This is a genomic window from Pseudarthrobacter sp. efr-133-R2A-89, assembly GCF_030209315.1.
Taxonomy (GTDB): Bacteria; Actinomycetota; Actinomycetes; order Actinomycetales; family Micrococcaceae; genus Arthrobacter.
Map to the genome: position 1 here is coordinate 1 of NZ_JARVSE010000009.1, position 57671 is coordinate 57671.

Consider the following 57671-nt stretch of genomic DNA (forward strand, 5'->3'; position numbering starts at 1 on the left):
CAGCGGCATGAACGTCCGTCACGGCAGAACATTCACCAGAAACCGCGAAGAGCCAGAAATTCGGCGGTCGCCCGCGAATGTTGCTCTGGGCTGACGGACGGGGCGCCGTGTAAAGGGGACGACGGCGGGTGCCCACCCGCCGTCGTCCGCTCCACTCAAGCCTCCCGAAGGACGGCTACTAGAAGCTCAGTGCCACAGCCCCAGCGCGAACTCGGCAATGACTGTGGACAGCAGGAACGACGCCGTGATGGCCACCAGTCCCACCGGGATGATCTTCCAGCCGATGTTCTTCAGCAGCGGGATGTCCTTGCCGAGGGACAGGCCGGCCAGGGTCAGCATCACCGTGGCGATGGACAGGAAGTCCACGGTCTTGACGGCCCCGTTCAGTGCCTCGGCCCCGAAGAACCAGGGGCTGGAGACATACGCGCCGATGGTCGTGATGAACACGATCGCCGAGATCTTCCGGGTGACCTTGGCCAGCCCAATGCTCACCAGGACCAGCGCCAGCAGGACAACGTACCCCAGCACAATCGAGAGCGACAAGCCCTTCGCCGCAACGGAAGCAGTTCCAATACCCAGCACCGTCAGCACGGACAGGGAGAGCCACAGCGGCAGCTTCATCTCCGCCGAGGATTCCGCCACCCGCTCACGGAACAGCCGGTTCTCCTCAGCCTGCGCGGCCTCGCGCTCCGCATCGGCAGCAGAAACAGCACCAGCACCAGCACCGGCAGCAGCCACCTCTCGGCTCGCACGCTTCCGCGTCAGCACCCGGTAGAACTTGTCCGCCAGCGGCAGCGCAATGTAGATGCCCACGTACACACCCAGCACCGTGGTGATCAGGTTGGACACGGCGGCCATCCCAAGGACAGCGTCCTGGTCGCCCGGGTAGGCCGCAGTAATGCTCGCAACCGACGCAGCCATCATGGAACCGGACCCCACGCCGGCACCCATGGCCAGCGCCAGCGGATCGAAGATCTTCCAGTTGGCCACCAGCGAGGTCAGCAGCGTGATGAACACGGCACCGAACAGCGTCCCGAACACATACATGGCCAGCACGCCGCGGTACTGGTCCGAGTCCGGCCCGTACTTCTCGGACACCATGGCGAAGGACGGCTCACGGTCCAGCGAGAACGTGGCACCCACCGTCGCCTTGCCCATCCGCAGCAGCACAGCCAGCGGCAGCGCCAGCACGATGGTGCCCAGCAGGTGCCCCACCTCCTGCAGCAGCAGCGCCGGGCCCGCCTTCAACAGGGTGGGCAGGCTGGGGCCGATGTTGAACGCCAGCCGCGCCACCAGCAGCAGCACGGCCACGCCCACCAGGGCGGCCGCCACCCGCTGCAGGTCGATGCCCAGCGGCTTGAACTTCTGGATGGACACCAGCAGGCCCAGGATCAGGCCCCACACCATGGGGAAAATGATGATGGCGCCGATGCCCAGATCGATCTTCGCCTGCCCAATGAACTGGACGGCGAGGGCAATCACGAACGCCAAAGCGGCGATGGGGATGGTCAGCCTGGTGCCGGCCTTGTCGGTCCGGGCTGTAGTGACAGTGCTCATGATGCGCCTTCCTGGGTGAAAGTACGACGGCGGTACGCCGCTTGGGTGAAGCGTTGACGTTGGGAGGGGGTTGAGGCAGCCGCGGCAACGGTCCAGGCCAGCGCGGTGCCGGCCTCGAACATCACCCCGTACGCCTGCGGAGTGTCCGCCAGGGCGGCGAACGCGTGCGAATGGATGGGAACGTCCGCGCCGGGAATGCTCAGCCACGGGTGCAAGGACGGGATGACCTGGGAGATATTGCCCATGTCCGTGGAACCGCCGCTCAGGCCGGCCGCAGGGGAGGTGTCCTTGCCGAACGCGTCCATCGCCGCCGTCCAGTGCGCCGCGAGGTCGTCATCCTGGAGCAGCGGCTCGTACAACGGTTCGGTGTCCTCGAACGCCAGCGTGGTTCCGGTGGCCAGCGCCGCCCCTTCGAAGCAGCGCCGCACCCGCACCAGCAGTGCCTCGAACTCGGGCAGGGTGAAGGCCCGGCACTCGAATTCCACCACGGCTTTCTCCGGAATGATGTTGGTGACGTGGCCGGCCTCCGCCACAAAGCAGGCGATCCGGTGGTCGGAAGGAATCTGCTGGCGCAGCAGCCCGATCGCCACCTGGCTCAGCACCGCCGCATCGGCGGCGTTGACGCCCAGGTGCGGGGCGGCCGCCGCATGCGCGGCCTTGCCGGTGAACGTCGCCTTGTACCGGCCCACGGCCTGGGCGCTGGTCCCGGCCGGGTTGTAGGTGACCCCGTCCTGGACCGGGTGGACCATCAATGCCAGCCCCACGCCGTCGAACGCTCCCTGCTCCAGCATCAGCGCCTTGCCGCCGCCGTGCTCCTCCGCGGGGGTGCCGATGGCCTTGAGCGTGATGCCCAGCTCATCCACGTACGGCTGCAGCGCCAGGGCCGCGGCCACCGACGCGCCGGCGATCAGGTTGTGCCCGCAGGCGTGCCCGATTCCCGGCAGTGCGTCGTACTCCACGCAGAGCGCCACGGTCAGGTCGCCGCTGCCGGCGGTCGCCGTGAAGGCGGTGGGCAGCCCGGCGCTGCCGTGCTCCACCTCGAAGCCGCCCTCAGCCAGCAGCGTGGTGATGGCCTCGGCAGACTTCACTTCCTCGAAGGAGATTTCCTTGAAGCCGTGGATGTCCTTGGCCAGCGCCTCCACGCGGGGTTTCCAGCGTTCGACGCCGTCCGCCAGGGCAGTGCGCAGCGCACCTGCGGCGGGGGTGGTGTCAGTCGTGTGCACGGGTCTCCTAGTAGGACAGTGACGGGAAGGGGGAACCGGCGGCGCGCGTTGGCACCCACACGGCCTTGGTCTGGGTGTACTCGTCCAGCACGCCCGGGCCGGAAGAACGGCCGTGGCCGGAATCCCCGAACCCGCCGAACGGCACCGCCACGTGGATGGTCTTGTAGGAGTTGATCCAGAACGTGCCGGCCTTGACCTCGCGGGCCACGTGGTGGGCGCGGGACACATCCGAGGTCCACACCGCCCCGGCCAGGCCAAAGCTGGTGTTGTTGGCGCGGGCGATGGCCTCTGCCTCGGTATCGAATGCGTCCGCGCCCACCACGGGACCGAACACTTCGGTGGTTTCCAGCCGGTTCGCCGGGGTGACGCCGTCCAGCAGCGTGGGCATGACCCAGTGGCCGCCTTTCAGCGCCGAACCGCTCAACGCCTCCGGCAACGCTGACCCGGTGAGGCGACGGCCGCCGTCGTCCATTCCCGCCTCGATCAGGCCGGTGACGGTGGCAAATTGCTGCGCGGTGATGATGGGGCCCACCTCGGTGTCTGCGCTGAGCGGATCACCCACCCGCAGCAGGGCGGCCTTGGCGGCGACCATCTCCACGAACTGGGCGTGCACTCTGCGCTCCACCAGGAGCCGGGACCCGGCCACGCAGGACTGGCCCGCACCCGAGAAGATGGCGGAGATGGCGCCGTCCGCGGCGCGGTCAAGGTCGGCGTCGGCGAAGACGATATTGGCGCTCTTGCCGCCGAGCTCCAGCAGGGCCGGGATACCCGCCTGGGCTGCGGCCACGGCGACACGGCGCCCGGTGGGGACCGAACCGATGAAGCTGACTTTGCCCACCCGCGGGTCGGTGGTGAGTGCCGCGCCCACGGTCTGGCCCAGGCCCGCGGCGACGTTGAAGACGCCCGCGGGCAGGCCCGCTTCATGCGCGATCTGCGCCAGCCGAACGGACGACGCCGGGGTGAACTCGCTGGGCTTGATGATCACCGCGTTGCCGGCAGCGAGAGGGGCGGCGGAGTTCCAGCCGGCCGTGAACAGGGGAGCGTTCCATGGAGTGATGGCGACGACGACGCCCCACGGCACGCGCTCGGTGTACGTGTGCCAGTTGCCGGGGACTGGGATGGTCTGCCCGGTGAGCTTGTCCGCCCACCCGGCGTAGTACCCGAACATTTCGGCCACTTTGGCCGCCTCTGCCCGGGCATCCCGGATGGGCTTGCCGGTGGTGGCTGACTCCAGGATGGCCAGTTCCTCGGCGTGCTGCTCCACGGCGCGGCTGACGTTCCGGAGGATGGCGGCCCGCTCGAAACCGTTCAGCCGCCCCCACAAGGCGGCTCCCGCCGTCGAACTTTCCAGGATGGCGTTGGCACCCTCGGCGCCGGGGTCCGCGTAGGTGGCGAACGGCTCGCCGGTGGCCGCTGCGGTGAGCGTGATGCTGTCTCCGCTGCTGGTGGCGACGCGGCCGTCAACGAACGCGCCGAGGCCCGCCGGGAAGGCGGCGTCCAGGACCGACCTGGCGGTGGCTGTGGAGGAGGAGGTGGGTGCTGTGGTGATACTCAAGTTCTTGGTTCCTTCGGGGGACGTAGTCGCGGGGGCTCTTAGGCGGCGGAGGTGGAGGCCGGGGCGCCGGCCGGGGTGATGGCGGGGGCCACGGTGCGGGCGATCTCGGTGAAGTCAGCCCGCGGGCCAAGGACTGCCAGGGCGTCCTGCCACTGGTTGGCGACGGCGGCCAGGAGCGCGGGTTTCTCGCCGATCTGGGCGGCCACGTCCACTGCAAGGGACGCGTCCCGGGCCATCAGGCCCATGGAGAAGCCGGAATCGTGCGTGCCGGTGAGGACCCAGTTGGGGTACATGGCGGCGGAGACTTTGCTGCCGCCGGAGGCGCCGCTGATGCTGGCCGCTGCCGTGGCGGGGTCGATGCCGTAGGCCTTGGCCACGCCCAGCGCCTCGCCCACGGAGGCGAGGTTCGCGGCGGCCAGGACGTTGTTGAGGAGCTTGACCACGTTGCCGCTGCCGGGTCCGCCGATGTGGCTGTAGTTGCCGCCGGTGAGCGCCAGCAGAACTGGTTCGGCAGCTTTCAGCGCGGCGTCCGTGGCCCCCACGAAGGCGCTGAGCGTTCCCGTTGCGGCGCCGTCGCGGCCACCGGAAACGGGGGCGTCGATGAACGCCGCACCGGCGGCCTCCGCGAGTTGGGTCATGTGCTTGCTGGTGGCGGGCTCGGAGGTGGTGGTGTCAATGATGGCGACCGTTCCCGGGCCGGCCAGGAGCTGCGGCACGGTGGTTTCGACGATGACGGCAGCGGGGAGTGAGAGGACTGCGTAAGGTGTTCCGGCCAGGCTGGACAGGGTGTCCGTGGTTCCGATGCCGGTTTCTGCGGCTGCTTGGCGGGCGGCTTCCGAGGGGTCGAAGCCGGTGACGTCCCAGCCCGCCTTGTGCAGGGTGGCGGCCATAGCTCCGCCCATGGCGCCGAGGCCGATGACGGCGACGCGGTTGTTTTGTGGCTCGTTCATAGAGGTACTCCTGGTGGCTGTTGGTGGTTCTGCGTTCCGCGGTTTTGTATTTGCGGCGCAGCTAGTCGAGGTAGATGTCCAGGTCTTTCCAGAGCTGCTGGGTGCGGCGGATGGTGGCCCGGCTGCGCTCCGGATGTGCTGCCTCCATGCCGGCGAGCAGGCCGTAGACCAGGGAGTTCGCGGCGGTGACGGACTGGAAAAAGGAGATGCCTTCGGAAGCGACAACCAGGAGGTGGTCCGCGGCGGTGGCCAGCCGGCCGCGGCGCAGGTCGCTGATGGCAATAACCGTTGCGCCCGCCTCTTTCGCGGCTTCGGCGGCAATGATGATCTGCTTGACGGAGCGCCACATGTTGATCACCACCAGGACATCACCGGGCCCAAGGCTGTTGGTGCTGGACGCCAAGTGGGGGCCGGCACGGTTTTCCAGGCTGATCGGGTAACCCATGGTGGAACCCAGGTGGGCCATGACACTGGCGGGGCCGGCAAAGGAGCCAATGCCGACGACGGTGATGGACTTCGCTGACGCCAGCGCGGCGATGGCCGCCTCGGCTTCCTCGGGGGTGTTCGAGTCAAGCGTCAGGCGGAGATTTTCGATGTCGTGGGTGATGGCTTCGTACAGCGGGCTGCGGGTTTCGCCGTGCTCGGTGAGGGTGTCCTCGGTGGAGATCATCACCAGGTAGCGGGACCTGAGTTCCCGCTGCAGGTCAGGCCAGCCGCGGTAGCCCAGGTGTTGTGCCGTGCGGACCACGGAGGAACTGTTCACGTCCGCGCGCTGAGCAATCTCGGCGATGTCCGCGTAGGAGGACAGCTGCGGGTTGCGGCGGATGACCTCCACCACGCGGCTCTGGGCCTTGGTCAGCGCAACGTCCGGCAGGGCATCACCAAGCCATGCGTGGGAGCTGATGCCGGAGCCGTTGCCGTCAGTTTCGGCGGCGTGCCCGGGTGCCGGCTCTGCTGCTGACACTGCTGCCGGCTGGGTTGCCTGCTCTTCTGCCTGCTCTGGTGCCTGCTCTGTGGAAGCGCTGGGGTTCACGGTGGGGCCTGTCCTGTAACGCAGATTACTCTGCAAGTGCAATTGCATCCAATGTACTCTGCAATTTCGTTTGCGAACAGTGTTTTGCGTTTCGGGGATGTAAAACCTCTTGGGGCGGCCGCCAGCGGGCTGCCGGGCGTGGGCGTTGTAACGGCCCCGGATGCGGCATCCCCAGGGTTGGCTGGTGCAGCGGGTAGCGCCCCGGGTTTACGCCGGGTTCTTTTGGATGCTCCGCGATGACTACCGTCATCAGCCGCTTAGCCGGCTACGGCCCTTTCAACCGACAAGAGCCTTGCGTAGTTCAAGCACATGCTTGCGCCCTCGTTGGCCGGAATCCTGGTTCCGTCCAGTCTTACTTGGTCCCCGCGGGTCAAGGCCGAGCCATCCGGCAACACCGCGGCTTCCCCGTCCAAACTGGTGCCCGCCGGAAAGATCAAGGTCCAGTCGGTGCCGTCATTCCCAAGCAGGATGACGCACCCGGCGCCATCCCTGGAAACCTGTCCCGCCACCGTGGCTTCCACCCGCGGCCCTGACGGTGCACTCTCGACTGTGAGTGCCTTGGTGCCGCCGTCCGAGACGAGCAGCTTGGTGGTGAGCTCCTGCTGGACCGCCGGAGCAGGACTTTGGGCCGGCGGTTGCGCGGGATCTTGAGCTGAACAGGCCGCCATGGCCAAAAGGGCTGCAGCGGTCGTGCCAAAGGTAATGATGTGCTTCATTTCTGTTCCCCCTACAGAAAGCTGAAATCCCAGCCTACGGCCCAGGGCCCGGATGGGGCAGGCTCCCTTTTATCACCACAAGGAGGCGTACGACGGCGGGTGGGGACCCGCCGTCGTACGCCTCCTTGCCGCGCGGCTACTTGGATGCCTCGCGGGTTGTCTGTTCCAACCGGGGGTGCAGGTTGTTGGCCTCACCCCAAAATGTCAGACCCTGCTGCGAAGATTTTTGTTATGGAAACCGGTGTGGGGGCAGGTGCGGGAGGCAGGGCGGCAATCGCCTCTGCGGTCGCTTCTGTGGCCGGGCTTGTCCGTGAATTGGAGCGGGTCGTGGCCGGAGCCAGCCCGGCTGGCGCAGGGCCTGATCCGTTGCGGGAGTTGTCCGAAGACTCCCTTGAGGCACTGGAGCTGCTGGCCCGGATCGAGGCGGCAACTGCGGCGGCCAAGGTCCGGATGATCGCCGTCCACGCGGAGGCGGCAACCCTGTTGGAGGCACCCCCGGCCGGCGCTTACAGGGAATCAGCCCAGGAAATGACAATGGTGGCGGAGATCGCCTGCGTACTTACCATCGGCGAACGCGCCGCATCGGCCCTGCTGGGGCAGGCCCATGCGCTGACCACCACGTTGCCGGCGGCTCTGGATGCGTTGCAGGCGGGCACGATTTCATGGCAGCACGCCCGCGCCGTGGTCGACGAAACCACAGGGCTCGATCCCGCACGTGCTGCGGCTTTGGTGGCCCACTTCTTCGACCCTGAGGATCCGAACCCTGCCCGCGGCGCCACGCCCGGAGACCTCGTGCCGTCGCGCTTCCGGCGGAAGGTCCGGGCCTGGCGGGAGCGCACCTTTCCGGAGTCGCTGGAAGAGCGGCATGCCATTGGCGTGGCGGACCGGCGAATGGAATACCGGCCGGACGTGGACGGGATGGCGTGGCTTTCCCTGTACCTTCCCGGCGATACGGCCTGCGCGGTGTGGAATAAGGCGTCCGCTGTGGCCCGCGGGTTGCGGGGCCCCGGGGAGGGCCGCACCCTGACCCAGTTGCGTGCCGATGTCGCGGCCGCACTCCTGATGGGTGCCAGGGCGGGTGGCGCGGGTGGTGCCGCCTCGAACCCCGGGGCTGCCTCGAACCGTAGTGCCGCCTCGAACCCCGGTGCCGCCGGGGACGCCTCGAACTGTGATGCCGCCTCGAACCCCGGTGCCGCCGGCGACGTCGGCCACGATGCCGGCCGCTCGTTCGATGCCGGCAACGGCCCCCATACCGAGGACGGCAACCCTTACGCCGTTGACCTGGGCAGGATTCCCGCGCCAAAAGCAGACGTCCTGGTCACCGTGCCCGTCTTTTCCCTGCTGGGTCTCACGGATGAACCGGCCGACCTTAACGGGTTCGGTCCCATTCCGGCGTCCATGGCGCGCAGGCTTGTGGCAGACGGGGCTGGCTCGTTCTACCGGGTGCTGGTGGACCCGAGGGATGGGGCGCCGCTGGAGATCGGACGCACCAGCTACCGGCTGCCGGAAAGCATGAAGCGGTGGATCCGGATGCGTGACGGCAGGTGCACTTTCCCCGGCTGCAGCAACCACACCCAGGACAACGAAACAGACCACCTCACCGCCTGGCAACACGGTGGAACCACTGGAATCAGCAACCTGGGGCAGCTGTGTCCCAAGCACCACCGCCTGAAACACGGCTCCACGTGGACGCCTACTCCGGCCACCATGAACGAGCCACCCGGATGGACTTCCCCTGCCGGCCGTCACTATCCGGCCGAACAACCTGACTGGCAGAAACCGCAATGGCCGCCCGGATTCCCGGCAGCGGAATGGATCGTTCCGCCGGGCTGCCCGCCGGGTGGGGCCAGCCCCTTCGAGGAAATCATCGTGGCGTACCTCGCCTCGTGACGCCACGGCACAAAGTTAGAACTCTGCTGCGGCGAAACCGGCGTGCCAATGCAGTGAAGGCGGACGATGCAACGAAGGGGACGACGGCTGATGCGTGCCGGCCGTCGGGGGTCGTCGGGTCGGTGCCTGGCGGTGGTCTGTCCGGGTGTCCGCCGTCGTCGGGTCCTCGGGGCGGTGCCTGGCCGGGGCGTGTCGGGGTGTCCGCCGTCGTTGGGCCGTCGTCCGGGCGTGCCGGTGGCCGTCCTTGTGCGCGCCGTCGTCCGTTCCGTGCCCGGCCCATGTCCGTGCCCAGCGATGTCCCAGCCCGTTCATCCTTACGCAACCACCACGTCCACCACCGTTCTTTCGGGCGGACAAGCCTTGGCAGGCACCCACTGCCCGGCGGACCGCGATACGCAGGGCGGAAGGCCCACCGTCCAAGGAGTACCCCGTGTTCGTAAGATCCACCCTCGCCACGCTTGCCGTCCTCGCCACCCTCGCCGGAGCAGCCGCAGCTCCCGCACAGGCTGCCGACACTACGAGCGACAGCAGCCAGGCCTTCACCTTCGGCGTCATCGGCGACATTCCCTATGGAGCGGCCGAGATCGCAAAGTTCCCGTCACACATCCAGGACCTCAACGCCGACAAGGACCTGAAGTTTGTAGCACACGTGGGCGATATCAAGAACGGCTCCTCCGTCTGCTCCAACGAGTACTTCTCCTACATCCGCTCCCAGTTCGACACGTTCACCCACCCGCTGGTGTACACACCGGGCGACAACGAATGGGTGGACTGCCACCGGACCAACAACGGCGCCTACAACCCGCTGGAACGCCTGGACAAGATCAGGGAGGTGTTCTTCAACGAGCCCGGCAAGACCCTCGGCGCCACCATGCCCGTCAAGAGCCAAGAGAACCTGGGGCTGCCCGAGGATGTCCGCTTCACCAAGAACCGGGTGGCTTTCGCCGTACTGAACGTCCAGGGCAGCAACAACTCGCTCCTGCCGTGGACGGGGCTGGGCAAGACTGCTCCCACGCCGGAACAGCTCGCCGAGGTGGAACACCGCACGGACGCCGTCCTGGCCCAGATCCACCAGACCTTCGCCGATGCCAAGCGCAGCAACGACCGCGCCGTGGTGCTCATGCAGCAGGCGGACATGTTTGATCCCGCGCTGCTCGCCGACGCCACCGCCGACCCCAAGACCGTGTCCGGCTTCCGAGAGATCGTGCAGGCGATCGTGGACGAAACAAACCACTTCGACGCCCCGGTCTACCTGGTCAACGGCGACAGCCACGTCTTCGCCCAGAACCAGCCCCTCGCCGCCGGCTCGCCCTGGCTGGATATCTACGGTGCCCCGGCCGCGGACAACCTGCAGCGCATCACCGTGGACGGCGCCAACAACGCCGTCGACTACCTCCGGGTCACCGTCTCAGGCAACAACGCCAAGGGCACAGACGTCCTGAGCTGGGAAAAGGTCCCCTACAGCGAGTAGCACCCCACTGAAGCGGACGACGGCGGGTACCCATCCGCCGTCGTCCGCTTTCCTGTGCGCCGGAAACCGGCCCTCCTAGAGCCGGAGCTCCATGAACACGCTGTTGGGATCAATCACATAGTCGGCGAACTGTGCGCACTCGGTGAATCCGTGGCGGGCATACAGGCGTCGGGCCGGGGCGAAGTAGTCCTCGGTCCCGGTTTCCAGGTAGACGCGCTCCAGGTTCCGGGACCGCGCATGATCGAGGATGTGGAGAAGCATGAGGGTGGCGACGCCTCGTCCCCGAGCCGACGCGGTGGTGCGCATGGACTTGATCTCGCCCATCCCGGCTGCGCCCGGTGTGGACTCCAGGAGCTTGAGTGCCCCGCACCCCAGCAGTGCACCCTGCTCGCGCGCGGTCCAGAACGTGATGGATGGGGCGGAGAGCGCAGAGTGGTCCAGCGCGTGAACGCTTTCGGCCGGCGACGTGGCGTACATGTCCGCCAGGTGTTCGCTCAGGAGGCGGTGGACGTCGTCGCGCTCGGGGCTGTCCCGCTCTATGGAAATCATTGCTTCAAATTTACCGGTTGCCTGCCGCGCCGCGGTGTGCGACTATTCGGGTGATCGTGATCAGAACGCAGGAGGTGAGACCCATGAATGCAGTATCCGCAATGGGTGCTCCCTCGCAGTCCACGATCGCGCGGCTGAACTAGCCGCCGCCGGGAGCGCCAACCAGGCAATTCGCGAAAGGCGACTCCCATGAACACAACACCTTCCTCCCACCCACACCCCTCCCAGGGTTCACTTCCCGGCCGCGCACTGGTCCTTGGCGGCGGCGGATCAACAGGCAATGCCTGGCTGATCGGCGTCTTGGCCGGCCTCGCCGCTGCCGGACTGGACGTGACCCGGGCCGACCGGGTCATCGGTACCTCCGCCGGATCCACGGCCGCAGCCCAGATTGCCGGGGCGCCCCCGGCTGAACTGTATGCCGCCATCCTGGACGCGCCGCTGCCGCCACAACGCCGCCCTGCAGCCGGCCATGCCCCTGCCAGGCCGGTGTCCGACCATCTGGAGCGGACCGGCAAAATCATTGCCGCCGCCAAGGATCCGGCCGACATGCGCAGCAGGATGGGTGCGGTTGCCCTGGAAATGGCAGCTGCCCGGAACCCTCCAACGCAGACCGTTTCGGTGCAGGACAGCGCGTCGCCGGCAGGTTCACCGCAAGACGGTCCAGTTCAGGAGAGATCTGTCCAAGAGAGCTCAGCCCAGGGCGGTTCCCTCCGGGAGCAGTGGCGCGCAACGGTTGCCACGCGGCTCCCCACGCTCGAATGGCCGCAGCACGAGTTGCTGATGACCGCCGTGGATGCCCACACGGGCGAACCGGTGGTGTTCCACCGCCACAGCGGCGTGGACCTGGTGGACGCCGTGGCCGCCAGCTGCGCCAGCGGCTTCGCGTACGGGATCGGGAACGGCAGCTATATCGACGGCGGCTACCGGCGCAACGAGAACGCCGACTTGGCTGCGGGGTGCGGGCGGGTGCTGGTCCTGTCGCCCTTCGGGGGCAGGACACGGATGCCGCTGGAGTGGAACATGCAGCTCGCAGCGCAGGCCGATGAGCTGCGGGCCAGCGGCAGCGTGGTGGAAACGGTCTTCCCGGACGCCGGCTCGGAACACATGTTCGGTGCCAACGCCATGGACCTTCGGTTGCGCCCCGCCGCCGCTCAAGCAGGCTATAACCAAGGAAAGGCCCTTGCCGGGCGGCTTGCCTCCTTCTGGAGCTGACGCCGCCGGGGACGCGTTCGTCCCCGCCGGCACGTTCGACGGCAGGTGGGCGCCCGCCGTCGAACGCGCCCCGCTACAGCGTGGCCAGGAAGTCCTCCGCGAACCTCTTCACGCCGTCCCACTCGGTATAGACGTAGTCCCGGGACGTATCGGTGTCCAGGGAGCCCTTGTCGCCTGCGATCTTCTTCATGATGAGGCGCTTGATGAACCCGTAGTGCGTGTACAGCAGGGCACCACCGAACAGTGCCACATGGGCCGGCCGCCAACCGGTTTTCTCTTCGAACTCCCGGACGTAGCTCTCGGCGTTTTCGGCATCCCCATGCGCGGCCAGGCTGACGGAGAACAAGGCGGATGGGAGCCGCTCCAGGGTTTCCCGGTTCTTCCGGACAAAGTCCTGGACGTACTCCTCGTGCTTGCCCATGTGCACCGATGCCCCCACCAGGACCGCATCACACCCGGGCGGGATCGAGTCGCCTGCCTGCTTGATGTCCGCAACAAGGGCCTCGTGCCCATGCGCCTGGATGACGCCCCCGATGAACTCGGCGATCCGGGCCGTCTGGCCCTCGGTGGTCCCGTAAGGGATGTAGATGCTGCCCATCGTGGGCCTCCTGGTGGTGTCCGGATCGGTCCTGTATTACCTTGCCGAATTCCCGGTCCGTGGCGTAGGGCCCAACGTCCCGGAAGTTTTAGTGGATGAGCCTTTGGCGTTTCTCCGCGGGGATGACAAAAGGAGCGAGGAATATCGGGGACGGTCAAAAATATGAATTCTCCATAACTGGCGAAGTCACGTTGTTGGCTCCCATTTTGCTGCCGTGCCAGGCCCCGGGCCGGGCAGGGCGGAGGGACTGGCTAAAAAGGTAAAAGAGCGTATGGTGGCCGTTAACGCGAGAGAAGGGCGTGGTTCCGGTGTCTGGAAAATCAAAAGGCGGAGCGGCCAAAAAGGTCGGAAAGTCGATCCTTGAGAAACGTGCCGAAAAAAAGGCGAAAACCGAAAGCAGTGAGCTTCACGTTATAAAGCAGCGCAAGAACCACCGCTGACCAGGCGGTACCCGGAACCCGTAGGGCGGACTCCTGACGATGAGGCCGTTACGCTGTCGAGGGTACATTCTGGAGACATGACAGAGATCCGGTGGCTGGAAGCGTTCGTGGCGGTGGCGGAAGAACTGCATTTTGGCCGTGCAGCGCAGCGCCTCCACACCTCGCAGTCCCCGCTGAGCCAGGTCATCCGGAAGCTTGAGGCTGACTTGGGCACGCGCCTCTTCGAGCGCAACACCCGGAGCGTTTCACTTACCCCCGCCGGCTACGCCCTGCTGCCCCGGGCGTACCGGGTCCTCCGGGAGATGCGGCTGGCCCGGGAAGCTGCCCAGGCCGAAGTCGAGGGCATCCGGGGCAACGTGAGGATCGGATTTTCCGGAGCGGTCAACCACCTGACCCTTCCGCCGCTTACCCGCGCCGTCCGCCGCCGGTATCCAGACATCACCATGGAGCTCACCAGCCGCGTCCGCACAGCGGATGGACTGGCCGGCGTTGCCAAGGGCACCTTGGACCTTGCATTCGTCGGACTCCCGGAGGCTCCGGTGCCGTCGGTGGTAACCCGCCTCGTGGCGAGCGAAGAAATAGGTGCGGTACTCCCGCTGGACCATCCGCTCGCCGGCGAAAGCTCAATTTCCCTGCGGTCCCTGGCGTCTGACGATTTCATTTCGCCGCCACTGGACGGCTCCTCATCGATGACGGAAGTGATGCTGGCCGCGTGCCTGGCAGCGGGATTCCGCCCGCGCGTGGTCCAGGAACTGTCAGATCCCTACATGGTGCTGACCTTCGTGGCCGCCGGCGTGGGCGTCACCCTGATGAGCAGCGGGATATCCGGCATCATTCCCTCCGGTGCCACCTATGTGGCCCTGGCCGATCCGCCGCATTACATGAACCACGCGATTGCCTGGTCTGCCGAGAATGACTCCGCGGTCCTGGCGGCCGTGCTCGGCGTCGTCGAAGAAGTCTTTCCCGAACGTCCGGGCGGCGCTGCCGAATTAGGTGCAAATCGCGCATAGTGCAAGACCATTTTAGTCGTGGACTTACTAAGTGATGGCAGCCACACTGGATGAAGAAGCCGCATAGCGCGGCAAACCGTCCCGCAGCCGGCCCGCCCCAGCAGCCCCCGGGACGGACTTGGCCACATGAAAGGGAACACCATGTCAGTGTCGACATCGGGTACAGCGCGCCCAAAAAACAACGCGAAGATCGCAGCAGTTTCCGGGTTCGTAGGCAGCGCCCTTGAGTACTACGACTTCTTTATCTTCGGCTCCGCGGCAGCCCTCATTTTCGGGAAGCTGTTCTTCGCCCCCGGCCCGTCCTCCATGCTGCTGTCCTTCGCAACAGTGGGCGTCGCCTACATCGCCCGCCCGCTCGGAGCAGTAATCTGCGGCCATCTCGGCGACAAGTTCGGCCGCAAGCGCGTCCTGCTCCTGACCCTCCTGCTGATGGGAACATCAACCTTCCTCATCGGCTGCCTGCCCACCTACAACCAGATCGGAATGGCAGCACCGGTCCTCATTGTGGTTCTTCGCCTCATCCAGGGGTTGTCGGCCGGCGGCGAATCGCCCGGCTCAAGTTCACTCACGCTCGAGCACGCCCCGGACCGGAAACGCGCTTTCTACACCAGCTGGACCATGAGCGGCATCATGTTCGGCATCGTCCTCTCCACCCTCGTCTTCATCCCGGTGGCGTCCATGCCGGAGGACCAGCTGCTCGCCTGGGGCTGGCGGATCCCCTTCCTGGCCAGCGCCGTGGTGACGGTCATCGCCTTCATCCTTCGCCGCCTCCTCGAAGAACCGACCGTATTCGCCGAGGTCAAAGAGCAGGACGAAGTTGTCAAGGTTCCCCTTGTTACCCTCTTCCGGCACCACTGGGCCACCGTCATCCGGGTCACGGCCATGTCGCTTTTCACCATCATCAATACGATCATCAACGTCTTCGCCCTCTCCTACGCCACGTCAGTTGTCGGGGTGGAAAAAGGACTCATGCTGACGGTCATCGCCGTCGCCAACCTTGCCGCCGTCGGCATGGGACCGCTGGCCGGAATGCTTGCCGACCGGATCGGCCGCAAACCCGTCTTCGTCGTCGGGCTCCTGCTGCAGACCGGCATGATCTATGTGTTCTTCACGGCCCTCACCGCGGCCAACGTCCCCCTGATCTTCGTCACCGGCATCGTATTGATCGGCGTTGCCTACACCGCCACCAACTCCATCTACCCCGCGTACTTCCCCGAGCAGTTCCCGGTCAAGGTCCGCTACTCCGGCATGGCCATCAGCCTCATGTTCGGCCTGCTCCTGGCAGGGTTCGCACCCGCGATTTCCGAGCTGCTGATCGGTGGAGACAAAGCCAACTGGGTCCCGGTAGCAACCTTCGCCGCCGTCGCCTGCGCCATCTCCGCCATCGCGGCACTGATGGCACCCGAAACGTTCAAGACTCCCACGGCCCTGCTGGGACTGAAGAAGACGGATTCGAGGGTCCGTTCGGCGTCGTCCGCCATCCAGGCACCCGCCACACAGGATTCCGCCACGCAGGTACCTGCCCACCTGCAGGCCGGCGGGACCGCTACCCCTGACGCCGCCGGCACCACCAAGGTTCAGGCATGACGCAGCAAACCCTGGCCGGGAAGTCATCCCGGACCCGTGACGCGGACCTCAACCACCGGCACGTCGTGGGGCTCATCGGGGCCGGGATAGGCGGTTCGCTGACCCCGCGGCTCCATGAAGCGGAAGCCGACGCCTTGGGCCTCCCGCTGACCTACCGGATCATCGACCTGGACGCCATCGGCCGGCCTGCGGACTCGTCGGCCGCACTGGTCAGGAACGCGGCGGACCTTGGCTATGACGGCCTGAACGTGACCCACCCCAGCAAGCAGCTGGTCCAGGACGGACTCGACGGGCTTTCCCCTGAAGCCCACATCCTCGGCGCGGTCAACGCCATCACCTTCCACGGCGGCAAAGCCGTGGGCCACAACACCGACCACTCCGGATTCATTGGCGGCCTGCGGGTCGGCCTCCCGTCCGCGGACACCGGCTCTGTGGTGCAGATCGGGGCCGGGGGAGCCGGCGCGGCCGTGGCATTCGGGCTCCTCAACGCCGGAACCAGCCACCTGGCCATCGCCGACATCGACCCCGCCCGTGCCGATGCCCTGGCCGCCCGGATGGCCCCGCACTTCCCAGGCAGCAAGGTGTCAGCAACGCGGATCGACGCCCTGGCCGCAAGCATCCGGGAGGCCGACGGACTGGTGAACTCCACCCCGATCGGGATGGCCGGGCACCCGGGCATCCCGGTGGATCCGGCCCTGATCCATTCCGGGCTGTGGGTGGCGGACGTGGTCTACCGGCCCCTTGAAACCCAACTGATCAAGGCGGCGCGCGGCAAGGGCTGCGCCGTCCTGGACGGCGGGCGGATGGTGGTGGGGCAGGCGGCGGCTTCCTTCGAACTCTTCACCGGCATCACCCCGGATGCCGACAGAATGCTGGCAGCGTTCCGGCAGGCAGCGGCCGCAGCATGAACCACCAGCCACCCCGCACCATCGCCGAGTCCCGCTGCCTGGTGGTCGGAGCCGCCAGCGGCATCGGGCACGCTACCGCCGGACTGCTGCGGGCCTCAGGCGCCGCCGTCGTCGGAGCCGACCTGCCCTCCGCCACGTGGCCCGCTGAACCTGGCTCACTTGCCATGGATGTCACAGATCAGCACTCCGTTGCAGCGGGCGTAGTGGCAGCCACGGAGGACATGGGAGGCCTGGACGCCGTGGTGAACTGCGCAGGCATCCTTGGCCCCGTGGCCTCGGCTGCGGCGACGTCAGTGGATGACTTCGAGCGCATTGTGCGGATCAACCTGACCGGAGCCTTCATCGTCTCCCAGGCGGTCCTCCCGGCGATGGCCGCAGCGGGCTACGGGCGCCTCCTCCACATCTCCTCGACCGCGGGCAAGGAGGGCGTGGTCAACATGCCCGCCTATTCCGCCAGCAAAGCCGGGATCCTGGGCCTGGTCAAATCACTGGCCAAGGAGTTCGCCACCTTCGGCGTCACCGTCAACGCCCTCGCCCCCGGCAACGTGGTCACCCCGCTGTTCGCCGAAGTGCCGGCAGCGCAACAGAAGGAGCAGGCCGCCAGGATCCCGATGGGCAGGTTCGGCACCCCTGCCGAGGCAGCGGCACTCATCGAATTCATCATTTCCCCCGCGGCCTCATACACCACCGGATTCGTCTTCGACCTCTCCGGCGGCCGCGCCACCTACTAGCAGCTCCCGCCACACCAGCACCAGAAAGACGGCACCACCGATGACCACTTCATCACCCCGGACAACCCGCCCCCTCCGCATCGGAATCGCAGGATGCGGCGCGATCTCCCGCAACCACGTGGAAGCGTTCCGCGCCCTTGACGGCGTGGAAATCGCGGGCGTCTGCGACATCGACCTGACCCGCGCACGGGACACCGCGGCGGCGTGGGGGATACCCGCGGCCGTGAACACCGTCGGAGAGCTCCTGGCCCTCGACCTGGATGTCCTGTCCGTCTGCACCCCGCACCCCACCCACGAAGAAGTGGTGCTGCAGGCCGCTGCGGCCGGGGTCAACGTACTGTGCGAGAAGCCGATCGCCATCGAGCCGGCCTCCGCGGAACGCATGGTACAGGCTTGCGAGGAGGCCGGCGTCCAGCTGGGCGTGCTCTTCCAGCGGCGGTTCTGGCCCGCCGCCCAGCGCATCCGCGCAGCGATCGACGACGGCACCCTGGGCCGGCCGGTCATGGGCCAGTGCTCGGTCATGCTGCACCGCGACCCTGAATACTACTCCCGCGACGCCTGGCGCGGGACGTGGGCCAACGACGGCGGCGGGGTACTGATGACCCAAGCCATCCACTACATCGACCTCCTCCAGTGGTTCATGGGCGACGTGTCCGAGGTCTACGGCAGGATCAACACGTACAAGCACGGCGCGCACATCGAGGTGGAAGACTCCGCCACTGCCGTCATCACCTTCACGTCCGGCGCCATGGCCACGCTGGAAGCCTCGACGGCGGTGTCCCCGAGCCTGGGCGTCCAAATCCGGATCACTGGGGAGACCGGCGCATCCGCGTCGCTGACCGAGTTCCCCGAGGGCAGTGACGGGCGGGTCGATCTGTGGGCGGTTGACGGCACCGTCAGCTCCGAGCCTGCCTACCCGGAAGGCGTGGAGCCGAACGTATCCCTGGACACCATCAACGGCCAGCTCATCCCGCACCACACGGCGCAGGTCAGTGATTTCGTCCGGGCCGTCCGCGACGGCGGCGAACCGGCCATCACAGGCCGCGACGCCACCAAGGCCTTGAGGATCCTGCTGGCCGTCTACGAATCGTCCCGGACCGGCAGCCCCGTCCGGTTCGGCCACCAGCCGGAAACGCAAACCGAACGCTCCCAACCCCTCGCACATACTGCGGGCTAAGGACCACCCATGGAACAGACCGCACGCCACGCCGCCCGCCCCCTGGTGCTGGGCCGCAACGGACGCACCCCGCGGACCCTCCGCAACCGCCTCGCCTCCGCCCCCATGGAACGCAACTACGGCACCACCGACGGCCGGATCACCGAGCAGTACATCGACTACCTGGTGACCCGTGCCAGGGCCGGGCTGGGCCTGGTGACCACCGAGGCCACCTACGTCCGCGCCGACGGCAAGGGCCGCACCCACCAGCTCGGCCTGCACAGCGACGCCATGATCCCGGGCCTGCGCAAACTTACGGACGCGCTGCACGCGGAAGGCGCGCTCGCCGCCGTCGAGCTCAACCATGGTGGCCGGACCGCCCAGGCCGCCGTTTCCGGTTTCAAGAACGTGGCGCCCTCACCGGTGGCGTGCGAGGTGGCCGGCGGCGAAGTTCCCCGAGAACTCACCGCAGCAGAGTGCCACGAACTGGTGGACGCCTACGCCCTGGCGGCCCGGCGGGCGGTCCGGGCAGGTTTCGACGTCATCAACATCCACGGCGCGCACGGCTACCTGATCCACCAGTTCATGTCGCCGCTCACCAACCACCGCACCGACGAATTCGCCGCACCCGAACACTTCATGAACCTGGTCATCGACGCCGTCCGGGCCGCGGTACCGGACACGATCGTGGGCATGCGGGTATCGGTGGTGGAAGGCCCCGCGGACGGGATCTCCGCCGAACAGCAGGTGGATATCATCGCCAAGGCCCACCTGGAACACCTGGACTTCCTGGACATCTCGGCAGGAAGTTACGAGGCCGGCGAATGGATCGTGCAGTCCGGTGAATGGAAGCCGGGCATCCTGGCCGACTATGCCAGGGCCTACCGCCGGTTCGGCCTTCCCCTGGGCATGGCCGGCCGGCTGAACTCGCCGGCCATCATCGAGGAAGTGCTTAGGGACGGGACCTGCGACTTCGTCAGCCTGGCCCGCGCCATCCACGCGGACCCCGCGTTCGTGGGCGGCGTCCTGCACGGCAGCCGCTACCGCCCCTGCATCGCCTGCAACGTCTGCATCGACAACCTTGGCCTGGGGCAGGTCACCTGCACGGTCAACCCAGCCGTGGGGCGCTCCCGCGTCCCGGTGCCCACCCCCGCTGTTCGGGACGGCGTCCGCGTTGTGGTGGTGGGCGCCGGACCCGCCGGCCTCACCGCTGCCCGCGAACTCGCCGAGGCTGGGGCTGCCGTGACAGTGCTCGACGACGGTGCACGCCCGGGCGGCCAGTTCGCCCTCGCGGAGCGGATGAAGTCCACCCCGGACTTCCACCGCTTCATGGAGTGGTCCGCCGCGGAGAACTCGAGTCTTGGCATCGACGTCCGCCTGGGCGTGCACGTGGACGCCGGCAGGCTGGGCGCCTTGGTCCGGGAAACCGCGGCAGACGCCGTCGTCCTCGCTACCGGCGGCCTCCGTCCCGGGGCCGGGTTCGTCGGGGGAAAATCCGGCAACGTCGTGGATGTGCGCGAATGGCTTGCCGTGCACCCCGAAGCAATGGAACCCCGCATCCAGGACCCTGCTGTGCAGGACGTTCTGTCGGCTCCCCGGAACCCTGCCGTTCCGGATGCCGTGACGGGTTCTCAGGGTCCTGCCCTGCCGGATGCCGTGGCGGGTTCTCAGGGTCCTGCCCTGCCAGATGCCGTGGCGGCTCCCCGGAACCCTGCCGTTCCGGATGCCGTGACCATCTGGGGCGCGGACTCTGTTGCCATGAGCGTCGCCGACACGCTCGCAGACCGGGGGACCGCTGTCCTCCTGGTAGGCCCGCAGGATGTCATCGCCCCCGAATCCGGCCGGAGGGCCAAGATCCTGGCGGTGCCCCGGCTCGAGGCCAACCCCCGGGTCCGGATCCGGCTGGGCTGCAGCATCGAAGAGTACGACGGAGCACGAATCCGCGTCAGCGGCCCCGGCCTTCCGCCCCAAGGCGAATGGCTCGCCGCCCCGGGCCCTCTCCTGGTTTCCCGTTCCGTGCTGCCAATGGACGGTTCAATCCCTGCGGACCGCCGCGACGCGGATCTCAGCCGCGACGCCGGGGTACCGGTAACCCTGGCCGGAACCGTAGTGGACCACACCCCGGCTATTGCATCCAACGCCGTGAAGAGCGGCTACGACGCAGCTCAGCGAATCGCTGCACTGCTGCCTACAGGCCTCGCCGCCAACACCGAACTGAGCCTGAACGGAGCACAGTCATGAACCGCAACGCGCGCCGGCCCATCGGCCTGGCCCAGCTGTCCCTCCTGAACACCGCACCGCCCCGCTTGGTGGACGTCGCCGCGGAGGCAGGGTTCGATTTTGTCGGGGTTCGGGTCCGCCCGGTGACCCCCGCCGAGCGTCCCTACGATCTCCAACCTGGTTCACCCATGCTCCGGGAAACCCTGGCCCGGATGAACGACACCGGCGTGGGCGTGCGGGACATCGAATTCCTCCTGCTGGACGGCAGCGACCAGCGCGATGCCTGGTTGCGAATGATGGAAGCCGGCCACGCGCTCGGTGCCAGCTCCCTCACCGTGGCCGGTGGCGATCCGGACACCGCCCGGCTGGCGCACACACTTGCCCGGATGACCGAGGACGGCCGCAGCTTCGGCATCACCCCCACGCTGGAGGCAATCTCCTACCAGCCCGTTGCTTCGATCGCCCAGGCCGCAGGTATCGCCCGCCAAGCCAGCTGCCGGATAGTGGTGGATACGCTGCACTTCAACCGCTACACCGGCCCGGGCGCTGCCGCACAGTGGGACGAGCTGCGCTCCAACGCAGATCTCGTCCCGCTCCTCCAGCTGTGCGACGGCCCGGCTGAAAGACCCGGCAGCCGGGATTCGCTGGTCACCGAGTCCCGCTCGGAACGGGGAGTTCCCGGCGAGGGGGAGTTCGATTTGTTCCGGACTGTGGCGGCCCTCCCTGGCAACCTTCCGGTGAGCGCGGAGGTGCCGTCCGACCGGCGCGTGGTGGAACTGGGCGAGCTCGGCTGGGCACGCCGGCTCAAGGCAGGCGTGGACGCCGTGCTGGCAGAGGCCGATGCTGGGCGGCAGGGCTCGTCCTTCCTTGCGGCAGGTGCGGGGTGAGCGGCATGGCCCAGGACGTCACGGCCCAAGACACCACGGCCCAAGACACCACGGCACAGGACCTTAAGGTGCGGGACGTCACGGCGCGGGAGCCTATGGCGGAGGAGACGACGACAGCGGAACTGGCGCCGGGCGTACGAATTCCCCTCATCGGCCTGGGCACCTGGCCCCTGACGGGAGAGGACGCGGCGGAGGCCGTTTCGCAGGCTGTCGCCAACGGCTACCGGCACCTGGACACGGCCGAGAACTACGGCAACGAGGAAGCTGTTGGCGAAGGCATCCGGCGCAGCGGCATGGACCGCGGGCAGTTGTTCCTCACCAGCAAATTCAACACCCAATGGCACAGCCGGAGCGGAGTCCGCGACGCTTTCGAGGCGTCGGCCCGGAGGCTAGGCACGGACTACCTTGACCTGTTCCTGGTGCACTGGCCGAATCCGGCGCAGGGCCGGTTCGTCGAGGCTTGCGAAGGACTGCAGGGCCTGATGGATGACGGCCGCATCCGGGCCTGGGGTGTCTCGAATTTCAAACCGGACCACCTGAGCCTCGTCCGGAGGGCAGGCCTGCATGTGCCGCTGAACCAGGTCCAGCTCGATCCCGAACACGGCCAGCCCGCCCAGCTGGCGTACCACCGTGACCACGGAATCATGACCGCCGCCTACAGTCCGCTCGGCCGGAACGGGGCCTTCCTCAACCACCCTGCCGTCACCGGCCCGGCCATGGAGCTGGGCAGGACACCGGCCCAGATCGTCCTGCGCTGGCACGTCCAGCACGCCCGCGTCGCCATCCCAAAATCCGCGAACAACCAACGGCAACGCGACAACCTTGACGTCTTCGGCTTCGCCCTGAGCCAGGCGCACTTCGAAGCGATCAACGCACTCGAAACCGGGGCGCCCCCTCGCCTGGACTCCGACACCTTCTTCCACTGAGAAAGCACTGACATGACTGCACCCCTGAACACTCCTGATGCCCGGCCCAGCGTGGACTGCGACGTCCTGGTGGTCGGTTCCGGAGCCGGTGGCCTGTCCGCCGCCGTCACCGCCGCGTACCACGGCCTGAAAGTCATCGTGGTGGAGAAAGCCAACGTCTGCGGCGGCGCCACCTCCTGGTCCGGCGGCTGGGCTTGGACGCCCGGCAACCCGCTGGCCAAGGCCGCCGGCGTTAGCGAGGACCCCGAACTGTTCCGCACCTACCTGCGCCACCGCCTCGGCCGCAACTACCGGGAAGACAGGGTGGATGCCTTCCTGGAAGCCGTCCCGCACATGGTGGGCTTCTTCCACAACAAAACCAGCCTCCAGTTCGTGCCCGGAACCAAGATCCAGGACATCTACGGCAGCACTCCCGGGGCCGGTACGGGCAACCGTTCCGTCGGGCCAAAGCCGTTCAATGCGCGCCGGATCAAGCCGGAGCTGCGCGCCAAGATGCGCCATCAGCTGTACGAAACATCGTTCCTGGGCATGGGCATCATGGCCGGGCCGGACCTCACCAAATTCCTGTCCGCGTCCCAAGGCAACGTCCGTGGAATCTTCCACGCAGGTTGGCGGGTGGGACTCCATCTGCTGGACCTCCTCACGCACCGCCGCAACATGCAGCTGGTGAACGGAACCGCGCTTACCGGACGGCTGCTGAAATCCGCAGATGACCTGGGCGTGCAAATCCGCGTCTCCACCCCTGCCCGGCACCTCATCACCGACGCTGACGGCAAGGTGGTCGGCGCCGTCGTCGATTCTCCTGATGGCGGGCTGCAAATCAACGCCGCACGCGGGGTGGTCCTTGCCGCCGGAGGCTTTCCCCGGGACGCCTCCCTCCGCAAGGAGCTGTTCCCCAAAACACCCACCGGACGCGAGCACTGGACCCTGGCGCCCCAGGAAACCAGCGGCGACGGCATCACAATGGCGCAGGAAGTGGGCGCCCGTTTCGAGACGGACGTGGCGTCCCCGGCCGCATGGTGCCCGGTCTCGCTGGTCCCTTACCGCAACGGTCGTACCGGGACGTTTCCGCACATCATGGACCGTGCCAAGCCCGGCAGCATCGGGGTGCGTCGGGACGGCAAACGCTTCGTCAACGAGGCCAACGGCTACTACGACTACGTGGAAGGGCTGCTCGAGGCGACTCCAGAGGGCGAACCCGTCGAAGCCTGGCAGATTGCTGACGCCGAGTTCGTCCGCAAGTTCCCTCTGGGTATGGCCAAACCGCTGCCCGTCCCGCTGTTCCCCTACCTGCGCTCCGGCTACCTGAAAAAGGGCAGGACGATCGAAGAACTTGCTGAGGCGTGCGGCATCGATCCCCAAGGCCTCGCCGCCACCGTGGCAGCGTTCAATGACAACGCGCGCAAGGGCGTCGATCCCGATTTCAAACGCGGCGAGACAGAGTTCAACCGGTATGGCGGCGACCCCCGGAACAGGCCCAACCCCTCCTTGCGGCCTTTGGAGAAGGGGCCGTTCTACGCGGTGAGGATTGTCCCCGGATCTTTCGGCACGTTCGCAGGGCTCGCGGCAGATTCACGGGCACGCGTCCTGGACACACGGGGCGAGCCTATCAGCGGCCTCTATGTCGCCGGCAACGACCAAGCCTCGGTGATGGGCGGCCACTACCCGGCAGGCGGCATCAACCTTGGCCCGGCACTGACATTCGGCTACATCGCCGGCCGGGACCTCGCGGACGCCACCCGCTACGAGGACCAGGACGCCAACGAACCGGACGCAGCCATGGCCTAACGCAGCCGGGCCGCCAAGGCACGCCATGGCAGTGCAGCGGCTTACTGTTGCCAGGGACGCTACTCCGGACCCTTGTCGATGACGCAGAACCGGTTGCCGTCCGGATCCTCGAGCACCACGAAGTCCGGGTCGTCAGGGTACATATCCCAGTCCACGTGCTTGGCGCCGAGGGAGACCAGCCGCTCCACCTCCGCGGCCTGATCGTCCGCGTACAGGTCCAGGTGGATCCGCGGGTAGGCCTGGACCCGGGTTTCGCTCAGCATGAGGGACAAGTGGGCGCCGGGGCCCGACGCCGGCTCGAGGGTCACCCAGGTTTCGTTGCCAGGTTCCCGGGGGACATAGCCGAGGGCGCCATGCCAGAAGGCGGTGGCGGCGGCGACGTCGTTGACGCCGAGGACGATGGTGCCGATGGTCAACATCCGCCCAGCCTAAACCGGGCGGCCGCGGCCCGGCTAGACTCGCCTGCATGGGGGAAAACAACACACCTGGGGAACACCAACCGTCCAAGCGCGCCAGACTGACCGCCGCCGTCGTGCCCTGCCTCGGCCTCGCGGCAGTGCTGGTCGGCTGCCTCGTCGCGTACCTGAACCGCGACTTCACCGGCTGGGTTGCCTACGCTCCGCTGAGCAACCAGCCTTTCAGCGCCAACGGCGCTGCGTTCATCACTCAAGGCACGCAGGCGGGCCTGGCTGTTGCCGGCGTGGGACTGCTGGTGCTTGCGTTCTGGGCAGGCGTGGTTGCGGGACGTCGGGCCGGCTCCGGCCGCCGCTAGCGGGGGACGACCGCCAGGTCCTGCATGCCGCCAGCGGTGGCCACGGGGACATGGATCTTGGGAAGTTGCTCGAACGCCGGTTTGGCGAACCAATAGCCCTGGAGCAGGCGGACACCGGCTGCCTGCAGCACCCGGTATTCCGCCTCCGTTTCGATGCCCTCGGCGAGCACCGTGATGTTGAGCTCCCCGGCGATGGCCACGATGCCGGCGACCACTGCCTGCCGGGCGGGACTGGCGTCGATGCCGCGGATGAGCTTCATGTCGATCTTGATCAGGTCCGGCTGGAAGTCGACCAAGAGCCCCAACCCCGCATGGCCGGCCCCGAAGTCGTCGATCGCCGTGATGAAGCCGTGCTTGCGGTATTCGGTGATGATGTTGGTCAGGTGGGCGGTGTCTGTGACTTCTTCGTTCTCCGTGAACTCGAACATGATCGAGGACAACGGGAAGTTGGCTTTCGCGGCCGCAAGCAGCGTCGCGCGGAGGCAGGCGGCCGGTTCGTAGACCGCGTTGGGCATGAAGTTGATGGAGAGCATCAGGTCCTCGCCGGCCGGGAAGAGGCGCGCCGCGAGTTCGATGGCCTTGACGCGGCAGTCCTGGTCGAAGCGGTACTTCTGCTCCGGGGAAACCCTCCGCAGGACCTCGTACGCGCCCTCGCCGGCCACGCCCCGGACCAGCGCCTCATAGCCCCACACCCTGCCGGCAACAGCGTCATAGATCGGCTGGAAAGCCATGCTGTAGTCGAAATCAAGCCGTGAAGATGCGGTGCAGCCGTCGCATGCCAAAGTTGGGGTCCTCTCGAATGGTTACTCAAGAGTAGGACACAGCCGGGCAGGTGCGCGGGCGCTCCGGATTGTTGATGGGCTTATCCAAGGCCACGCTGATGGTCTGACCCGCCGCAAGCTCGCCGCCTGGCAGGTCGGTGAATTCGTACCATGCCCCGCCGGTGCCCTTGCTCGGACGGTTGGCCGATCTCAGTTGAGTCACGCCAAACCGGAATGAAATCTGCTGCTCGGTATCGCCCGGGGCTGTGGTGTACGTGAGCGGAATCCCTTGGGCGTCGGTGGTGAAGGTGCCCTGTGCTCCGTCGATCTTCAAGTCACCCGGTATAAGCCGGAGCCGTGTTCCCGCCGGGATGGGTTGATCCGCAGCCAGTGACGGGTTGTACAGCAGGATCTGCGTCGTGGTTGAGCGGAACTCATAGCCAAGGGAGTCGAACGAATCCCCGTCCACCGTGGTGTAGTAGACCGTTTGTCCGAAGGAGTTGTTTACGGATGATCCTGAGCCGGACCTGCTGTCCACCGGATTCTTTTGAAGCTGGAGAACCATTCCCGCCCGGATGAAGTAGTTGCCGCCCCTTTCGTAGCTAAAGGGAACCTTGTTGGCCTCGGCCAGTTGCTCTTCGGTGAGGTTGAACCGGTACGTGATACCGCCCAACGTGTCGCCGGATTGAACTGCGTAGCTCCTTGGAATTCCATTCGGGTCAATGTCGGCCGGCCCGCTGGCCCCTGATAGGGGTGCGGCCGGGATCAGCCGCAGCCGCGTGCCTGGGGCAAGCGTCACGCCGGGCTGTAGACCGTTGAATTGAAGCAGCTTCCCCTCGGAAAGCTTATGTGCCGCCGCTACGGCTGCGGGAGTATCGCCCGCGGCCGTGGTGTAGAAGTCCACGTTGCCGAACGAATCGCGGGTGGCTTCCCCGCCCGGGGACCCGGTGGACGATGGGGTTTCCGTGGGAGCGGCCTGTGTTGCGGCGGCTGGGGGCCCTGGGGAGGTGCATGCCGCCAGCCCCAGCGGCAACAGGACGGCCAGTGCGGCGGCGGACCAGCCGTGGACGGCGTGCGTGCCCCTCCCGGATGTACTTCTGGTTTCCGCCATAAATGTTCCCCCAATGCGTTCGGCTTTGCCGCGATGGTCCGCAGCGGACCAGAAGAGGGCCTAATGGATGATCCCTCCGCTCTTCAGCCAATGCGGGTATGCGTCGGATAATTCCGACATATACTGTCTTTGTGCTTCCTGATGTTTTTGCCGCCGTGTCCAACCCTGCGCGGCGCGTCATCCTCGACGAGCTCCGGGAAGGGCCCCGAACGGCGGGAGAACTCACGGGGCTGCTGGACCTAAGCCGCCCCGCCGCTTCCGAGCACTTGGCCGTCCTGCGCGAGGCGGGCCTTGTCCGGGAAGAACGCCAGGGCAGGAACAGGGTGTACCACCTGCAGCCTGCCGCCCTCGCCGAGATCGGCGGTTGGGTGAAGCACTTTGAGCACTACTGGAACCAGCGGCTGGATGCGCTGGCCGACCTTCTGGACGAGGAGAAACCGTCATGACAGATACCGCCATCCGGCTCGAACGCCGCTTCCCGCACCCCGCCGCGGCGGTCTGGGCCGCACTGACCACACCCGAACTGCTGGCCCGGTGGTGGGCGCCGGGCAACATCGCACCCGCCGTGGGCCACCGCTTCACCATGGACATGGACTCCTGGGGCCGGCAGCAGTGCGAGGTACTCGCCGTGGACCCAGGCACGTCCATCAGCTTCCTCTTCGCCGAAGGCCAGCTGGACACCACCATCACCTGGCGGCTGGAACCCATTGACGGCGGCACGATCCTCCATTTCGAACACGCCGGCTTCCGCCTCGATACCCCCCTGGGCCGCCATGCGATCGAAGGCATGGGCAACGGCTGGCCGGGCCTGCTGGCGCGGATGGACGGGCTGCTCGCCGAGGTCTCCTGAGATCGGCGCATACCTGCTACGCTCCACGTAGTTGGCCCGTCGATGAGTCTTCAGGCGGCCACCAGCCACCAGCAGCTTCACGTGTAAGCGGGGTATCAAGCATGGCCGTCGCGGAAATCCAGGTGGACCAGCGCGTGATCGGAATCGACTCCCGGCGGTTCGCCTCGGTGGAAAAGGCGCTGGTGGAGCTGATCACCAACAGCGACGACAGCTACGCGCGCCTGGAAAGGGCCGGCGGCCAGGTCACCGGCAGGATCGTGGTGGGCTATGAGCGGCACCACGCCGGCGCGGTCCTGACGGTCAGCGACCAGGCGGAAGGAATGTCCTTCGAACAGGCCGGCCGGATCCTCAGCTACGGCGGCGCACACAGCCCCTTGGCCCGCGGTGAGGGCGCCGGCCGTGGGTACTTCGGGCGCGGACTGAAACAGGCCATCTTCGGTCTGGGCCACGGCTGGATCGAAACCATCCAGGGCGGCAGGTTCACCCGCATCGACGTCTTCCGGGGCGAGAACGGCGGCTATCTCTACGACGACGACGGCGCCGACCGCCAGGCCTTCCCCGCGGATTACGCCCGGCTGGGAATAGACGACGGCGGGATCCCCGCCGGGGAACGGAACGGCACCAAGGTGACCATCGTCGTCGACAACCCCCGTGCCACGATCACGCAGCAGGCGACCCTGCTGCAGCTGCTCGCCGACAACATCTACCTGCGCGACGTGCTGGGCCGCCGCAACGTGGAACTGGTGCCCGGGACCGTGGGCACCGACGGTTACAGCAGGGACGCCATCCGCTTCGAGGAACCCCCGGCGGACACGCTCATCGGCCCCGACCGTCCCGGAACCTTCACCGTTGACGGCGTGGAATATGCCTTCACCGTCACGCTCAAGCGGGCCAACGGCGTTGAACTGGCCATGAAGGGCGACGATCGCACCGCCGGCCTGGTGGTGGAATCCGGTATGGCCGTCTTGGACTGCCAGATGTTCGACTACGAAAACCAGGTAGGCACGGAGTACCTTTTCGGCACTGTCAGGTGCCCGGCGCTGACTGAAATGCTGGGCCGGGGCAAAGCAATCATCAGCGACGAACGCGAGGGGTTGAACCCCAAAGATCCGTTCGTTGCCGCCTTCTCCGCCGCCGTGAGCCGGATGATCGCCGGCGCCGTGCAGGCAGAGAAGGAAAAACTCACCCACCTGGAACGCGCCACCACCTCCGGACGCACTGCCGAAATGATCGAACACCTGCTGCAGCACATGAGCGCTGCCGCCGTCCTGGACCTGGGCCTGGACACCGGACCAGTCCGCGATGCCGGAACTCCGGGAACCGGGGAGCCGGCGTCCGCGGCGCTGCGGTTCACCACGCCGTTCTACTACCGCCCGCCGGGGCATCCGTTCCATGTGGCCCTGCTGCTGGATCCCGGCCAGCTCCCCGCCGGCGGGACCCTGGAATTCGATGTGGGCCTGCCGGCATCGATCCGCCTGGTCCCGGTCCCGGTGTCCATTCCCGTTTCGGGTGTCCAGGACACAACCCGGCTTGAATGGACGGCTACCGGGGACCGGCCCGGAGACCAAGGGGAGATCACCGTGCGTGCCGGGGACTACTGGGCGCTCAGCGAAATCGTCATCGCCGAACACGCCTCACGTCGAAGCGCGGACCAGCCGCCGCACCCTGCCGTCCCCGGTGCCGGTACCCCGCCGGGCGCGCGCCACCAGGCCCACCGTCCCGGCCGGGACCACGGCGTTGACCTCTTCACCGGCTACGACTTCCGCAACCTCCACAACAGCACCGACCGGGCCGTTTACAACGAGGCGGAGCGCAAAGTCATCATCAACACCGCCGCACCCACCGTGCAGCTGTACGTCGATGGCCGCGGCCGGTTCCGTGACTCCGCCCGGCTGTTGCTGGCCGAGTTGTTCCTCGACGTGATCTCGGAGGAACTGGCGCGGCGCCGGGTGGAACAGAACGGCCACGCCGGCGACCTTGACGCCTTCCGAAAGGCCAAACGCAGCATCATCGGCCGCTACGGCAGTGAGGTCCACCGGACGTTCCTCGGGTGACAGCACGTACGCCGGGTGACACCACGTAGGTGGGGTGCCACCGCCAGCGCCGCTTCAGGGCTGGAACCTGTAGCCGATGCCCGCCTCGGTCAGCAGGTGGCGGGGGTTTCCGGTGTCCGGCTCGAGTTTTCGGCGCAGCTGTGCCATAAAGACGCGCAGGTAGTTTGAGTCCTTGGCATAGGCCGGACCCCACACATCGGTCAGGAGCTGCCGGTGGGTGATCAACTTTTCCGGGTTCCGCACCAGGATCTCAAGGATCTTCCACTCAATGGGCGTCAGCCGGACATCCGCTCCCTCCCGGCTCACCCGGTGCTTGGCCAGGTCCACCGTGAAGTTCTCCGTGACCACCACCGGCTCCGGTGCCTGCAGGTCCGCGGACCGGCGCAGCAGCGCCCGCAGCCGGGCCAGCAGTTCATCCGGTCCGAACGGCTTGGTCAGGTAGTCGTCCGCGCCGGCATCCAGGGCTTCCACCTTGTCCTCCGAGGTATGCCGGGCCGAGAGCACCAGGACCGGGACACGGCTCCATTCCCGCAGTTCCTTGATCACGGTGACGCCGTCGATGTCCGGCAGCCCAAGGTCCAGGATCACCAGGGCCAACGGATTCTGGGTGGCGGCCAAGAGGGCTGACCTCCCGTCAACGGCAGTGGTGACCGCGTAGCCGCTGGTTTCGAGGGCAAGCTTCAGGATCCGCAGCAGGTGCGGGTCATCATCCACTACCAGGACGCCCGTCACTGCTGGTCCGCCCTTGTTGCCTGGAACGGGGCCTGGTGGATCTGCCGGGCCAGGAACGACTGGGGCACCACGGGCGCCTGTCCGCGGGTTCCGTCGTCGGGAAAGCCGGTGGACAGCGGTACCCGGATGACCATGGTCAGTCCGCCGCCCGGGGTCTCCTCCGCGGTCAGCGTGCCGCCCATCGCCTCGGTAAATCCCTTGGCTACGGCCAGGCCCAGGCCCACGCCGGTGGTCTGCGGAATATCGTCCAGCCGCTGGAACGGACGGAACATCTCCACCACTCTCTCTGCCGGAACGCCTTGGCCGTGGTCGATGATACTGATCTCTCCGGCCGGCTGCCCCTTCAGCGTTGTGTTGCTCAGGCCGCCGGCGCCGCCCACCACGGCAATATCGGAACCCGGCGCGTACTTGACCGCGTTCTCCACCACATTGGCGATCACCCGCTCCAGCATCCCGGGGTCCGCCTCGATCTCAGGCATATTCGGCGGCAGTTCCACCCGAACCCTGCCCGCGGGGACGGACCGGAGGGCGCTGGGAATGACCTCGGACCAGCGCACGGGCCGCAGGAGCGGCTCGGCCCCCGGGGAGCTGAGCCGGGACATATCCAGCAGGTTCCCCACCAGCAGGTCCAGCCGGTCGGAACACTCATCAATGGTCTGCAACAGCTCGTGCTCCTGCTCCGGGGCGTAGTGCCGGTCCTTCTGCAACAGCATTCCCACCGAGAGCTTGATGCTGGCCAGGGGAGTGCGGAGGTCGTGGGAGACCGCGCGGAGGATGGACGTACGCATGGTGTTGCCCTCGGCCAGGCGCAACACTTCACGGCGGCTGTCGGCCAGCTGCTGCCGCTCCAGTTGGGCGGCAAGGTGGACGCCGAAGGCCGCCAGCAGCCTCCGGTCTCCGGCGGGAAGCGCTCGGCCGAACAACACCAGCCGTGTGGCGGAATCGATGTTCTCCGTCGTTTCGGTGCCTGCATCGCCAGGGAACGGAGCGCCGGAACCCGTGCTGGAAAACCCCCCTGGTCCCACCTCTACCGGCACCTCGCCCGCGCCGGCAACCAGCCGCCACGCCGCCGTCGTCCGTTCATTGCCGTCCGGGCCGCTGCCGTACAAAGCTGCCCCGCGGACGCTGAAGACGTCGAGGGCCTGCTGCAGCAGGTCCTTCACGCCATCCTCGGACCGGACGGCCCCGCGGGTGAGGTCGGAGAGCGTGGTGGCCTCGGCGCGGGCCCGTGAGGCCTCCTTGGAGCGCCGCGCGGAGAGGTCCACCACCACGGCGACGGCGGCGGAAACCCCTACAAAGACCAGCAGGGAGAAGAAATTGTGGGGATCGCTGATGGTCAGGGTGCCCACGGGAGGCGTCGAGAAGTAGTTGACCAGCAGGCTGCTCCACAGGGCAGCGAGCACCGCCGGCCACAGGCCGCCCACCAGGGCCACAGTGACCGAGCCGGTCAGCTGCACCAGGATGGCGGTGGCCACGCCGGGGTCCGGGTCCAGTGCCAGCAGGAGCTGCAGGACCACCGGCAGCACCGCGGCAAGGATGAAACCCACCGTGACGCGGACGCGGCCCAGGTCGCGCTCGCGCCGTGGACCGGCTCCCCGGCCGCCCAGGGGATGGGACACCATGTGCACGTCGATGTCCCCGGAATCGCGGACTACCCGCGTGCCGATGCCCCCGCCCAGCAGGCCGCCCACCGTGCCCGCGAACTTGCCGCGCCGTGAAATGCCCACCACGATCTGGGTGGCGTTGACGCTGCGCGCAAAATCGAGCAGGGCCGCTGCCGGGTCCTCCCCGGCCACGATGTGGTAGCTGCCGCCCAGGTCCTGGATCAACCGTCGCTGGGCCTCCAGGGACTGCGGGGACTCATGGACCACCCCGTCCGCCGCACGGACATGGACGGCCAGCAAGTCCCCGCCGTTGACCCGGTTAAGGATCCTGGCCCCGCGCCGGATCAGGATCTCGCCCTCCGGTCCGCCGGTCAGGCCAATCACCACCCGCTCCCGCGCCGGCCAGGTCGCCTGGATGTCGTTGTCCGCCCGGTACCGGGCCAGGCCTTCATCAACCCTGTCCGCCAGCCACAACAGGGCCAGTTCCCGCAACGCGGTCAGGTTTCCCAGCCGGAAATAGTTGGCCAGGGCGGCGTCCACCTTGTCCGGGGCGTAGATCTTTCCCTCGCCCAGGCGCTGGCGCAGCAGTTCGGGGGAGATGTCCACCAGGTGGATCTGGTCTGCGCGGCGCACCACCTCGTCGGGCACCGTCTCGGCCTGCCGGACCTCCGTGATGGTGCCCACCACGTCGCCCAGCGAGGCCAAGTGCTGGATGTTGACGGTGGAGAGGACGTTGATGCCCGCGTCGAGGAGCTCGTCAACGTCCTCCCAGCGTTTACCGTGCCGGCTTCCCGGTACATTTGAGTGGGCATATTCGTCCACCACCGCAGTGGCCGGGGCGCGGTGCAGGACCCCGTCCAGGTCCATTTCCTCGAACTCGGTGCCGCGGTAGGGCAGCCGCCGGGGCGGGATGGTTTCCAGGCCTGCCATGAGGGCGCGGGTTTCGGCCCGGCCGTGGTCAAGGGCGAACGCGATAACCACGTCCTCGCCCCGGTTGGCCAGCCGGTGGGCCTCCTCGAGCATCTCGTAGGTCTTGCCGACCCCGGGCGCCGCCCCGAGGAAGATCCGCAGCGTTCCACGTGCCATGCCGTTATTCTTCCACTCCGGCAACGCCGCTCAGGACCGCGGCGATCCGGCCGCCGCCACGTCGAGGTTGAGTGCCGTGACGTTGACGGTGGGCTGGCCCAGGAACGCTGCAAGGCCACTGCTGGTGTTCTTGTCCACCAGGGCCTGGACCGCCTCGGTGCCCAACTGGTGGGCGGCGGCAACCCGCGGTACCTGGAGCCGGGCGTATTCGGGGGAGATGCCGGGATCCAGCCCCGACCCGCTGGCGGTGACGGCGTCCGCGGGGACGTCGGACGGCTGCACGCCCTCGGCCTCCGCCACGGCGGCACGGTTGGCGTTGACGGCATCGGTCAGCTTGGCGTCGTTGGGGCCCAGGTTGGAGGCCGACGACGACGCCGGGTCCCAGCCGACGGCGGAGGGACGGGCGTGGAACCAGGCGGGGTCCTGCGTGCCGTCGTCGTCCTTCACCTGGGCGATCAGCGCCGATGCCGCGGGCGCGCCGGCACCGTCGCGAAGGATGGAGCCATTCGCCTGGTACGGGGCAATCAGCTGCCCGACGCCAAAGACGGCGGCCGGGTAGGCGAGGCCAAGCACCACGGTGGCGAGGAACAGGAAACGGATGGCCGTTCCCGACTGTCGGAGATAACCGGTGAGCGCATTCATGGGGATTCCTAGCCGATGCCGGGGATGAGGGAGATGAGGAGGTCGATGATTTTGATGCCGATGAACGGGGCAATAAGGCCGCCGAGTCCGTACACCAACAGGTTCCGGCCCAGGGCCTGGCTGGCCGAGATGGCGCGGTACTTGACGCCGCGCAGCGCGAGCGGCACCAAGGCGATGATGATCAACGCGTTGAAGATCACGGCCGACAGGATGGCGGAGGACGGCGTGGCCAGGCCCATGATGTTCAGCAGCCCAAGCCCGGGGAACGTCGCCGTGAACAGCGCCGGGACGATCGCGAAGTACTTGGCGACGTCGTTGGCCACCGAGAAGGTGGTGAGCGCGCCGCGGGTGATCAGCAGTTGCTTTCCGATCCCCACGATGTTGATCAGCTTGGTGGGGTCCGAATCGAGGTCCACCATATTCGCGGCTTCCTTGGCTGCAGGCGTGCCGGAGTTCATGGCCACGCCCACGTCCGCCGCCGCCAGCGCAGGGGCATCGTTGGTGCCATCCCCGGTCATCGCCACCAGGCGGCCCGCGGCCTGTTCCTTCTTGATCACCGCCAGCTTGTCCTCCGGGGTGGCCTCGGCCAGGTAGTCGTCCACCCCGGCCTCGGCGGCGATCGCCTTGGCGGTGACGGGATTGTCGCCGGTGACCATCACGGTCCGGATCCCCATTTTGCGCAGATCCGCGAACCTGGCCTGCATGCCCGGTTTCACCACGTCCGCCAAGTGGATGGTCCCCAGGACCCGTGCGCCGGCGGCATCGGCCGTGGCAACCAGCAGGGGAGTGCCACCCTGCGACGAAATATCCTGCACCTGGCGTTCCACCTCCCCGGGCATGCGGGCGCCCAGATCGGCGGCGAAACGGCCAACGGTGGAGGCCGCACCTTTCCTGATCATCCGGCCGCCAAGATCCAGCCCGCTCATGCGCGTCGTGGCCGAAAACGGGACCACAGCCAACGTCTCCGCGCCCGATTCCAGCGCGGCCAGGTCCGGGCCCAGCACGCCGTGTTCGGCCGCCAGGTCCACAATCGACCGGCCTTCCGGGGTTTCGTCCGCCAGGCTGGAGAGCCGCGCGGCTTCAATCAGCTCGGCCCGGTCGATACCAGCTGCCGGGTGGAAGTGGACGGCACGGCGGTTGCCGAACGTGATGGTTCCGGTCTTGTCCAGCAGCAAGGATGTGATGTCACCCGCCGTCTCCACGGCACGTCCGGAGGTGGCCAGGACGTTGTGCTGGACCAGCCGGTCCATGCCCGCGATGCCGATGGCCGGGACCAGCGCGCCGATGGTGGTGGGGATCAGGCAGACCAGCAGTGCCACCAGGACAATGGGCGACGGCGCCGCGCCGGCAAGGGCGGCGAACGGGGCCAGCGTCATGGTGACGACGAGGAAGACGATGGTCAACGACACCAGCAGCACGTGCAGCGCGATCTCGTTGGGTGTCTTCTGCCGGACCGCGCCCTCGACGAGCTGGATCATCCTGTCGATGAAGGTCTGGCCTGGTTCGGCCGTGATGCGGACCACGATCCGGTCGGAGAGCACGCGGGTGCCGCCGGTGACCGAGGAACGGTCGCCGCCCGATTCCCGGATCACCGGCGCGGATTCACCGGTGATGGTGGATTCGTCCACGCTGGCCAGGCCTTCAATGATCTCGCCGTCGGAGGGGATCACATCACCGGCCTCGCACACCACTACGTCGTTCAGGCGCAGTTCCGTGCCCGGTACTTCCTTGGTGGTTCCGTCCGGCAGCCTCAGCCTGGCCTGGACGCTCTTCCGGCCGGCGCGGAGGCTGTCAGCCTGCGCCTTGCCGCGGCCCTCGGCGATGGCCTCGGAGAGGGTTCCGAACAGGACCGTGAGCCAGAGCCATGCGGTGACGGTGATGCCAAAGACTGACGGCCGGAAAGCGGAGATACCCGTGCAGAGCGCGGCCCCCACCAGGACGGTGAACATGACCGGCGAGTGGATCATCTGGCCCGGGGCCAGCTTGCGGACCGCGAGCGGCAGGGCCGCACCGACCGCGGCCGGCGTGAGTTTGGCGGGTGCCTTGGTGTGGTGCTTGTGCGCGCCGGGGGTGCCGAGCGGATTTCCGTCGGCGAAGGTTTGGGTTTCCGCCCCTGGGGCGGTGTCCGTGGTGGACCGGGTCATTTCAGGAGTCCTTCTGCGAGGGGTCCCAGGGCGAGGGCGGGGAAGTAGCTCAGGGCGGTCAGGATGACTGTCACGCCCAGCAGCAGTGTGCCGAACAGCGCGCCGTGGGTGGGGACGGTGCCGGTGGATGCGGGAATTCGGGCCTGCCGGGCCAGGGAACCTGCCAGGGCAAGAACCAGGACGATGGGCAGGAACCGGCCCAGCAGCATGGCCGCGCCAAGCATCGTCGAAAGATAGGGGCCGGAAGTGGTGATGCCGCCGAATGCTGAACCGTTGTTGTTGGCGCCGGAGGTGAAGGCGTAGAGGACCTCGCTGAACTGGTGCGGTCCCGTGGCCGGAGCGCTGGCCATGGCATCCGGGAGCAGGACGGTGATCCCGGCCAGGGTGAGCACCAGCAGCGGAGTCACCAGGATGTACAGGGCCGCAAGCTTCATCTGGGTGGGGCCGATCTTTTTGCCCAGGTATTCGGGGGTGCGGCCCACCATGAGGCCGCCGATGAACACGGAAATGATGGACAGGATGAGCAACCCGTAGAGCCCCGACCCTGTGCCGCCCGGTGCCACTTCGCCGAGCATCATGTTGACCATTGCCACGCCACCGGCCAGGGGCGGCAAGGAATCGTGGGCAACATTCACCGCGCCCGTGGATGTGAGGGTGGTGGAGGCGGCGAAGATCGCGCTCGACGCCGGGCCGAAGCGGCTCTCAAACCCTTCGCCCAGTCCGCCGGCGGCGGCCGTCGCGGTCCCCTGCGCGGTGGCTACTGCCCAGCCGGTCAGCGCGGTGGATGCCAGCCACAGCGTGGCCATGACGCCGGCTACAGTGTGCCCCTGCTTCTGGTCGCCCACCATCCTGCCGAAGGCATACGGCAGGGCTGAGGGGATCAGCAGGATCAGGAACACCTGGAAGAGGCTGACCAGCGCGTTGGGGTTTTCGAACGGGTGGGCTGAATTGGCGTTGAAGTAGCCGCCGCCGTTGGTGCCGAGGACTTTGATGGCTTCCTGGGATGCCACCGGGCCGCCCGGGATAACCTGTGAGACTCCGGTGGCGCTGTTGGTCACGTCCGTGGGTGCGAAGTTCTGCACCACACCGCCGAGAACCATCACCAGGGCGGCGAGGGTGGCCAGTGGCAGCAGGACCCGGAATGACGTCCGGGCAAGGTCTACCCAGAAGTTCCCCAGCCTGTCCGTCCGGGTTCGGGCTATGCCGCGGATGAGGGCCACGGCCACCACGATGCCCACTGCTGCCGAGAGGAAGTTCTGGACGGCGAGCAGGAGCATCTGGACGGCAATGCCGACCGTGGATTCGGGTGCATAGGTTTGCCAGTTGGTGTTGGTCACGAAGGAGATGGCGGTATTCATGGCCACCCACGGGTCAACTCCGGGCAGCGCCGGGCTGCCGGGAAACAGGCCTTGTGCCCGTTGAAGGCCGAACACCGCCAGAATGGAGACGGCGGAGAACACCAGGACGCTGCGGAGGTATGTTGGCCACGCCTGTTCGGTGTGGGCGTCCACGCCGGCGAGCCGGTAGAACAGCCGCTCCGGGCGGCTCGAACCGGTGCCGTCGAAGACGCGCGCGAGGTAGAGGCCCAGGGGTTTGTGGACGGCGGCAAGGGCCAGCACCAGGGCCGGCACCTGGATGAGGAAGGAAGGAGTGTTAAAGGCCACCGGCCGTTCACCACTTCCCGGGCTTGATCAGGGCGGCCAGCAGGTAGCCGAACAGGCCCAGCCCTGCCAGCAGCAGGATCAGCCACATGAGTGCGTCCCCGTTCACTGCCCGTCCTCCGCCTTCTCCTGGCGGGCCGCGGCGGTCAGCAGGTGACCGATCCACATGACGAATCCCATGCAGGCCGCGAAGATTCCAATTACAGCCACGTCGGCCATCAGGTTCCTTTCACTGGTGCCCCGGAAGCGGGGCCTGGTTCCAGTGAATAGCCCGTTGTGGCACTGTAAGGCGGGCCTAACGGATCCTTAACGGCGAGGCCGTGAATCTTAACGCGGATTTAATGCGCGCGGACGCCCAGGAAGGAATGGCGGGGTGGCGGGAAGCTCAGGGCCAGTCGGCGCGGGCGAACCGGACCTGGCTGTGCAGCGTAAGGAGGAAGTCGGATGTCCATTCGGGGACGTCAGGCTCAGCGTTTACCTCGGGCACGGATACCTGATCCGCGTCCTGGTTTGCAGCGCCTCGAGGATCTTCAACTGAGCTTTTCACGCGTCCCCCTCGACAAGCCTGTATGCACACATTAGGAGTCCTGCAATGGCGGGGGAAGAGGGTTAGTCCACAGCCGGGATAAACTGCGCAAATCTTGAGGATCTCCGCTACTGGGAACCCGGAACGGCGGCCCTGCGCCGAGGTTCCCCACTCATCGGCGCCCGCGAATCGGCGCCCGCCAGCGGGATGATTTCCATCCTGCCGGCGGGGCCGGCTAGCACCAGGACGTGCCGTGCCGCCACGCTGCCCAGCGCTGCCTCCGCATCCGCCGTGAGCTCCTCCAGGGAAGGCGGAAGGGCGGACGACGGCGTGGGGCCGGGACCGCCGTCGTCCGTCCGCAGCCAGGTGGTCACCTTGGCTCCGCCAACGGCGGCAGCGATGCCGCGGGCCAGGGCCTCGGGGTCTACGGTGCCCGGCGGATAGCCGCTGACCAAGGTGATGTACTCGATCACCCGCTTGCCCGCCGGGGCCGCGGCGGCGAGCAGTGTCCGGTCATGCCGCCACAATGCAAAGTGGTATCCCGCAACGAGCCCGGCCGCCACCAGGAGGCCCAAGGGGGCGCGGATCCGGTCCAGGACGCTTCCGGCCGTGATGTCACTGAGCAGGAACTCGAAGAGCCGGTAGCCGATCACCAGCAGCGTGACCAGGGCAACGACGGCACTGACTCCGAAGAACGCCACCAGGTACACGCGCCGCCCGGGCGGGATCTGGTCCGCCGTCCGGGGCTGGTGGCGCGGTTTCCACGCCAGCCACCAGACCGGGCCGCCCACTGCCAGCGAGCTGATGCCGCCAAGGAGCAGGGTGCGGGTGGCGCCGCCCGCCAGCGGCGAGACGGCGGCAGCCAGCAGTGCGTTGACCACCACGCCTACCCCGGAGGCTGCTGCCGCCAGGGCAACGGCGGATGTCACCAGGAGGCTGGCACGCCGGGTCGGGGTGGAACGCCGGACGGAGGCCGTGCGGTGGTAGCGCCAGATCACGGCTCCGATGACGGCAGCCGCGATGGCCGGGGCCAGCGGCTCCAGCAGGATATTCAGTTGATCGGTCCGGTCAAAGGCCAGCCGCAGCACGACGAACAAGGCCACGCCCAGGCCACCCAGGGCGGTGATGCCGGCAACGAAGATGCCGACGGCGATGATGGCAACGTCCACCAGGCCGGTCCGAAAACGCCGGCCGCCCTCGTGGAACCAGTGCCACCACCACACCAGTGCTCCGCCGGGCGCCCACAGCACTGACCGCAGGACATCGAACCACCAGGGTTCAAAGGACGCTGCTGCCGTGAAACCGCGGATGGCAATGTCCAGCAGCGCGCTCAACGCCGCAATCGCCGCGCCGGCGCCCAGCACCAGGCCAAAAACGGAGCCGACGACGGCCCGCACGTCCTCGAGGTGGGACGAGGGCTTGCGGGGGTGCTTCCACATCCACCGGTGCCACACCCAGATGGCGGCCCAGACCAGTCCGTTGGCCAGCGGGGACGGCCACTGGGTGTCCCGCGCACCGATGAAGGAGGAGGCGAGGTCCAGCAGGGAGGTGGTGGCGATGATGAGCGAGACGGCGTACATCCCGGTCAGGTAGAAGCCCCAGCCCGCGGCGGTGCGCTCGGCTTCGTCGTCGAGGCGCCGCCACACGAGCCACCACAGCAGCAGCGCCAGCGGCCCGCCGATCAGGGTGAAGGCGAGGGAGAGGGCCAGCCCGGCCACATCACCGGAAACCAGCGTGGTTGCCGTCCGGAAGAGCCGCTCGAGGAGTCCGCCCAGCCCCGAGGCGGCAATGACCACCAAGGCAAAAAGCAGGCCGTACATGATCAGCCGGCGGAGGGTGGCCAGGCTGCCGGCGGGGGCGGGGGTGGCGGTGCGTTCCGGGGCGCTCATGGCTTCACCGGAACTGCCGTGCAGGCCATCAGGGGATACGGCGCCTGGTCGATCATCCATTGTCCGTTCACCTTCAGGAGCGAGAAGGCGTCCTCCATTTCATACTCGGACGGACCAAACGGGCCACGTTGGGGGGACTGGACGATCGAAACCCGTACGGTGGCCGAATCGGTCCGCTCCGTCGTCGAAATCAACACGATGCGGGACGGGCGGGGTTCGCCGGAATAGGAGCCGTAGCACCTGCTGCGGGCACCTGAGGTGAGGAATTGTTCCGCGGTGGGAATGTCGCCGTCGATCACTGCCCTGCTGTACCGCTGGACCACTCCGGCGGGGCTGGACTGGTCCAGCGGGGCCGGCTCGCCGCGGGTGAACACCACCGCCAGGGCAACCACCACCAGCAAGGCCACCATGCCCAGCAGTGCGAGGAGGATCCGGTCCGGTCTTCGTGGTGCTTCTGTAAGCGCTGCGTCGTCCATGGCACGAGTATGGATCCGGGCAGCCGCTGTCACCTGTGTCTTTAGGCCCGTTCCGGGCAGGGGTCAGAGCCAAAATTCAACATAATTAAGAAAAAGCGTTGACTGGGCAGAAATCTTCACTATAGTTGTGTGAGTTAGCTCACCGAGTGAAAGACAATCGATGACCACCGAGAGTAGCACCACCGCACCTCCAGCCACCAGCGAACTGCTGGCCACGGTTGGAAACAAGGTGCGGGCCATGCGCAAGGAGAAGGGCATGACCCTCGCCAAGCTCTCGGACATCACCGGACTCAGCCAGGCGATCGTCAGCCAGATCGAACGCGGCATGGCCAACCCGTCTTTCACAACCCTTGCCCAGCTGGCCCATGGACTGGACATTCCCGTGGGAAGGTTCTTCATTGGCCAGGAACAATCCAAATCCCCCGTCGTGCGCAGGTCGGCACGGCGCAACCTGAAAAACGTCACCCGCGAATCCGTCGGCGAAGCAGTCCATGAACTGCTCACCCCGGACCGCGACGGCACCATCGAAGCGCAATGGATCAGTACGCCCCCAGGGCACGACACCAGCGCGACACCTTTTACCCACAGCGGGGAAGAGTTCTGCTACATCATTTCGGGCCGCAAGGACGTCTACTTGGACGGCGTCTGCTACAGCCTGGAAGAGGGCGACTCCATCACCTACCCGGCAGAGACCCCGCACTGGTACAAGAACAGCTACGAAGAGGTATGCGTAGCCATCTGGGTGAACGCACCACACAAGTGGTAGGCGTCCGGGTCCCCGCCGGCGCCGACGTCCACCCTTAACTGCCCGGACCCCGCACGTGGCCCCGGACAATCCTTGCCACCTTCGCAGCATGCGCATCCTCCAACAGGCGCCGCTGCGTCATACCCTCCTGCGTCGTTCCCGGCGCCAGCGTAAGGACACTTCCATGCTCGACATCCAAGCGACGGACAATGCCGTCCCGTCACCCCGTTCCACCACCTCATCCCCCCGCAACCGCGAAAAGTTCACGCCCGAAGTCCGCAAGGGACTCCTGGGCCTTGGCCTGGGCAACGCCTTGGAATGGTACGACTGGATGGTCTTCGGCCTCCTGTCAGCCTTCATCGGCCCCAACTTCTTTCCCAACGACGAGCCGCTCTCAGCCACCCTGAACGCGCTGGCCGTGTTCGCCGTCGGATTCGCCTTCCGGCCGCTGGGCGGCATCCTGCTCGGCACGCTGGCAGACCGCATCGGCCGCCGCCGCGTGATGCTGCTGTCCATCATGCTGATGGCCGGTACCACCCTGGTCATCGCCATCACCCCCAGCTACGCCACCATCGGCGCCTGGTCAGGCATTATCCTGGTGGCCTGCCGCGTCCTGCAGGGCATCTCCACCGGCATCGAAGCGCCGCTCTCCACCTCCCACGCGGTGGAACTCGCCCCGGAGGGCCGCGAAGGCTACGTGGCCGGCATCATGTCCTTCTACGTCAACATCGGCATCCTCCTCGCATCCCTGGTCAGCTTCGTCTGCAGCCTGGTGATCGGTGGCGCGGCCATGGGGGAGTGGGGCTGGCGTGTCCCGTTCATCATCGGCGCCGTGTTCGGCTTCGTGGTGCTCTACCTCCGCCGTTCCCTGCCTGAAACCCTGAAGGCCGAGGAAATGGCCGCCACCACCGCAAAGTCCGTGTGGTCCGGAGTCGGCAAGCACTGGCTCTCCGTCCTCGCCATCGTGTTCGTGGTGGGCGCCGCCCAGGCCTACAACTACGCCTGGAACGTGGGCCTGCCCAGCGCAGCACGCAGTGGCTTCAAGGAAGATCCCACCGCCGTCTTCGCCCTCACCACCATCCTGGGCGCCATCCTGGTGGTGGGCAGCTGGGTCATCGGCAAGCTCGCCGACGGCCGGTCCATGTCCCGCTGGTTCCTGGTGACCCGTGTCCTGGCCATCCCCTCCGTCTTCCTGATGCTCCTGTACGTCCAGCCCGGCATCGGCGGTTTCGCGGCCGTCCTGCTCGGCGGCTCGATCGTGCTGGTCCTCAACATGACCCTCTACAACGTGGTCAGCTCGTCCCTGATGCCCAAGAACATCCGCGGCACCGGCGTGGCCCTGGGCTATGGCATCGGCGTGGCAATCTTCGGCGGCACCGCCTCCTACCTCCTGGTGTGGCTGCAGTCCCTGAACCTCACCTGGGTCTTCCCGGTCTACGTGGCCGTCCTCTCCGTCCTCAGCATCGTTTTCTACCTCGCCGCCCGCCGCTCCAACGGCATCTTCGTCGGAAAGTAAGGATTTCCCCCCATGAACAACCCACCTACCTTTGCCGCGCCCAAAACCGGGTCGCTGGAACTGGCCACCACCACCGCGGACCTCACCGCCCCGGTGATCTCCCGCTCCGACGTCCTGGTGGTAGGCGGTGGTCCCGCCGGCGTCGCCGCCGCCGTCACCGCGGCCCGCTCCGGGGCCAAGGTCACCCTCCTGGAGCGCTACTCCTCACTGGGCGGCCTCGCCTCCGGCGGCATGGTGCTGGTGCTGGACGACATGATCAACGGCCAGGACATCACGGTCACGGGGATCGTCTCCGAGTACGTAGAGCGGCTGCAGAAACTGGGCCTGGCCATCGTCCCGCCGGCCGAAGACCGCCGCACCTCAGAAGAGCTCTGGAACAAGTGGGGCCGCTACGGCACCTTCGACTTCCACTCCCACACCACCCCCAAGCCCATCTGCTACGCCGCCGCGTTCGACCCCGACGGCTGGAAGCGGGTCTCCAACGACCTCGTCCGCGAAGCCGGTGTGGACCTGCGGCTGCACTCCTGGTTCTCCCGCCCCATCGTGGACAACGGCGTGATCAAGGGCGTGGTCTGCGAAACCAAGCTTGGCCCGCAGGCCTTCACGGCGGACGTGGTCATCGACACCACCGGAGACATCGACGTCGCCTCCCGCGCCGGCGCCGCCTACGCCAAGGACAACTACCTCACCACCCTGGTGTTCCGGCTGGGCAACGTGGACACCGCGGCCGCGGAGGCCTTCGAGCAGGCCAACCCCAGGGAAGCCCGTGCCATCAACCGCAAGATCAAGCGCCTCCTCGGCGGCGCCTGGGAACTGTGGTGGCTCAAGACCCCCATCGACGGCGTGGTCTGGTGCAACGCCCCGCACATGACCGGCTACGACGGCGTGGACCCGGCAGACATGACCGCCGCCGAATTCGCCGCCCGCGACAAGATCTCCGAAGCCGTGGACTACGTCCGTGCCAACCTCCCCGGATTCGAAAAGTGCTACATGCTGGACGTCGCCTCCCAGATGGGCGTCCGCCAGACCCGCCTGCTGCAAGGCGAATACGTCATGACCAAGGAGGACGTCACCTCCCGCCGGCATTTCCAAGACAGTGTGGCCCGGGGCCGGGACTACTACTACCCCTACCGCTCGCTGCTGCCCAAGGAAGTGGACCAGCTGCTGGTGGCCGGCCGCCACTACTCCGCCACCCCGGAGGCGCAGAAGATGTCGCGCGAAATTCCGCCGTGCATGGCCATGGGCCAGGCCGTCGGCGTCGCGGCAGCACTCGCCGTCCAGTCCGGCGTGCTGGTCCGCGACGTCGCGGCAGCGGACATCCAGCAGGGCATGCGCCGGCACGGCGCGGACCCCGGCGACGTCCCGTCGTCGAACGCCACCATCGATGCCGACGCGGCGGTGCCGGCATGAGCATGGCAACGGCAGAACGCCCGACGACGGCACCTGCCGCTGCCTCCCCCCTCACCGGGGGCGCGCGGCCGGCCACCCCGCTTCCGCTGGACGGCATCAAGATCGTGGACTTCACGCAGGTGTTCATGGGCCCCTCCTGCACCCAGCTGCTGGGCGACTACGGCGCCGACATCATCAAGGTGGAACGCCCCGGCGCCGGTGACATCTCCCGCAACTCGTTCCCGGACAAGGACGGCCAGGACAACCCGATCTTCCTGTCCATCAACCGGAACAAGCGGAGCGTCTCCATCGACACCCGCACCGAGGAAGGCCGCAATGTCCTGCACGCCATCATGGCGGACGCGGACGTGGTGGTCAGCAACTTCCGCTCCGGGGTCATGGAACGGATGGGCTTCGGGTACGAGGACCTCAAGGCGGACAACTCCGGAATCATCTGGGCCTCCGGAACCGGGTTCGGCCCCGTAGGGCCGTACTCGCACAAGGGCGGGCAGGACGCGATCGCGCAGGCCTACTCCGGCGTGATGTGGCGGCGCGAATCGGAGGACCAGAAACCGGCCATCTACCCCACCACCCTGTGCGACTACATCACCGGCATGCACCTGATGCAGGGCATCCTGCTGGCGCTGCGCACCCGGGAAACCACCGGAACCGGGCAAAAAGTGGAGGTGACCATGTACGACTCCATGCTGCACCTGCAGATGCAGGAGGCGTGCATGCAGCTCAACCGCGGTTACGAGGTCAACTGGGGCGCCATGCCCCTGAGCGGCGTCTTTGAAACCACCGACGGTGCCGTGTGCATGGTGGGCGGCTTCACCCCGGACCCGCTGGCCCGGATCTCCGATGCCCTTGGCCTGGACGAGGACCTCACCGAACGCCCGGGATTCGCCACGCTGGAACAGCAGTTCAAGAACAAGCCGGCGCTGCAGGCGATCTTCCGCGAACACTTCGCCGCCAACACCACCGAGTACTGGACCGGCAAGCTGGAGGAACAGGGGCTGCTCAACGCCCCCGTCCACACGCTGGAACAGGCGCTCGCCGACGCCCAGACCGAGGCCAACGGCATGATCGTGGAGGTCGAACACCCCGGCGTGGGGACGGTCAAGATGCTGAACGCCCCCATCCGGCTCTCCGCCACACCGCCCACCGTCCGCCGGGCGGCACCCCGCCTGGGCGAGCACAATGTGGAAGTGCTGCTGGAGAACGGCTTCGACGAGGCCACCATCAAGCGGCTGCAGGAACTCGGGGTGCTCCGGTGACAGCGGTTGCAGCGGACCCCCAGTCACCGGCCGAGGCCTCCGCTCCGGTGGACCAGGTCACCCTGTCCATCGAGAACCAGGTGGCCACCGTGGTGATCGACCGGCAGCACGTCCTCAACGCCGTGGACGGCACGGCCCAGGCCAGCCTCAACGCCATCTGGGACCAGCTTGAGGCTGATCCGGACGTCCGCGCAGTGGTCATCACGGGCGCCGGCCCCCGGGCGTTCTGCGTGGGTGCGGACATGTCCGCGTCCGCCGTGGACAAGACGGGCCTGGAATACTGGGCCGGCCTGGACCCCAACGGCTTCGGCGGCCTGAGCCTGCGGACCACGCTGGACATCCCCGTGATTGCCAAGGTGAACGGCTACGCACTGGGCGGCGGCATGGAAATTGTCCTGGGCGCGGACATCGTGGTGGCAGCGGACAGCGCAAAGTTCGGCTTGACGGAGCCGCGCGTCGGGCGGTTGGCGCTCGACGGCGGCATCCACCAGCTGGTGCGCCGCGTTCCCTACACCCAGGCGATGGGGCTGCTGCTCACCGGCCGGAAGGCTGACGCCGCAGAAATGCAGGCCATGGGCCTGGTCAACGAGGTGGTCCCGGCGGACGAGCTCGACGCCGCTGTGCAGCGCTGGGTGGACCAGGTCCTGGCCTGCGCCCCCACCTCGGTCCGGGCCGTGAAGCAGATGGTCACGCAGACCGGGCACCTCACCGCCACGGAGGCCCGCGGCCTGCGGCTGCCGGCCCTAATGGCAGCCCTGGACAGCGAAGACTCCGCCGAGGGCGTCCGCGCCTTCCAGGAAAAGCGGAAACCGGCCTGGCCCGGCAGATAGGGACAGCCGTCAGATGAACAACAAACCAAGGGAGAACCCGATGCGGGAGTCATTGACGCCTGGCGTGTGGGGCGTCGTTGCCACACCATTCCAGGGCAGCACGCTGGACTTGGACCTGGACAGCCTCTCGGACCTCGTGGAACGCTACGAAACCATCGGCGCCACGGGCCTGACCGTCCTGGGCGTCTTCGGGGAGGCCGCCGCGCTCACCCCGGAGGAACGCCGCCAGGTCCTCGAAATCGCCGTCGAATGCACGGAACTGCCCTTGGTGGTGGGCGTAACAGCCCTGGCCACCCGGCCGGCCATCGAGGAAATCCGCGCCGCCCAGGAGGTTGCCGGGCAGCGCCTGGCCGCTGTCATGGTGCAGGCCAACTCGCCGAAGCCCGAGGTAGTCAGCGCCCACCTGGACGCCATCCACCGCGCCACCGGAGCCAAAGTGGTGCTGCAGGACTACCCGCTGGCCAGCGGCGTCGCCATCACCACCGCCGCCCTGGTTGATGTGGTCGCGGCAAGCCCCTGCGTCATCGCCATCAAGGCTGAGGCGCCGCCCACCAGTGTGGCCATCGCCGAACTTCACGCCGGTACCGGGGTCTCGGTATTCGGCGGACTCGGCGGCCAGGGGCTGCTGGACGAGCTCCTGGCAGGCGCCGCCGGTGCCATGACCGGGTTCTCCTACCCCGAGGCCTTGATTGCCTGCGTCCGTGCCTGGCGGGAGCAGGGGTACGCGGCGGCCGCCGGGCAGCTGGTGCCCTACCTGCCACTGATCAACTTCGAGCAGCAGGCCAAGGTGGCCCTGGCCATCCGCAAGGAATGCCTCCGCGAGCGGGGCTGGATCAAGGACCCGGGCGTCCGTGCCCCGGCCGCCGGCTTTCCCGAAAACCTGCGGCACGCCATGGAGGTCCATCTCCGCGAAGCCGCCATCGCCCTGGACCTGAACCGGGCGCTCGCCCCTGCGGGGAGGAACTGATGGACCTGGGAATCGCCGGCAAGACGGCGCTGGTGGCCGCCTCCACGGGCGGCCTGGGACTCGCCGTGGCCCGTGCCCTCGCCGCGGAAGGCGCCAAGGTGGCCATCATGGGCCGCCGCGGCGTCCGTGCCAAGGAGATCGTGGACGAGCTGCAGGAGGCGTTCGGCGGCCTGCCGGGCTTTGCGGCCGTCGCCGTCGAGGCTGACCTCACCGGCGCCGAGGGCGTTGACGCCGCGGTGGCGCAGGCCGAGGCCGGCCTGGGTCCGATCGACATCCTGGTCCTGAACGGCCCCGGCCCCCGGCCCGGAGCCGCCGCAACACTGGGCAGCGAGGACATCGCCGCGGCGTTCGACCTCCTGGTCAAGCCGCATCATGCCCTGGTCTCCCGCACCCTCCCGGCCATGCGGGAACGGAGGTGGGGGCGGATCCTCGCCATCGGCTCCAGCGGCGTCGCAGCACCGCTTCCCAACCTGGCCGTCTCCAATACCGGCCGCGCAGCCCTTGCCGGCTACCTCAAAACTCTTGCCGCCGAAGTTGCCCTGGACGGGGTCACCGTGAACCTGCTCCTGCCCGGCAGGATAGCCACGGACCGCGTCACCGAACTGGACCAGGCAGCCGCAAAGCGCCGCGGCACCACGCTGGAGGACATCCGGCTGGAATCCCGCAAAACCATCCCCGCCCGCCGTTACGGCGAGCCCGCCGAATTCGGTGCGGCCGCCGCCTTCCTCTGCAGCGCCCCGGCGTCGTACATCACCGGCGTGGCGCTGCGGTGCGACGGCGGCCTCATCCGCAGCCTCTAGCCCCAACTTCCAAAGGAATGCCATGACCTCCACCGCCCTGGACCCCAACACCACCGCACTGGATTGCAGCAAAACCGCCCAGCACCTCATCAACGGGCAATGGCTGGGAACCGCGGAAACCCGCCGCGCCAACCCCGCGCGCCCGGATGAACTGGCAGCACTCTCACCCAGCGGCACCGCGGAGGATGTCGACGCCGCCATCTCCGCCGCCGCGGCAGCGCAGCCCTCCTGGGCCGCCCTGCCGGCACCCTCCCGCGGGGCCATCCTGATCACGGCAGGCAACCTGCTGATCGACCGGCAGTCCGCGATCGCCGAGGACCTGGTCCGGGAGGAGGGCAAGACCCTGGCCGAGGCCAAGGGTGAGGTGAAGCGTGCATCGGACGTGCTGCGCTTCTTCGGCTCGCTGGGCTGGGCCGCCACCGGCGAGGTGCTGCCCAGCGGACTGCCGGACACCACCATCACCACCCGGCGTGAACCGCTGGGCGTGGTTGGGTTGATCACCCCTTGGAACTTTCCCATCGCCATTCCGGCCTGGAAGACGGCGCCTGCCCTGATCAGCGGCAACGCAGTGGTACTCAAGCCCGCCGAGCTCACCCCTCTGTCCGCCACCCACCTGGCCCGTGCCCTGCATGACGCAGGACTGCCGGCGGGCGTGTTCAACCTGGTGCACGGCAAAGGCCGGGTGGTGGGTGATGCGCTGGCCCGCGACCCGCGCATCGCCGGGATGTCCTTCACCGGGTCAACCAGCGTGGGCCTGGGACTGCAGGAGATCCTCAACGGCCGGCGTGCCCGCGTCCAGCTGGAGATGGGCGGCAAGAACGGCGTCTTGGTCCTGGATGACGCGGACCCTGCCAAGGCCGCACAGGTCGTGGCGGCGGGCGCGTTCGGCCTCACCGGCCAGGCCTGCACCGCCACGTCGAGGGTGTACGTCACCCCCGGCATCCGGGCGGCATTCCTCGACGCCCTGGTGGCGGAGGCGGCAAAGTACACCCCCGGAGACGGCCTGGAATCCGCCATGGGCGCCGTGGTGAGCGCCCAGCAGTTCGAGCAGGACCAGGCGGCGGTACGCGGCGCGGTTGAGCGCGGCGCCACGCTCCTGCACGGAAAGTACGACGGCGATTCCTCCGATGCGCTGTTCTTCCCTGCCGCCGTGCTCACCGGCCTGGACTTCGACGATCCTGCGGTGACGGAGGAGATCTTCGGCCCGGTGGTTGCAGTCCTTGAGGTCCCCGATTACGAGGCCGGCCTCGCCGCGATCAACGATTCCCGCTATGGCCTCACCGCCGGCATCTGCACCGACTCCCTGGCCCTGGCCACCGACTTCGCCGCCAGGGCCCAGGCCGGGGTCGTCAAGGTCAACCGGCCCACCGCCGGGCTGGACCTGAACGTGCCGTTCGGCGGCGTCAAGGATTCCTCCACCAACACGTTCCGCGAGCAAGGCCGGTCCGCCCTGGAGTTCTTCACCTGGGGCAAAACCGTGTACACGGGCGTGTAGTCCCATGACGTACGTGATCGCCCAGCCGTGCGTGGACGTGAAGGACAAGGCGTGCATCCAGGAATGCCCCGTGGACTGCATCTACGAGGGCGACCGGTCACTCTATATCCATCCGTCCGAGTGCGTCGACTGCGGTGCGTGCGATCCGGTCTGTCCGGTGGAGGCCATCTACTATTCGGACGATGTGCCGGACGAATGGGCAGACTACGTCCGCGCCAACGTGGAGTTCTTCCATGAACTGGGCTCGCCGCAGGGCGCCTCCGCACTGGGAAACCTGCATCGTGACCATCCCGTCGTTGCTGCGGAGCCCGTCCCGGCACGCTAGGGACCCAACCTTTTCAATGGCCGCCAAGCCTTCGCTTGGCGGCCATTGCTGCGTTAATGGTCATATTGCACGCTTGTTACAACCATGTTGCTTTGAATGCAACGAAAACTGAATGGACGGAGCGAGGGCGTGATCGTCCGGCTGGACTTTTAGTGCGCGATTAATAGCCAGTGAAAGCCGCAGAAAAGTCTTGACTGTGTTGCCCGTCACCACCTATGTTGAAACAACCACGTTGCAATCAATGCAACTCATACTTCTAATGGTGGTTCCATGAGTACCAATTCCAACTCCGCCGGAGCGGGGGCCGTTGCCGCAGATGCCAACGGCCCCGCCGTGGCAGGCCAGGGTGCCGGCAGCGCCGTGGCAAGCAAGGACGTTCGACGCCGGGTGGTCACGGCCAGCTTCATCGGCAACTTCGTCGAATGGTTCGACTACGCCGTGTACGGCTACCTCGCTGCCGTCATTTCGTCCGTCTTCTTCCCCGAAGCCGACCGCCAGACTGCGCTGCTGGCCACGTTCGCGGTGTTCGCAATTTCCTTCTTCGTCCGGCCCCTGGGCGGCTTCTTCTGGGGCCACATCGGCGACAAGCTGGGCAGGCGCAAGGCACTGTCCCTCTCGATCGTCATCATGTCCGTCTCCACGTTCTGCATCGCCCTCATTCCCGGCTACGGAACCATCGGCATGCTGGCCCCGGTCCTGCTCCTGCTGGTCCGCGTGGTCCAGGGCTTCTCGGCGGCGGGAGAATACGCCGGGGCGTCGGCCTTCCTGGTGGAATACGCGCCGGCCAACCGCCGCGGACTCTACGCCGCCGTCGTGCCCGCCAGCACGGCCGCGGGCCTGCTCCTGGGCTCGCTGATCGCGGCACTCCTCAGCTCGGTACTCAGCACCGGGCAGCTGCACGACTGGGGCTGGCGGCTGCCGTTCCTCCTGGCCGCCCCCATGGGGCTGATCGGCCGCTACATCCGCACCAAGCTGGAGGACACTCCCGCCTTCCGCGCCCTGGCGGAGCAGGAAGAATCCGCCCCCAAGGCGCCGGCGCTGGACATGTTCCGGACCTACCGGAAGCAGCTGCTCATCGCCTGCGGAGCGGTGCTGCTCAACGCCGTCGGCTTCTACGTCATCCTCAGCTACATGCCCACCTACCTGTCCGAGGAACTGGGCTTCGGTCCCACCGAATCGTTCCTGGCCACCACCATCGCCCTGGCCAGCTACATCGGCTTCATCTTCCTGACCGGCATGGCCTCGGACCGGTTCGGCCGCAAGCGGATGCTGATCACCGCCTCGGTGCTGTTCATGCTCCTCACCGTTCCGGCGTTCATGCTGCTGGATACCGGCAACTTCCTGGTGATCGTCCTGGTCCAGATCCTGCTGGGCGGCATGCTTACCCTCAACGACGGCACCCTGCCCAGCTTCCTGGCCGAACTGTTCCCCACCAAGGTCCGGTACAGCGGCTTCGCCGTCAGCTTCAACCTGTCCAACGCGATCTTCGGCGGGACCGCGCCGTTCATGGCCACCCTGCTGATCGGCCTGACCCAGAGCAAGCTCGCCCCCGGCTGGTACCTCGTGGCCGCGTCCGCCGTGTCCCTCGCCGCAGTCCTGTTCGCCGCCGAAACCTCTCGCAAGCCGCTCAAGCACCTCTGAACCTGCAGAGGCCCCGGAACTTTCTACTTTCCCACCCAACCCATGTGCGGCCAAATACCTGCCCGCCATATCGAAAGGCACACCCGTGACCATCACCACCGACAACGCCTCGTCCATCGCCGAGCTGGAGCGCCTCAAGGTCCTGCACAACGGCACCAAGGGCAAGCTCACGTTCTCCGATGCAGAGTTCGAGCGCCGCCTCGGCGGCCTGCGCCAGATCATGGCTGCCAAGAGCCTGGACGCGGTCATCCTCACCAGCTACCACGGCATCAAGTACTACTCCGACTTCCTCTACACCACGTTCGGCCGCAACTACGCCCTGGTGGTCACCGCCGACGACTCGGTCACCGTGACGGCGAACATCGATGCCGGCATGCCATGGCGCACCTCCTACGGCGAGAACATCGTCTACACCGACTGGCGCCGCGACAACTTCTACTTCGGCCTGCAGGAGGCACTGCGCCAGCGCGGCGTCAAGGCCTCCCGCCTGGGCGTCGAGGACGACTTCCTCCCGGGCCTGACCCGCGAAAAGATCGCCGCCGCCTTCCCCGGCGCCACGCTCCTGGACGTCTCCCAGGACGCCATGCGCCAGCGCATGATCAAGTCCGCCGAGGAAATCGAGGTCATCAAGCACGGTGCCCGCATCGGCGACCTCGGCGGCGAGGCCATTCGCAACGCCATCCGCGAAGGCGTCACCGAGTACGAGGTGGCCCTGATCGGCACCGAAGCCATGGTGCACGAGATCGCCCGGACCTTCCCCGACCGCGAAGTCCGCGACACCTGGGTGTGGTTCCAGTCGGGCATCAACACCGACGGCGCCCACAATTGGGCCACCACCCGCAAGCTGCAGCAGGGCGACATCCTCTCCCTGAACTGCTTCCCCATGACCTCCGGCTACTACACGGCCCTGGAACGCACCCTCTTCCTGGGCCAGCCGGACGAACGGTCCCTGGAACTGTGGAACATCAACGTGGAGGTCCACCGCCGCGGCCTGGAACTCATCAAGCCCGGCGCCGTGTGCAAGGACATTGCCGCCGAACTCAACGAGATCTATATCAGCCACGGACTGCTGGCCAACCGCACCTTTGGCTACGGCCACTCCTTCGGCGTCCTCAGCCACTACTACGGCCGCGAAGCCGGCCTGGAATTGCGCGAGGACATCGACACCGTCCTGGAGCCCGGCATGGTGGTCTCCATGGAACCCATGATCACCGTTGCGGACGGCCAGCCGGGTGCCGGCGGCTACCGCGAGCACGACATCCTGGTGATCGGCGAGGACAACACGGTGGAGAACATCACCAAGTTCCCCTTCGGCCCGGAACACAACATCGTCCAGGCCTAACCATCACCACAGCGAAGCGGCGCCACGCACGTGGCGCCGCTTCCGCCGTCCATGAGGAAAGATGGTGTCCACCATGACTCCTGCAAAGACTTCCGACACCAACGGCACAGGGACCGGCACCGGCAGCAACGGCGGGACGGACGCCAAAGGCGCTTCCGTCGTCGTCAATGCCATCGCTGTCCTGCGCACCTTTACCGCGGACGAACCCTTGCTGGGGGTCACGGAAATCGCCAACCGGGTGGGCATGCACAAGAGCAGTGTCTCCCGGATCCTGGCCACCTTCGAGCAGGAGAACCTGGTGGAACGGGACCCGGAAACCAAGCGGTTCCGGCTGGGCCTGGGGCTGATCGCCGTCGCCGGGCCGCTGCTGGCCGAGATGGAGGAACGCCGCGTTGCGTACCCCGTGCTGCGGCAACTGGCCGAGCAGACCGGCGAAACCAGCGCGCTCATGCTCTGGAACGGGGATGAAGCCATTTGCGTGGAGCAGATCGCCAGCCACCACCAGATCAAGCACACCACGCCGCTGGGCGCCCGGTATCGGGATGCCATGAGCGCCTCGGTCCAGGTGTTCCTGTCCACGCTGCCGGCCGAGCGGGTGCGTGAGCTGCTGCGGAGCGGAGCCATCACCTTTCCCGGAATGGACGACGCCGGCCTGGCGGCTTACGAGGCCCGGCTCCAGGACGTGACGCAGCGCGGGTGGGCGGGCAACTACGGTGAATCGTCCATGGATGAAGTGGGCGTGGCGGCCCCCGTCCGCGACCACCGCGGGGACGTGGTGGCCGCCGTCCTGATCCCGGCCCCGCGATTCCGGGTATCCAAAGAGCAATTCGAGAGGCTGGCCGAAGCCTGCGTCGCCGCCGCCGCCAAGGTGACCACCCGTCTGGGCGGCCGGCCAAGCTAAGCCGCGGCAGGCTGGGGCGGGCCGCCTCCTGCCCGACGGCGGTTGGCCACGCTAACGGGCTTTGCCGCCTATCAGCCCAGCTCGGCCCTACGGCCTGGGGCGGCCGCATATTCCGACCACCCGCCGGCGTAGAGGCGGCCATGGCCAAGTCCGGCATGTTCAAGGGCCAGGAGGTTGTGGCACGCCGTGACGCCTGAGCCGCAGTAGGAGATGACTGCCGCGGCATGGTCGACCCCAACCTCCGCGAATGCGGCCCGGACCTCTGTGATCGGGCGCAGGCGTCCATCGGGGGAGAGGTTCGCCCGGCAGGGGACGTTCACGGCGCCCGGAATGTGGCCTGCCTGGGGATCGGTGGGCAACTGGAGCGTTCCATCGAAGCGGTCGGCATTGCGGGCATCGACGAGGATCCCGGCAGGTGTGGCGGTGATGTCCTCCAGCCGGGCCAGGCGGGACTCGGGCCAGGGGACCGGCGTGAACGTCGCGGGGGCCGGCTTCCCGGACCTGGTCTCCAAAGGTCCCGTCCAGGCTGCCATCCCGCCGTCGAGCAGCGCCGCCGGATGTCCGATCGCGCGCAGCATCCAGACGAGCCGCGCAGCGATGACCCCACCTGCGTCGTCATAGGCGACCACGGCTGCGCCGTCACCGATTCCCAGGGAGGACATCCCGCGGGCAAACACGTCAGGGCCGGGAAGCGGGTTCAATCCGCCCGGTCCAGGATCGCCGGACAGCCAGGCGTCCATGTCCACAAACACTGCACCCGGAAGATGCCCGCCGTCGTAGGCCGAACGGCCAGACGCTCCGTCGAGGTACCAGCGCGCATCGGCGATGACAACGTTTCCCTGATGCTCCGCGAGCCACGCGCTATCGACGAACGGCGGCAGCTCCGCCCGGGTGGTTGAGGTGGGGTCCATACAGTGCAGGCTAGACGATGCGTCCATAATGTGAGCAAGAATGTCCCATTATGTGGATACTCAAGCGTGGCGGTCCCCGGCTTCGTCGTGGCCGGGCCGAGCGCTCGTCGCGGCCGTGCCGGTCTGTACACCCAGCACCGGCCCGCGGGAGACTGGCGCCATGGGCAAACTAACCTTCGCCATGAACGTCAGCCTGGACGGCTACACCGCAGCCGCCGGGGACGACCTCGGCTGGAGCATGCCGGACGAGGAACTGTTCCAATGGTGGTCCGACCGCGTGGCGGCGACGGGCCTGGCCCTGTACGGGCGCAGGCTGTGGGAGACGATGAGCTCCCACTGGCCCACCGCGGACCAGGAGCCCGGTGCCTCTCCGGCGGAGATTGAGTTCGCGCAACGCTGGCGGGACATGCCGAAGGTGGTGTTCTCCTCGAAGACCCGCCCGGTCAACTGGAATACCCGCCTGGTCACCGGCGATGCGGTTCCGGAGATCGCACGGCTCAAGGCAGGGGAGGCCGGTCCGATCGACATCGTCGGTGCCACGCTCGCCGCGGCGGCCATCCGGGCCGGACTGATCGATGAGTACGTGCTGGTCACCCATCCGGTCCTGGTGGGCGGCGGGACGCCCTTCTTTACGGCCCTGGACCACTGGGTGCAGCTGAAGCTTGTGGAGACCAGGGCTTTTCCCGGCGGCGCGGTCCTGGGCCGGTACGACGTTCGGCGCTGAGCGCATCAGGTTTCAAAGCGGCCCGGGCCCGGGACCTAGAGGGCCGGTGCGCAGGTGCCGTGGCCGAGGGCTGCCAGTCCTGTGAGGTCGCCGCCGGCATAGGCATAGACCCCAAAACCTGCTTCCGGGTACATCAGCTGGGTGGGATCGTCCACATGCTCCAGCCCCACCAGGTGGGCCAGTTCATGGGCGATGACTGCAGGTTCCAGGGCCGGCCCCTCAACTGCCGCATACTCTGACAGGAGAGGGGCGTTCAGGACCACCTGGCCGGTGACATAGACGTACGGGTCCTTGGCACCGGGTGAAGCGGCCCAACTGCCCGCGTAGCCGAAAGCATCCCTGGTGGCGCCGTAGCTGTCCGGCTGGTACATCGGCCGCTCGTCGGACGGGCCCTCAAGGGTGCCGCCGTCATTGACGAACTGCAGGCCCGTGACCCGGGAAAGTTCGGCGAAGCCCGCGTTGACCATTTCCTGGCCGCCGGCAGGGGCATTGGCCGCCCGCATGACGAAATGGATGGGCCGGCAGGGATCGTACGCCACCAGGTCCTGCTTCACTTCCGGCAGGCCCAGGAATGCATAAGAGTCGATCTGGGCCGGGAGCGGCGCTGGAGTGCCGAGCGGCGTGGGCCGGGACTCCCTTCCCGGTGTCGGGTTGGTTCTGGCGTGGACGGAAGGTGCCGGCGTTGCGGACGGTGCCGGCACCGCTTCTTCACGGCCGGGGAAACGGGCGGGCTGGGGATCCAGGCCGGGCGCCTGACCTGCTGCCGCACCAGGGGTGTTGGCATGGGCGGGGGTTGAAAGCGGCCATCCGGCCGGTTGTCCCCCTGCGGCGTAGGCCTGGACGGCAATGAGGATGCCGGCCGCAGCAAGGGCCCCCAGCAGCCGGCCATCCGGCCGTTTCTTCGCCTGCCGGGGCTGACGGGGCGGCTGCCGGTGAGGTTGATCGAGTGGCGCGCCCAGGTCCTCGCGAATCTGGCCGTAGGCGGGGCGCCTCGGGGCTGGTTCCGCCGGCGGGGACTCGTTGCCTCGCCGGGCGTCGTCGTGCTCCCTCCCGGGATCCTGACGTGCAGGTTCCGCTGTTGACATATTCTCCCCCATGAATTGGCCGCCCTTGCCGGCATGCAACCCTGAAACGATATCCGATGCGAAGGCGGATTCCAGGCACCGGCGCCTGGCGGAAACCGCTCTGCTGCCAGCGGCTCAATGACGCCGGTTTACCGGGCCGGGCTTGTCAGGGGAGCCCCGCCATCCGGGCGGCGAGGTGCAATGCCGCCAGCCGGCCGGTCCCGCGGGGATCGCCGCCGCACAGCTCAAAGATCCGCTGCAGCCGGTGGTGCATGGACTGCCGTTCCAGGTGCAGTTCGCGCGCCGATTGCGCGGTATTGCAGCCCGAGTCCAGCCACACCCGCAAGGTCTCCAGCAGCTGGGACTGCCGCTGCGCATCATGCTCCAGGACCGCCCGCAGCTGCCGGTTCACGAACGCCTCCCGCGCTGAGGCATCCAGGCAGGTCAGGGACAGGCTTTCGACGGCGGAATCCTCCGCGTCCACCACCACCAGGCCGCGCGCCGGATACTGTCGGCGTGCCGAGGCGTTCCGCCGCCGGATCTGGCGCACCTCCAAGGCCCGCCGCGCCTCCGCCAGCGACCAGGAAGCCTCAGCCACGCCGCCGGCCAGGGGCCCCACGGCAATCACCGCGTCGGGGTCCCCCGCCAAGCCCTGCAACGATTCCAGCAGCTGCCGCCGCTCACCGGCGGTATCGGTGCAGGGAAGGCCGATCATCACCACCAGTTCGGCGTCGTCCAGGTACGCGGCACAGGGAATCCGTCGCGAACTCAGGAAGGTTTCGACGGCGCCGCGCACCTCCTGCGGTGACGCCGCATGGATGGCGGCCACCACCGCCGGGGAATCCGTGGGAAAGCCGGCCGCGGGGGCCAGCTGCTCAAGCCGCCACTCCGGGGCGGAATTGAGCACGGCCCGCATGAGTTCGGCCCCGGCCAGGGCATGCAGTCCGGGCGGAGTGTGCTGCAGCAGCGCCAGCCCGAGGATGTCCACGGCGCGTTCCCCGGCCACCTGCGCCAGGGCCACGTCCGCGG

The 57671-nt window shown here is 67.5% G+C and carries 51 protein-coding genes (1 of these 51 running past the window's edge); 29 read left to right on the plus strand and 22 right to left on the minus strand.

Annotation, left to right across the window (positions count from 1 at the left end; genetic code table 11):
* Positions 1–186 precede the first annotated feature (186 nt).
* From QRM95_RS15020 to QRM95_RS15045, 6 genes are all read right to left on the minus strand, one after another.
* Positions 187–1557, minus strand: a complete 1371-nt coding sequence (locus QRM95_RS15020) for a DUF3100 domain-containing protein (protein ID WP_285248343.1) — start codon at positions 1555–1557, stop codon at positions 187–189.
* A complete protein-coding gene (locus tag QRM95_RS15025) occupies positions 1554–2780 on the minus strand; it encodes an amidohydrolase (protein ID WP_285248344.1) in 1227 nt (408 codons plus the stop codon). The genes QRM95_RS15020 and QRM95_RS15025 overlap by 4 nt, the downstream gene beginning before the upstream one ends.
* 7 nt (positions 2781–2787) lie before the next feature.
* Complete coding sequence (locus tag QRM95_RS15030; RefSeq protein ID WP_285248345.1) at positions 2788–4335, minus strand: aldehyde dehydrogenase family protein; 1548 nt, start codon at positions 4333–4335, stop codon at positions 2788–2790.
* 38 nt (positions 4336–4373) lie between these two features.
* Positions 4374–5285 (minus strand): NAD(P)-dependent oxidoreductase, encoded by a 912-nt coding sequence (locus tag QRM95_RS15035; RefSeq protein WP_285248346.1) that lies wholly within the window; start codon positions 5283–5285, stop codon positions 4374–4376.
* Between the two features lie 61 nt (positions 5286–5346).
* Positions 5347–6249: a MurR/RpiR family transcriptional regulator gene (locus QRM95_RS15040; RefSeq protein ID WP_502934979.1), complete on the minus strand. Its 903-nt coding sequence runs from the start codon at positions 6247–6249 to the stop codon at positions 5347–5349.
* A 326-nt stretch (positions 6250–6575) separates the two neighbouring features.
* Positions 6576–7034 (minus strand): hypothetical protein, encoded by a 459-nt coding sequence (locus QRM95_RS15045; RefSeq protein WP_285248347.1) that lies wholly within the window; start codon positions 7032–7034, stop codon positions 6576–6578.
* 231 nt (positions 7035–7265) lie between these two features.
* Between QRM95_RS15045 and QRM95_RS15050 the strand changes: the two genes are divergently transcribed.
* On the plus strand, positions 7266–8924 hold the full coding sequence (locus tag QRM95_RS15050) for an HNH endonuclease signature motif containing protein (protein ID WP_285248348.1): 1659 nt from the start codon (positions 7266–7268) through the stop codon (positions 8922–8924).
* Positions 8925–9354: 430 nt separating this feature from the next.
* Entirely contained in the window at positions 9355–10395 is a 1041-nt protein-coding gene (locus tag QRM95_RS15055; protein ID WP_285248349.1) for a metallophosphoesterase family protein, read from the plus strand.
* A 75-nt stretch (positions 10396–10470) separates the two neighbouring features.
* On the opposite strand, the gene QRM95_RS15060 is transcribed toward QRM95_RS15055, so the two are convergent.
* Positions 10471–10944, minus strand: coding sequence for a GNAT family N-acetyltransferase (locus QRM95_RS15060; RefSeq protein WP_285248350.1), 474 nt, complete (start codon positions 10942–10944; stop codon positions 10471–10473).
* A gap of 189 nt (positions 10945–11133) precedes the next feature.
* Here QRM95_RS15060 and QRM95_RS15065 point away from each other — a divergent pair, with 189 nt between their 5' ends.
* Complete coding sequence (locus QRM95_RS15065) at positions 11134–12156, plus strand: patatin-like phospholipase family protein (protein WP_285248351.1); 1023 nt, start codon at positions 11134–11136, stop codon at positions 12154–12156.
* 73 nt (positions 12157–12229) lie between these two features.
* On the opposite strand, the gene QRM95_RS15070 is transcribed toward QRM95_RS15065, so the two are convergent.
* Complete coding sequence (locus QRM95_RS15070; RefSeq protein ID WP_285248352.1) at positions 12230–12754, minus strand: flavodoxin domain-containing protein; 525 nt, start codon at positions 12752–12754, stop codon at positions 12230–12232.
* Between the two features lie 517 nt (positions 12755–13271).
* On the opposite strand from QRM95_RS15070, the gene QRM95_RS15075 reads away from it, so the two are divergent.
* The 9 genes from QRM95_RS15075 to QRM95_RS15115 all read left to right on the plus strand — a co-directional run bounded on the left by QRM95_RS15075 (position 13272) and on the right by QRM95_RS15115 (position 24407).
* Positions 13272–14204 carry a LysR family transcriptional regulator gene (locus QRM95_RS15075; protein WP_285248353.1) on the plus strand — a complete coding sequence of 311 codons (933 nt, stop codon included), beginning with the start codon at positions 13272–13274 and terminating at the stop codon, positions 14202–14204.
* Positions 14205–14345: 141 nt separating this feature from the next.
* Positions 14346–15791: an MFS transporter gene (locus QRM95_RS15080; protein ID WP_285248354.1), complete on the plus strand. Its 1446-nt coding sequence runs from the start codon at positions 14346–14348 to the stop codon at positions 15789–15791.
* A complete protein-coding gene (locus QRM95_RS15085) occupies positions 15788–16699 on the plus strand; it encodes a shikimate dehydrogenase (RefSeq protein WP_285248355.1) in 912 nt (303 codons plus the stop codon). The genes QRM95_RS15080 and QRM95_RS15085 overlap by 4 nt, the downstream gene beginning before the upstream one ends.
* Positions 16696–17430: an SDR family NAD(P)-dependent oxidoreductase gene (locus QRM95_RS15090; RefSeq protein ID WP_285248356.1), complete on the plus strand. Its 735-nt coding sequence runs from the start codon at positions 16696–16698 to the stop codon at positions 17428–17430. The genes QRM95_RS15085 and QRM95_RS15090 overlap by 4 nt, the downstream gene beginning before the upstream one ends.
* 40 nt (positions 17431–17470) lie before the next feature.
* Complete coding sequence (locus tag QRM95_RS15095) at positions 17471–18607, plus strand: Gfo/Idh/MocA family protein (RefSeq protein WP_285248357.1); 1137 nt, start codon at positions 17471–17473, stop codon at positions 18605–18607.
* A gap of 9 nt (positions 18608–18616) precedes the next feature.
* Positions 18617–20827 carry an FAD-dependent oxidoreductase gene (locus QRM95_RS15100; protein WP_285248358.1) on the plus strand — a complete coding sequence of 737 codons (2211 nt, stop codon included), beginning with the start codon at positions 18617–18619 and terminating at the stop codon, positions 20825–20827.
* The gene (locus QRM95_RS15105; RefSeq protein ID WP_285248359.1) at positions 20824–21693 is read left to right on the plus strand and encodes a sugar phosphate isomerase/epimerase family protein; all 870 of its coding nucleotides are present in this window, start codon (positions 20824–20826) and stop codon (positions 21691–21693) included. The genes QRM95_RS15100 and QRM95_RS15105 overlap by 4 nt, the downstream gene beginning before the upstream one ends.
* Positions 21694–21698: 5 nt before the next feature.
* Entirely contained in the window at positions 21699–22619 is a 921-nt protein-coding gene (locus QRM95_RS15110; RefSeq protein WP_350223888.1) for an aldo/keto reductase, read from the plus strand.
* 12 nt (positions 22620–22631) lie between these two features.
* Positions 22632–24407, plus strand: a complete 1776-nt coding sequence (locus tag QRM95_RS15115) for an FAD-dependent oxidoreductase (protein WP_285248360.1) — start codon at positions 22632–22634, stop codon at positions 24405–24407.
* A 59-nt stretch (positions 24408–24466) separates the two neighbouring features.
* Here QRM95_RS15115 and QRM95_RS15120 read toward each other — a convergent pair whose 3' ends face one another.
* The gene (locus QRM95_RS15120) at positions 24467–24826 is read right to left on the minus strand and encodes a VOC family protein (RefSeq protein ID WP_285248361.1); all 360 of its coding nucleotides are present in this window, start codon (positions 24824–24826) and stop codon (positions 24467–24469) included.
* A gap of 47 nt (positions 24827–24873) precedes the next feature.
* Here QRM95_RS15120 and QRM95_RS15125 point away from each other — a divergent pair, with 47 nt between their 5' ends.
* Positions 24874–25179, plus strand: coding sequence for a hypothetical protein (locus tag QRM95_RS15125; protein ID WP_285248362.1), 306 nt, complete (start codon positions 24874–24876; stop codon positions 25177–25179).
* On the opposite strand, the gene QRM95_RS15130 is transcribed toward QRM95_RS15125, so the two are convergent.
* Together QRM95_RS15130 and QRM95_RS15135 are read right to left on the minus strand one after the other, a co-directional pair.
* Positions 25176–25910 (minus strand): EAL domain-containing protein, encoded by a 735-nt coding sequence (locus QRM95_RS15130; RefSeq protein WP_285248363.1) that lies wholly within the window; start codon positions 25908–25910, stop codon positions 25176–25178. The two genes, QRM95_RS15125 and QRM95_RS15130, sit on opposite strands and share 4 nt — an antisense overlap.
* 76 nt (positions 25911–25986) lie before the next feature.
* Positions 25987–27051: a lytic transglycosylase gene (locus tag QRM95_RS15135; protein ID WP_285248364.1), complete on the minus strand. Its 1065-nt coding sequence runs from the start codon at positions 27049–27051 to the stop codon at positions 25987–25989.
* A gap of 131 nt (positions 27052–27182) precedes the next feature.
* On the opposite strand from QRM95_RS15135, the gene QRM95_RS15140 reads away from it, so the two are divergent.
* From QRM95_RS15140 to QRM95_RS15150, 3 genes are all read left to right on the plus strand, one after another.
* The gene (locus tag QRM95_RS15140; RefSeq protein WP_285248365.1) at positions 27183–27497 is read left to right on the plus strand and encodes an ArsR/SmtB family transcription factor; all 315 of its coding nucleotides are present in this window, start codon (positions 27183–27185) and stop codon (positions 27495–27497) included.
* Complete coding sequence (locus QRM95_RS15145) at positions 27494–27901, plus strand: SRPBCC family protein (RefSeq protein ID WP_285248366.1); 408 nt, start codon at positions 27494–27496, stop codon at positions 27899–27901. The genes QRM95_RS15140 and QRM95_RS15145 overlap by 4 nt, the downstream gene beginning before the upstream one ends.
* A 101-nt stretch (positions 27902–28002) precedes the next feature.
* Positions 28003–29955, plus strand: a complete 1953-nt coding sequence (locus tag QRM95_RS15150; RefSeq protein WP_285248367.1) for an ATP-binding protein — start codon at positions 28003–28005, stop codon at positions 29953–29955.
* Positions 29956–30009: 54 nt separating this feature from the next.
* Here the strand turns inward: QRM95_RS15150 and QRM95_RS15155 are convergent, their stop codons facing one another.
* The 8 genes from QRM95_RS15155 to QRM95_RS15190 form a co-directional block, all read right to left on the minus strand.
* Positions 30010–30687, minus strand: a complete 678-nt coding sequence (locus tag QRM95_RS15155; RefSeq protein ID WP_109045678.1) for a response regulator — start codon at positions 30685–30687, stop codon at positions 30010–30012.
* Positions 30684–33377, minus strand: a complete 2694-nt coding sequence (locus QRM95_RS15160; RefSeq protein ID WP_285248368.1) for a DUF4118 domain-containing protein — start codon at positions 33375–33377, stop codon at positions 30684–30686. Before QRM95_RS15160 ends, QRM95_RS15155 begins: the two co-directional genes overlap by 4 nt.
* 30 nt (positions 33378–33407) lie before the next feature.
* On the minus strand, positions 33408–34019 hold the full coding sequence (gene kdpC, locus QRM95_RS15165) for a K(+)-transporting ATPase subunit C (RefSeq protein ID WP_285248369.1): 612 nt from the start codon (positions 34017–34019) through the stop codon (positions 33408–33410).
* An 8-nt stretch (positions 34020–34027) separates the two neighbouring features.
* Complete coding sequence (gene kdpB, locus QRM95_RS15170; protein ID WP_285248370.1) at positions 34028–36163, minus strand: potassium-transporting ATPase subunit KdpB; 2136 nt, start codon at positions 36161–36163, stop codon at positions 34028–34030.
* Positions 36160–37827, minus strand: coding sequence for a potassium-transporting ATPase subunit KdpA (gene kdpA, locus QRM95_RS15175; RefSeq protein WP_285248371.1), 1668 nt, complete (start codon positions 37825–37827; stop codon positions 36160–36162). Before kdpA ends, kdpB begins: the two co-directional genes overlap by 4 nt.
* 7 nt (positions 37828–37834) lie before the next feature.
* The gene (locus QRM95_RS15180) at positions 37835–37933 is read right to left on the minus strand and encodes a potassium-transporting ATPase subunit F (protein WP_018760959.1); all 99 of its coding nucleotides are present in this window, start codon (positions 37931–37933) and stop codon (positions 37835–37837) included.
* Between the two features lie 545 nt (positions 37934–38478).
* Positions 38479–40239 (minus strand): DUF5671 domain-containing protein, encoded by a 1761-nt coding sequence (locus QRM95_RS15185; RefSeq protein ID WP_285248465.1) that lies wholly within the window; start codon positions 40237–40239, stop codon positions 38479–38481.
* Positions 40236–40715: an LpqB family beta-propeller domain-containing protein gene (locus QRM95_RS15190; protein WP_285248372.1), complete on the minus strand. Its 480-nt coding sequence runs from the start codon at positions 40713–40715 to the stop codon at positions 40236–40238. Before QRM95_RS15190 ends, QRM95_RS15185 begins: the two co-directional genes overlap by 4 nt.
* 160 nt (positions 40716–40875) lie before the next feature.
* Here QRM95_RS15190 and QRM95_RS15195 point away from each other — a divergent pair, with 160 nt between their 5' ends.
* The 12 genes from QRM95_RS15195 (at position 40876) to QRM95_RS15250 (ending at position 53943) form a co-directional block, all read left to right on the plus strand.
* Positions 40876–41481, plus strand: a complete 606-nt coding sequence (locus QRM95_RS15195; RefSeq protein ID WP_018760963.1) for a helix-turn-helix domain-containing protein — start codon at positions 40876–40878, stop codon at positions 41479–41481.
* A 163-nt stretch (positions 41482–41644) separates the two neighbouring features.
* Complete coding sequence (locus tag QRM95_RS15200; RefSeq protein WP_285248373.1) at positions 41645–42976, plus strand: MFS transporter; 1332 nt, start codon at positions 41645–41647, stop codon at positions 42974–42976.
* Between the two features lie 12 nt (positions 42977–42988).
* Positions 42989–44386 (plus strand): FAD-dependent oxidoreductase, encoded by a 1398-nt coding sequence (locus QRM95_RS15205; protein WP_285248374.1) that lies wholly within the window; start codon positions 42989–42991, stop codon positions 44384–44386.
* On the plus strand, positions 44383–45642 hold the full coding sequence (locus QRM95_RS15210) for a CaiB/BaiF CoA transferase family protein (RefSeq protein WP_285248375.1): 1260 nt from the start codon (positions 44383–44385) through the stop codon (positions 45640–45642). The genes QRM95_RS15205 and QRM95_RS15210 overlap by 4 nt, the downstream gene beginning before the upstream one ends.
* Complete coding sequence (locus QRM95_RS15215) at positions 45639–46472, plus strand: enoyl-CoA hydratase-related protein (protein ID WP_285248376.1); 834 nt, start codon at positions 45639–45641, stop codon at positions 46470–46472. The genes QRM95_RS15210 and QRM95_RS15215 overlap by 4 nt, the downstream gene beginning before the upstream one ends.
* A gap of 13 nt (positions 46473–46485) precedes the next feature.
* Positions 46486–47439 carry a dihydrodipicolinate synthase family protein gene (locus QRM95_RS15220; RefSeq protein WP_285248377.1) on the plus strand — a complete coding sequence of 318 codons (954 nt, stop codon included), beginning with the start codon at positions 46486–46488 and terminating at the stop codon, positions 47437–47439.
* On the plus strand, positions 47439–48239 hold the full coding sequence (locus QRM95_RS15225) for an SDR family oxidoreductase (RefSeq protein WP_285248378.1): 801 nt from the start codon (positions 47439–47441) through the stop codon (positions 48237–48239). Before QRM95_RS15220 ends, QRM95_RS15225 begins: the two co-directional genes overlap by 1 nt.
* Positions 48240–48261: 22 nt before the next feature.
* Complete coding sequence (locus QRM95_RS15230) at positions 48262–49734, plus strand: aldehyde dehydrogenase family protein (RefSeq protein ID WP_285248379.1); 1473 nt, start codon at positions 48262–48264, stop codon at positions 49732–49734.
* Between the two features lie 4 nt (positions 49735–49738).
* The gene (gene fdxA / locus QRM95_RS15235) at positions 49739–50059 is read left to right on the plus strand and encodes a ferredoxin (RefSeq protein WP_285248380.1); all 321 of its coding nucleotides are present in this window, start codon (positions 49739–49741) and stop codon (positions 50057–50059) included.
* A gap of 270 nt (positions 50060–50329) precedes the next feature.
* On the plus strand, positions 50330–51700 hold the full coding sequence (locus QRM95_RS15240) for an MFS transporter (RefSeq protein WP_285248381.1): 1371 nt from the start codon (positions 50330–50332) through the stop codon (positions 51698–51700).
* Positions 51701–51785: 85 nt separating this feature from the next.
* A complete protein-coding gene (locus tag QRM95_RS15245; RefSeq protein ID WP_285248382.1) occupies positions 51786–53042 on the plus strand; it encodes a M24 family metallopeptidase in 1257 nt (418 codons plus the stop codon).
* A gap of 61 nt (positions 53043–53103) precedes the next feature.
* Positions 53104–53943 carry an IclR family transcriptional regulator gene (locus tag QRM95_RS15250; protein WP_502934976.1) on the plus strand — a complete coding sequence of 280 codons (840 nt, stop codon included), beginning with the start codon at positions 53104–53106 and terminating at the stop codon, positions 53941–53943.
* 71 nt (positions 53944–54014) lie between these two features.
* Here QRM95_RS15250 and QRM95_RS15255 read toward each other — a convergent pair whose 3' ends face one another.
* Complete coding sequence (locus QRM95_RS15255; protein ID WP_285248384.1) at positions 54015–54854, minus strand: sulfurtransferase; 840 nt, start codon at positions 54852–54854, stop codon at positions 54015–54017.
* A 160-nt stretch (positions 54855–55014) separates the two neighbouring features.
* On the opposite strand from QRM95_RS15255, the gene QRM95_RS15260 reads away from it, so the two are divergent.
* Complete coding sequence (locus tag QRM95_RS15260; protein ID WP_285248385.1) at positions 55015–55578, plus strand: dihydrofolate reductase family protein; 564 nt, start codon at positions 55015–55017, stop codon at positions 55576–55578.
* A gap of 35 nt (positions 55579–55613) precedes the next feature.
* Here QRM95_RS15260 and QRM95_RS15265 read toward each other — a convergent pair whose 3' ends face one another.
* Complete coding sequence (locus QRM95_RS15265) at positions 55614–56663, minus strand: zinc metalloprotease (RefSeq protein WP_285248386.1); 1050 nt, start codon at positions 56661–56663, stop codon at positions 55614–55616.
* 145 nt (positions 56664–56808) lie between these two features.
* Positions 56809–57671 carry the 3' portion of a PucR family transcriptional regulator gene (locus QRM95_RS15270; protein WP_285248387.1) on the minus strand. Its footprint extends 748 nt past the window's final position, so the window shows 863 of its 1611 coding nt (coding positions 749–1611); its start codon lies off the right edge, out of view; the stop codon is at positions 56809–56811.

What these genes read in the sequence shown, in the direction of transcription:
- QRM95_RS15020 (WP_285248343.1), bottom strand. Translation starts at nt 1,557, where the DNA reads ATGAGCACTGTCACTACAGCCCGGACCGACAAGGCCGGCACCAGGCTG.
- QRM95_RS15035 (WP_285248346.1), bottom strand. Translation starts at nt 5,285, where the DNA reads ATGAACGAGCCACAAAACAACCGCGTCGCCGTCATCGGCCTCGGCGCC.
- QRM95_RS15045 (WP_285248347.1), bottom strand. Translation starts at nt 7,034, where the DNA reads ATGAAGCACATCATTACCTTTGGCACGACCGCTGCAGCCCTTTTGGCC.
- QRM95_RS15050 (WP_285248348.1), top strand. Translation starts at nt 7,266, where the DNA reads ATGGAAACCGGTGTGGGGGCAGGTGCGGGAGGCAGGGCGGCAATCGCC.
- QRM95_RS15060 (WP_285248350.1), bottom strand. Translation starts at nt 10,944, where the DNA reads ATGATTTCCATAGAGCGGGACAGCCCCGAGCGCGACGACGTCCACCGC.
- QRM95_RS15065 (WP_285248351.1), top strand. Translation starts at nt 11,134, where the DNA reads ATGAACACAACACCTTCCTCCCACCCACACCCCTCCCAGGGTTCACTT.
- QRM95_RS15070 (WP_285248352.1), bottom strand. Translation starts at nt 12,754, where the DNA reads ATGGGCAGCATCTACATCCCTTACGGGACCACCGAGGGCCAGACGGCC.
- QRM95_RS15075 (WP_285248353.1), top strand. Translation starts at nt 13,272, where the DNA reads ATGACAGAGATCCGGTGGCTGGAAGCGTTCGTGGCGGTGGCGGAAGAA.
- QRM95_RS15080 (WP_285248354.1), top strand. Translation starts at nt 14,346, where the DNA reads ATGTCAGTGTCGACATCGGGTACAGCGCGCCCAAAAAACAACGCGAAG.
- QRM95_RS15085 (WP_285248355.1), top strand. Translation starts at nt 15,788, where the DNA reads ATGACGCAGCAAACCCTGGCCGGGAAGTCATCCCGGACCCGTGACGCG.
- QRM95_RS15090 (WP_285248356.1), top strand. Translation starts at nt 16,696, where the DNA reads ATGAACCACCAGCCACCCCGCACCATCGCCGAGTCCCGCTGCCTGGTG.
- QRM95_RS15095 (WP_285248357.1), top strand. Translation starts at nt 17,471, where the DNA reads ATGACCACTTCATCACCCCGGACAACCCGCCCCCTCCGCATCGGAATC.
- QRM95_RS15100 (WP_285248358.1), top strand. Translation starts at nt 18,617, where the DNA reads ATGGAACAGACCGCACGCCACGCCGCCCGCCCCCTGGTGCTGGGCCGC.
- QRM95_RS15105 (WP_285248359.1), top strand. Translation starts at nt 20,824, where the DNA reads ATGAACCGCAACGCGCGCCGGCCCATCGGCCTGGCCCAGCTGTCCCTC.
- QRM95_RS15110 (WP_350223888.1), top strand. Translation starts at nt 21,699, where the DNA reads ATGGCCCAGGACGTCACGGCCCAAGACACCACGGCCCAAGACACCACG.
- QRM95_RS15115 (WP_285248360.1), top strand. Translation starts at nt 22,632, where the DNA reads ATGACTGCACCCCTGAACACTCCTGATGCCCGGCCCAGCGTGGACTGC.
- QRM95_RS15120 (WP_285248361.1), bottom strand. Translation starts at nt 24,826, where the DNA reads ATGTTGACCATCGGCACCATCGTCCTCGGCGTCAACGACGTCGCCGCC.
- QRM95_RS15125 (WP_285248362.1), top strand. Translation starts at nt 24,874, where the DNA reads ATGGGGGAAAACAACACACCTGGGGAACACCAACCGTCCAAGCGCGCC.
- QRM95_RS15130 (WP_285248363.1), bottom strand. Translation starts at nt 25,910, where the DNA reads ATGGCTTTCCAGCCGATCTATGACGCTGTTGCCGGCAGGGTGTGGGGC.
- QRM95_RS15135 (WP_285248364.1), bottom strand. Translation starts at nt 27,051, where the DNA reads ATGGCGGAAACCAGAAGTACATCCGGGAGGGGCACGCACGCCGTCCAC.
- QRM95_RS15145 (WP_285248366.1), top strand. Translation starts at nt 27,494, where the DNA reads ATGACAGATACCGCCATCCGGCTCGAACGCCGCTTCCCGCACCCCGCC.
- QRM95_RS15150 (WP_285248367.1), top strand. Translation starts at nt 28,003, where the DNA reads ATGGCCGTCGCGGAAATCCAGGTGGACCAGCGCGTGATCGGAATCGAC.
- QRM95_RS15160 (WP_285248368.1), bottom strand. Translation starts at nt 33,377, where the DNA reads ATGGCACGTGGAACGCTGCGGATCTTCCTCGGGGCGGCGCCCGGGGTC.
- kdpC (WP_285248369.1), bottom strand. Translation starts at nt 34,019, where the DNA reads ATGAATGCGCTCACCGGTTATCTCCGACAGTCGGGAACGGCCATCCGT.
- kdpB (WP_285248370.1), bottom strand. Translation starts at nt 36,163, where the DNA reads ATGACCCGGTCCACCACGGACACCGCCCCAGGGGCGGAAACCCAAACC.
- QRM95_RS15185 (WP_285248465.1), bottom strand. Translation starts at nt 40,239, where the DNA reads ATGAGCGCCCCGGAACGCACCGCCACCCCCGCCCCCGCCGGCAGCCTG.
- QRM95_RS15190 (WP_285248372.1), bottom strand. Translation starts at nt 40,715, where the DNA reads ATGGACGACGCAGCGCTTACAGAAGCACCACGAAGACCGGACCGGATC.
- QRM95_RS15195 (WP_018760963.1), top strand. Translation starts at nt 40,876, where the DNA reads ATGACCACCGAGAGTAGCACCACCGCACCTCCAGCCACCAGCGAACTG.
- QRM95_RS15200 (WP_285248373.1), top strand. Translation starts at nt 41,645, where the DNA reads ATGCTCGACATCCAAGCGACGGACAATGCCGTCCCGTCACCCCGTTCC.
- QRM95_RS15205 (WP_285248374.1), top strand. Translation starts at nt 42,989, where the DNA reads ATGAACAACCCACCTACCTTTGCCGCGCCCAAAACCGGGTCGCTGGAA.
- QRM95_RS15210 (WP_285248375.1), top strand. Translation starts at nt 44,383, where the DNA reads ATGAGCATGGCAACGGCAGAACGCCCGACGACGGCACCTGCCGCTGCC.
- QRM95_RS15220 (WP_285248377.1), top strand. Translation starts at nt 46,486, where the DNA reads ATGAACAACAAACCAAGGGAGAACCCGATGCGGGAGTCATTGACGCCT.
- QRM95_RS15225 (WP_285248378.1), top strand. Translation starts at nt 47,439, where the DNA reads ATGGACCTGGGAATCGCCGGCAAGACGGCGCTGGTGGCCGCCTCCACG.
- QRM95_RS15230 (WP_285248379.1), top strand. Translation starts at nt 48,262, where the DNA reads ATGACCTCCACCGCCCTGGACCCCAACACCACCGCACTGGATTGCAGC.
- fdxA (WP_285248380.1), top strand. Translation starts at nt 49,739, where the DNA reads ATGACGTACGTGATCGCCCAGCCGTGCGTGGACGTGAAGGACAAGGCG.
- QRM95_RS15240 (WP_285248381.1), top strand. Translation starts at nt 50,330, where the DNA reads ATGAGTACCAATTCCAACTCCGCCGGAGCGGGGGCCGTTGCCGCAGAT.
- QRM95_RS15250 (WP_502934976.1), top strand. Translation starts at nt 53,104, where the DNA reads ATGGTGTCCACCATGACTCCTGCAAAGACTTCCGACACCAACGGCACA.
- QRM95_RS15255 (WP_285248384.1), bottom strand. Translation starts at nt 54,854, where the DNA reads ATGGACCCCACCTCAACCACCCGGGCGGAGCTGCCGCCGTTCGTCGAT.
- QRM95_RS15260 (WP_285248385.1), top strand. Translation starts at nt 55,015, where the DNA reads ATGGGCAAACTAACCTTCGCCATGAACGTCAGCCTGGACGGCTACACC.
- QRM95_RS15265 (WP_285248386.1), bottom strand. Translation starts at nt 56,663, where the DNA reads ATGTCAACAGCGGAACCTGCACGTCAGGATCCCGGGAGGGAGCACGAC.